At 61.7% G+C, this 57671-nt stretch carries 51 protein-coding genes and 1 pseudogene; 32 read left to right on the top strand and 20 right to left on the bottom strand.

Features of this window, described 5'->3' with window-relative positions; all coding sequences use genetic code 11:
- The coding region (locus DNK10_RS17765; protein WP_208738834.1) for an ESPR domain-containing protein at positions 1-417 on the bottom strand (417 nt) is incomplete at its 3' end.
- Positions 418-593: 176 nt separating this feature from the next.
- Here DNK10_RS17765 and DNK10_RS17770 point away from each other — a divergent pair.
- Complete coding sequence (locus tag DNK10_RS17770) at positions 594-1256, top strand: response regulator transcription factor (RefSeq protein ID WP_131192469.1); 663 nt, start codon at positions 594-596, stop codon at positions 1254-1256.
- Complete coding sequence (locus DNK10_RS17775; protein ID WP_165496008.1) at positions 1253-3175, top strand: sensor histidine kinase; 1923 nt, start codon at positions 1253-1255, stop codon at positions 3173-3175. Before DNK10_RS17770 ends, DNK10_RS17775 begins: the two co-directional genes overlap by 4 nt.
- Positions 3176-3441: 266 nt before the next feature.
- Here the strand turns inward: DNK10_RS17775 and DNK10_RS17780 are convergent, their stop codons facing one another.
- The gene (locus DNK10_RS17780; RefSeq protein ID WP_131192471.1) at positions 3442-3801 is read right to left on the bottom strand and encodes a cupin domain-containing protein; all 360 of its coding nucleotides are present in this window, start codon (positions 3799-3801) and stop codon (positions 3442-3444) included.
- A 273-nt stretch (positions 3802-4074) separates the two neighbouring features.
- On the opposite strand from DNK10_RS17780, the gene DNK10_RS17785 reads away from it, so the two are divergent.
- The gene (locus DNK10_RS17785; RefSeq protein WP_131192472.1) at positions 4075-5568 is read left to right on the top strand and encodes an aldehyde dehydrogenase; all 1494 of its coding nucleotides are present in this window, start codon (positions 4075-4077) and stop codon (positions 5566-5568) included.
- Positions 5569-5863: 295 nt separating this feature from the next.
- Positions 5864-7006: an MFS transporter gene (locus DNK10_RS17790; protein WP_131192473.1), complete on the top strand. Its 1143-nt coding sequence runs from the start codon at positions 5864-5866 to the stop codon at positions 7004-7006.
- On the opposite strand, the gene DNK10_RS17795 is transcribed toward DNK10_RS17790, so the two are convergent.
- Positions 7001-8551: a phospholipase D family protein gene (locus tag DNK10_RS17795; protein WP_425273866.1), complete on the bottom strand. Its 1551-nt coding sequence runs from the start codon at positions 8549-8551 to the stop codon at positions 7001-7003. The two genes, DNK10_RS17790 and DNK10_RS17795, sit on opposite strands and share 6 nt — an antisense overlap.
- 67 nt (positions 8552-8618) lie before the next feature.
- A complete protein-coding gene (locus DNK10_RS17800; protein ID WP_131192475.1) occupies positions 8619-10037 on the bottom strand; it encodes an aminotransferase-like domain-containing protein in 1419 nt (472 codons plus the stop codon).
- Positions 10038-10216: 179 nt separating this feature from the next.
- Between DNK10_RS17800 and DNK10_RS17805 the strand changes: the two genes are divergently transcribed.
- A complete protein-coding gene (locus DNK10_RS17805; RefSeq protein ID WP_131192476.1) occupies positions 10217-10459 on the top strand; it encodes a DUF1127 domain-containing protein in 243 nt (80 codons plus the stop codon).
- A gap of 187 nt (positions 10460-10646) precedes the next feature.
- On the opposite strand, the gene DNK10_RS17810 is transcribed toward DNK10_RS17805, so the two are convergent.
- Positions 10647-11960, bottom strand: a complete 1314-nt coding sequence (locus DNK10_RS17810) for an NAD(P)/FAD-dependent oxidoreductase (protein WP_131192477.1) — start codon at positions 11958-11960, stop codon at positions 10647-10649.
- Positions 11961-12123: 163 nt separating this feature from the next.
- Between DNK10_RS17810 and DNK10_RS17815 the strand changes: the two genes are divergently transcribed.
- Positions 12124-12477 carry a YkgJ family cysteine cluster protein gene (locus DNK10_RS17815; RefSeq protein WP_131180130.1) on the top strand — a complete coding sequence of 118 codons (354 nt, stop codon included), beginning with the start codon at positions 12124-12126 and terminating at the stop codon, positions 12475-12477.
- 51 nt (positions 12478-12528) lie between these two features.
- On the opposite strand, the gene dadR is transcribed toward DNK10_RS17815, so the two are convergent.
- On the bottom strand, positions 12529-13017 hold the full coding sequence (gene dadR, locus DNK10_RS17820) for a transcriptional regulator DadR (protein WP_013789818.1): 489 nt from the start codon (positions 13015-13017) through the stop codon (positions 12529-12531).
- 155 nt (positions 13018-13172) lie between these two features.
- On the opposite strand from dadR, the gene dadA reads away from it, so the two are divergent.
- The 6 genes from dadA to DNK10_RS17850 all read left to right on the top strand — a co-directional run bounded on the left by dadA (position 13173) and on the right by DNK10_RS17850 (position 19586).
- Complete coding sequence (gene dadA / locus DNK10_RS17825; protein ID WP_131180131.1) at positions 13173-14471, top strand: D-amino acid dehydrogenase; 1299 nt, start codon at positions 13173-13175, stop codon at positions 14469-14471.
- Complete coding sequence (locus DNK10_RS17830; protein ID WP_131192478.1) at positions 14446-14796, top strand: RidA family protein; 351 nt, start codon at positions 14446-14448, stop codon at positions 14794-14796. Before dadA ends, DNK10_RS17830 begins: the two co-directional genes overlap by 26 nt.
- 202 nt (positions 14797-14998) lie before the next feature.
- Positions 14999-16072 carry an alanine racemase gene (alr, locus tag DNK10_RS17835; RefSeq protein WP_131192479.1) on the top strand — a complete coding sequence of 358 codons (1074 nt, stop codon included), beginning with the start codon at positions 14999-15001 and terminating at the stop codon, positions 16070-16072.
- 94 nt (positions 16073-16166) lie between these two features.
- Positions 16167-16715 carry a cupin domain-containing protein gene (locus DNK10_RS17840; protein WP_131180134.1) on the top strand — a complete coding sequence of 183 codons (549 nt, stop codon included), beginning with the start codon at positions 16167-16169 and terminating at the stop codon, positions 16713-16715.
- A 179-nt stretch (positions 16716-16894) separates the two neighbouring features.
- The gene (locus DNK10_RS17845) at positions 16895-17317 is read left to right on the top strand and encodes a c-type cytochrome (protein ID WP_131192480.1); all 423 of its coding nucleotides are present in this window, start codon (positions 16895-16897) and stop codon (positions 17315-17317) included.
- Between the two features lie 130 nt (positions 17318-17447).
- Positions 17448-19586, top strand: coding sequence for an acetyl-CoA hydrolase/transferase C-terminal domain-containing protein (locus DNK10_RS17850; RefSeq protein WP_131192481.1), 2139 nt, complete (start codon positions 17448-17450; stop codon positions 19584-19586).
- Here the strand turns inward: DNK10_RS17850 and DNK10_RS17855 are convergent.
- The 3 genes from DNK10_RS17855 to rep form a co-directional block, all read right to left on the bottom strand.
- Positions 19570-20142 carry a xanthine phosphoribosyltransferase gene (locus DNK10_RS17855; RefSeq protein WP_131180137.1) on the bottom strand — a complete coding sequence of 191 codons (573 nt, stop codon included), beginning with the start codon at positions 20140-20142 and terminating at the stop codon, positions 19570-19572. The genes DNK10_RS17850 and DNK10_RS17855 overlap by 17 nt on opposite strands.
- Before the next feature lie 175 nt (positions 20143-20317).
- Positions 20318-20800 (bottom strand): UPF0158 family protein, encoded by a 483-nt coding sequence (locus DNK10_RS17860; RefSeq protein ID WP_131192482.1) that lies wholly within the window; start codon positions 20798-20800, stop codon positions 20318-20320.
- A 410-nt stretch (positions 20801-21210) separates the two neighbouring features.
- On the bottom strand, positions 21211-23220 hold the full coding sequence (gene rep, locus DNK10_RS17865; protein ID WP_131192483.1) for a DNA helicase Rep: 2010 nt from the start codon (positions 23218-23220) through the stop codon (positions 21211-21213).
- Positions 23221-23506: 286 nt separating this feature from the next.
- On the opposite strand from rep, the gene DNK10_RS17870 reads away from it, so the two are divergent.
- On the top strand, positions 23507-25177 hold the full coding sequence (locus DNK10_RS17870; RefSeq protein WP_131192484.1) for a putative bifunctional diguanylate cyclase/phosphodiesterase: 1671 nt from the start codon (positions 23507-23509) through the stop codon (positions 25175-25177).
- Here the strand turns inward: DNK10_RS17870 and DNK10_RS17875 are convergent.
- Positions 25163-26560: a NorM family multidrug efflux MATE transporter gene (locus DNK10_RS17875; protein WP_131192485.1), complete on the bottom strand. Its 1398-nt coding sequence runs from the start codon at positions 26558-26560 to the stop codon at positions 25163-25165. The genes DNK10_RS17870 and DNK10_RS17875 overlap by 15 nt on opposite strands.
- 188 nt (positions 26561-26748) lie before the next feature.
- On the opposite strand from DNK10_RS17875, the gene DNK10_RS17880 reads away from it, so the two are divergent.
- The 7 genes from DNK10_RS17880 (at position 26749) to bamJ (ending at position 36171) form a co-directional block, all read left to right on the top strand.
- Positions 26749-27669 carry a LysR substrate-binding domain-containing protein gene (locus DNK10_RS17880; protein ID WP_131192486.1) on the top strand — a complete coding sequence of 307 codons (921 nt, stop codon included), beginning with the start codon at positions 26749-26751 and terminating at the stop codon, positions 27667-27669.
- A 163-nt stretch (positions 27670-27832) separates the two neighbouring features.
- A complete protein-coding gene (locus DNK10_RS17885) occupies positions 27833-29809 on the top strand; it encodes a methyl-accepting chemotaxis protein (RefSeq protein ID WP_131192487.1) in 1977 nt (658 codons plus the stop codon).
- Between the two features lie 527 nt (positions 29810-30336).
- Positions 30337-31500, top strand: a complete 1164-nt coding sequence (locus DNK10_RS17890; protein WP_131180144.1) for a type III PLP-dependent enzyme — start codon at positions 30337-30339, stop codon at positions 31498-31500.
- A gap of 149 nt (positions 31501-31649) precedes the next feature.
- Complete coding sequence (locus DNK10_RS17895) at positions 31650-34121, top strand: Lon protease family protein (protein WP_131192488.1); 2472 nt, start codon at positions 31650-31652, stop codon at positions 34119-34121.
- 184 nt (positions 34122-34305) lie between these two features.
- Entirely contained in the window at positions 34306-34647 is a 342-nt protein-coding gene (locus tag DNK10_RS17900; protein WP_131180146.1) for a PA4575 family protein, read from the top strand.
- A gap of 193 nt (positions 34648-34840) precedes the next feature.
- Positions 34841-35332, top strand: a complete 492-nt coding sequence (locus DNK10_RS17905) for a TIGR00645 family protein (RefSeq protein WP_131180147.1) — start codon at positions 34841-34843, stop codon at positions 35330-35332.
- A 221-nt stretch (positions 35333-35553) separates the two neighbouring features.
- Positions 35554-36171, top strand: a complete 618-nt coding sequence (gene bamJ, locus DNK10_RS17910) for a BamJ family beta-barrel-assembly machinery protein (RefSeq protein WP_131192489.1) — start codon at positions 35554-35556, stop codon at positions 36169-36171.
- 74 nt (positions 36172-36245) lie between these two features.
- Here bamJ and DNK10_RS17915 read toward each other — a convergent pair whose 3' ends face one another.
- Positions 36246-36473: a PA4570 family protein gene (locus DNK10_RS17915; protein WP_131192490.1), complete on the bottom strand. Its 228-nt coding sequence runs from the start codon at positions 36471-36473 to the stop codon at positions 36246-36248.
- Positions 36474-36736: 263 nt separating this feature from the next.
- Positions 36737-37705 carry a polyprenyl synthetase family protein gene (locus tag DNK10_RS17920; RefSeq protein WP_131180150.1) on the bottom strand — a complete coding sequence of 323 codons (969 nt, stop codon included), beginning with the start codon at positions 37703-37705 and terminating at the stop codon, positions 36737-36739.
- 302 nt (positions 37706-38007) lie between these two features.
- On the opposite strand from DNK10_RS17920, the gene rplU reads away from it, so the two are divergent.
- From rplU to DNK10_RS17950, 5 genes are all read left to right on the top strand, one after another.
- Positions 38008-38319 carry a 50S ribosomal protein L21 gene (rplU, locus tag DNK10_RS17930; RefSeq protein ID WP_042556304.1) on the top strand — a complete coding sequence of 104 codons (312 nt, stop codon included), beginning with the start codon at positions 38008-38010 and terminating at the stop codon, positions 38317-38319.
- A 38-nt stretch (positions 38320-38357) separates the two neighbouring features.
- Positions 38358-38615, top strand: coding sequence for a 50S ribosomal protein L27 (rpmA, locus tag DNK10_RS17935; RefSeq protein ID WP_042556305.1), 258 nt, complete (start codon positions 38358-38360; stop codon positions 38613-38615).
- 223 nt (positions 38616-38838) lie between these two features.
- Positions 38839-40062, top strand: a complete 1224-nt coding sequence (cgtA, locus tag DNK10_RS17940; protein WP_131180152.1) for an Obg family GTPase CgtA — start codon at positions 38839-38841, stop codon at positions 40060-40062.
- Positions 40063-40162: 100 nt separating this feature from the next.
- Positions 40163-41281, top strand: a complete 1119-nt coding sequence (gene proB / locus DNK10_RS17945) for a glutamate 5-kinase (protein WP_131180153.1) — start codon at positions 40163-40165, stop codon at positions 41279-41281.
- A gap of 58 nt (positions 41282-41339) precedes the next feature.
- Positions 41340-41798: a CreA family protein gene (locus DNK10_RS17950; protein WP_131192492.1), complete on the top strand. Its 459-nt coding sequence runs from the start codon at positions 41340-41342 to the stop codon at positions 41796-41798.
- Between the two features lie 90 nt (positions 41799-41888).
- On the opposite strand, the gene DNK10_RS17955 is transcribed toward DNK10_RS17950, so the two are convergent.
- Together DNK10_RS17955 and rpsT are read right to left on the bottom strand one after the other, a co-directional pair.
- Complete coding sequence (locus tag DNK10_RS17955) at positions 41889-43514, bottom strand: methyl-accepting chemotaxis protein (RefSeq protein WP_131192493.1); 1626 nt, start codon at positions 43512-43514, stop codon at positions 41889-41891.
- 202 nt (positions 43515-43716) lie between these two features.
- Positions 43717-43992 (bottom strand): 30S ribosomal protein S20, encoded by a 276-nt coding sequence (gene rpsT, locus DNK10_RS17960; RefSeq protein ID WP_042556309.1) that lies wholly within the window; start codon positions 43990-43992, stop codon positions 43717-43719.
- A gap of 262 nt (positions 43993-44254) precedes the next feature.
- Here rpsT and murJ point away from each other — a divergent pair, with 262 nt between their 5' ends.
- The 6 genes from murJ to ispH all read left to right on the top strand — a co-directional run bounded on the left by murJ (position 44255) and on the right by ispH (position 51736).
- Positions 44255-45799: a murein biosynthesis integral membrane protein MurJ gene (murJ, locus tag DNK10_RS17965; RefSeq protein ID WP_131192494.1), complete on the top strand. Its 1545-nt coding sequence runs from the start codon at positions 44255-44257 to the stop codon at positions 45797-45799.
- A gap of 99 nt (positions 45800-45898) precedes the next feature.
- Positions 45899-46837, top strand: coding sequence for a bifunctional riboflavin kinase/FAD synthetase (ribF, locus tag DNK10_RS17970; protein WP_131180157.1), 939 nt, complete (start codon positions 45899-45901; stop codon positions 46835-46837).
- Positions 46838-46846: 9 nt separating this feature from the next.
- A complete protein-coding gene (gene ileS / locus DNK10_RS17975) occupies positions 46847-49711 on the top strand; it encodes an isoleucine--tRNA ligase (RefSeq protein WP_131192495.1) in 2865 nt (954 codons plus the stop codon).
- A gap of 30 nt (positions 49712-49741) precedes the next feature.
- Entirely contained in the window at positions 49742-50248 is a 507-nt protein-coding gene (gene lspA / locus DNK10_RS17980; protein WP_131180159.1) for a signal peptidase II, read from the top strand.
- Entirely contained in the window at positions 50241-50678 is a 438-nt protein-coding gene (locus tag DNK10_RS17985; protein WP_131192496.1) for an FKBP-type peptidyl-prolyl cis-trans isomerase, read from the top strand. Before lspA ends, DNK10_RS17985 begins: the two co-directional genes overlap by 8 nt.
- Before the next feature lie 113 nt (positions 50679-50791).
- Positions 50792-51736, top strand: coding sequence for a 4-hydroxy-3-methylbut-2-enyl diphosphate reductase (gene ispH, locus DNK10_RS17990; protein ID WP_131180161.1), 945 nt, complete (start codon positions 50792-50794; stop codon positions 51734-51736).
- A 200-nt stretch (positions 51737-51936) separates the two neighbouring features.
- Here the strand turns inward: ispH and DNK10_RS17995 are convergent, their stop codons facing one another.
- From DNK10_RS17995 to DNK10_RS18015, 5 genes and pseudogenes are all read right to left on the bottom strand, one after another.
- The gene (locus DNK10_RS17995; RefSeq protein ID WP_165496009.1) at positions 51937-52482 is read right to left on the bottom strand and encodes an arsinothricin resistance N-acetyltransferase ArsN1 family B; all 546 of its coding nucleotides are present in this window, start codon (positions 52480-52482) and stop codon (positions 51937-51939) included.
- Positions 52472-52789, bottom strand: a pseudogene (locus DNK10_RS18000) (arsenical resistance protein ArsH); the annotation flags it as partial. The pseudogene DNK10_RS18000 and the gene DNK10_RS17995, both read right to left, overlap by 11 nt.
- A gap of 33 nt (positions 52790-52822) precedes the next feature.
- Positions 52823-53401 carry an NADPH-dependent FMN reductase gene (locus DNK10_RS18005; RefSeq protein WP_131192497.1) on the bottom strand — a complete coding sequence of 193 codons (579 nt, stop codon included), beginning with the start codon at positions 53399-53401 and terminating at the stop codon, positions 52823-52825.
- Positions 53402-53545: 144 nt separating this feature from the next.
- The gene (locus DNK10_RS18010; protein WP_131192498.1) at positions 53546-54862 is read right to left on the bottom strand and encodes an MFS transporter; all 1317 of its coding nucleotides are present in this window, start codon (positions 54860-54862) and stop codon (positions 53546-53548) included.
- Positions 54863-54970: 108 nt separating this feature from the next.
- Positions 54971-55816 (bottom strand): class II aldolase/adducin family protein, encoded by an 846-nt coding sequence (locus DNK10_RS18015; protein ID WP_131192499.1) that lies wholly within the window; start codon positions 55814-55816, stop codon positions 54971-54973.
- Between the two features lie 113 nt (positions 55817-55929).
- Here DNK10_RS18015 and DNK10_RS18020 point away from each other — a divergent pair, with 113 nt between their 5' ends.
- Positions 55930-56829, top strand: a complete 900-nt coding sequence (locus DNK10_RS18020) for a LysR substrate-binding domain-containing protein (RefSeq protein ID WP_131192500.1) — start codon at positions 55930-55932, stop codon at positions 56827-56829.
- 50 nt (positions 56830-56879) lie between these two features.
- Here DNK10_RS18020 and DNK10_RS18025 read toward each other — a convergent pair whose 3' ends face one another.
- On the bottom strand, positions 56880-57602 hold the full coding sequence (locus tag DNK10_RS18025; RefSeq protein ID WP_208738835.1) for a GntR family transcriptional regulator: 723 nt from the start codon (positions 57600-57602) through the stop codon (positions 56880-56882).
- Between the last annotated feature and the right edge of the window lie 69 nt (positions 57603-57671).

Here is a 57671-nt window from a genome sequence, read left to right on the forward strand (position 1 = left end):
GCTGCCAAGGTTGTCGGGGCTGCCTGCATTGCCGCCTGCACCGCCTGTGCCGCCAGCATCGTTTTGACCGTTCGCGCCGTTTTCAGCAGGCGAGGAGAGCGAGGTACCATCGCCGCCACCGCCACTGACAGGATCGCTGCTGTCACCGCCACCGCCACCGCCACCGGCAAGACCGCCGCCACCGCCACTGGCAGGACCGCCGCGACCGCCGTTGCCGCCACCCGTCAGAATGTCGGCGGCGCTGGCCGGCGCCACGGGTGCCGCCGTCAGCAACGCCACCAGACCGATGGCGGCCAGCGGGCGAAGCGCTGCACGGCGGCCGCCGCTTGCGCCCTTGCCCCGCCCCCGGGCGGTTTCGGCCACGGCCTGGCAGACGCCCAGGGCGCGATTGAACACGGTGCGGTAGATATGGTTCATGGGTTCCCTCCGGACTGGCGCCAACCGGTGCCTTGATGAATGGCACGCTGGCCAAAACCGCGATTGTGGCGGGGGCGTTCGGGCTTGTATGTCCCTCGGATTAGCGACAAGCTGGCACTTTTTCGGGGTGAGGCGGTCTCGGCCGCTTCGGCGGGGGGCGCAGGATGGATGCAGGCATGGCAGGACGTGACGCGATGATCCGTGTGGCGATGGTCGAGGACGATCCGTCGTTCCGCGAGTCGGTGCGCGCGGCCGTGGCGCGGGCGGGCGACGTAACCCTGGTGGCCGAGGCGGCGACCCTGGGCGAGGGCCTGGCGCTGCTCGATGGCCCGGCGGCGGACGTGCTGCTGGTGGATCTGGGCCTGCCGGATGGCTCGGGCATCGCGGCGATCGCCGCCGCGCAGGTGCGCTGGCCGGGGTGCGCGGTGATGGTCGCCACGCTGTTCGGCGACCAGGAACGGGTATTCGCCGCGCTGGCGGCCGGTGCCTGCGGTTACCTGCTCAAGGATGCCCTGGCGGCGGGTATCGTCGAGGAGATCCGCACCCTGCATGCCGGCGGCAGCCCGATCAGCCCGATGATCGCCCGGCGCCTGCTGCAGCGTTTTCAAGAACCGGTCAGGCTCGCGCAGCCGCTGGCGCTATCGGCCCGCGAGCAGCAAGTGCTCGAACGGGTTGCCCGTGGTTATTCCTATCCTGAGATCGCCGGGTCGCTCGAGGTTTCACCCTGGACGGTACAGACCTATGTACGGCGGATCTACGAGAAACTCGGGGTGAGCTCCAAGGCTGCTGCCATCAGCTCTGCCTACCGTCTGGGCCTGTTGTCGTCGGGCGAGCAGTGAAAGGCGTTCTGCTGTTGGTGCTCGCGCTCCTGCTGCTGGCCGATTCGCTGCAGGCCAGCGGTCGGGCCGATCCGCTCCAGCTGGTTCAGGCACTGCGTCTGATCGAGAACGTGGCCGCGCCTGGATTTGCCGAGCCGGGCGAGCGTTTGCCCGGCTTGCCGTCCGGCGCTTGGCAGGCGGTGGCGCTACCGGACGTGAACATGTCTCGCAGTACACTGCCTGGCGATGATGCGGGCGTACAAACCACCTGGTACCGCCTGCAATTGCCCGCGTCCGTGTTGCGCTCCGCGGTGCATCCCTCTCTTTACCTGCCGCGCTGGCAGACGGTAGGTCAGGTCGCCATTTACCTGGGTGGCGAGCTGCTTTGGCGTTCCACGGGCGACCCGGTATGGAACGGCTTCAACCAGCCGGTTCTACTCGAGTTGGGCCCGGGCGGCGGTGAGCCGCGAGAGCTGGTGATCCGCATGGATAGCCTGCAGGGGCTGGGTGGTGGGATCAGCACCTTGTGGCTGGGGGAAGAGGATCAACTGATCTGGCGCTACTGGACGCGCAGTGCTCTGCAGAGCGTTGTACCGCCCGCCATCGGCGTGGCCTTTCTGGCGCTTGGCCTGTTTACCGTGGCCATCTGGGTCAGGCGTCGGCACGAAGTGGCGTATCTGCTGTTTTTCTTCTGTTCGCTGTTCTACCTGTTGCGCAGCCTGCATTACATCGGGCCACTGGATACGCGTCTCATCTCCTCGTCGTGGTTCGGCTGGTTCACCGTCAACTCGATCATCTGGCTGGCGATAACCGGCCTGGTCTTCAATTTCCGCCTGAGTGGATACCGATATCGCTGGCTGGAGACAGGCATGCTGGTCAGCACCCTGTCCTGCGCTGTGCTGACCCTGCCTTGGCTGCAGTCGAGCAGCTATCTCGCCAGCATCGGCGTCGTGGCGCACTTGGCGATGCTGGTCTTCTTCATCCTGACGATACCGCTGCTGATGGGCGTGGTATGGCGCGATGGGGTCTGGACGGCACGGGCCATGGCGCTTTTGTATCTGCTGGCGATCCCCCTGGCCGCTCATGATCTGGCGCTGCAGAATTATTGGCTGAGCCTGGAGCAGCCTTACCTGCTGCCTTACTGGGAAATCAGTTTCTGCCTGCTGTTCGCCAGTGTCTTGCTGCAACGTTACCTGTACAGCATCGATGGCCTGGAGCGTAGCCAGGAAGTGCTGGCGCTCAGGCTGGCCGAGCGCGAAAGCGAACTGCGGCAAACCTACCAGCAACTGCGTGAGGCGGAACGACTGAAGACCCTGGCCGATGAGCGTCGGCGGCTGATGCGCGACATGCACGATGGCCTCGGTTCGACCCTGGTCGGCGCCTTGCGTATGGCCAGTGCCGGCCAGGGGACGTCGAACGATATCGAGCACCTGCTGCGCGACTGTATCGATGAACTGAAGTTGACCATCGATTCGCTGGATCCGGTGGAGGCCGACCTGACGTTATTGCTGGCGACCTTGCGCCATCGTTTGCAGCCTCGCCTGGAAGCCGCCGGTCTGGCAATGCACTGGCAGGTACAGGCTTTACCGAGGCTACCCTGGCTGAGCCCGGGAAACTCACTGCATGTGTTACGCATCCTGCAGGAACTGGTGACCAATATCATCAAGCATTCCGTGGCACGTCGGATAACCGTCAGTACGCGCGAAGATAGTTCGGGCGTCCGGATTCTGGTGGAAGACGATGGCAAAGGTTTCGAGCCCGGGGGAGGAGGGCCGGCAGGCGGTCGTGGCTTGGCCAACATCCGCAGTCGCGCCCAGGCGCTGGGGGCGAAGGTGGAGTGGGTGGCGCAGCCAGCAGCGGGAACGCGCTTCAGCCTTTGGTTGCCCCTGAATCAAACCGTGACGGGGAATGCATCTGCTGAATCGCCTGGAACCACCTGATCCAGAGGAATCGGGTGCACAGGATGAGTGGCTGCCGAAAGGCGAGAGCAGACGTAGACGTAGGGTGGACAACGCTCTTTTTGTCCACCATTACGATGGTAAGTGGTGGACGGATAAAGCGTTGTCCACCCTGCGAAGGTGGAAGCGACCGGTCGATGATCCGCGTTAAACGAAGGATCAGGCCTTCGGCCCCGGATTACGCCTGCGGCTAATCCAGGCTACGTTCTGCCAATGGCGTAGAGGCTATCGAACGCCGCTCCAGCCGTTCAGGCCTGCTCGAAGATCACGTATACCTTGCGGCACGGCTCCAGCACTTCCCAGGTGCCGACGAAGCCGGCCGGGATCACGAAGCGGTCGCCGACACGCACGGTCTTGGCGTTGCCTTCCTGGTCGCGCAGCACGGAAACGCCCTGGAGGATCTCGCAGTATTCGTGTTCGCTGTAGTTCACCGTCCACTGGCCGATATCACCTTCCCAGACGCCTGAGTTGAACTGGCCGCAAGGGCTGGCGTAGTGGTTGCGTACTTGCTGCAATGGGTCGCCCTTGAGGATCTTTTCGGGGGCGGGGCGGTACTCTTCGGCGCTGCCGCCGCCCTGGGCGAAATCGACAATCTGTTGGATATTCATATTCGCTTCCGTGGTCAATCCGAGAACGTGCAGCGATCATCCCATGCCTATCGACGGCCTGGGGCGATGCGGCGTAACAGGCTGTTGAAGAACTACCTGCGTTATTCAATTGCCTGATAACGATTCGTTCGAGTCTATGTTTTATAAATTGAACGCAGCAAGGGCATTTCCCGATCAAGTGTCAAGAATATTGAAAATCCTGCGGGCGCTGGTTTAGTGTGGTTCGCAGTTTCCAAGGCGCTCGGCGCCTTCACCGACTAAGAGGATGATCGAATGACCCGTTTGACTCGTGCCGACTGGGAACAGCGTGCCAAGGATCTGAAGATCGAGACCCGTGCCTTCGTGCAGGGCGAGTATCAGGCCGCCCAGAGTGGCGAAACCTTCGATTGCATCAGCCCGGTCGATGGCCGGGTACTGGGCCAGGTCGCCAGTTGCGATCTGGCGGACGCCGAGCTGGCGGTCAAGTCGGCCCGTGCAGCGTTCGACTCCGGGGTCTGGTCGCGCATCGCGCCGGCCAAGCGCAAGGAGAAGATGATTCGCTTCTCGGAACTGCTGCTGGCCAACGCCGAGGAGCTGGCGCTGCTGGAAACCCTCGACATGGGCAAGCCGATCGGCGATTCGCTGAGCATCGACATTCCGGCAGCCGCCCACGCCATCCGCTGGAGCGCCGAGGCCATCGACAAGGTCTACGACGAAGTCGCCCCGACGCCCCACGACCAGCTCGGCTTGGTTACCCGCGAGCCGGTCGGCGTGGTGGCCGCCATCGTGCCGTGGAATTTCCCGCTGATGATGGCCAGCTGGAAGCTCGGCCCGGCGCTGGCCACCGGTAACTCGGTGATCCTCAAACCGTCCGAGAAATCCCCGCTGACCGCCATTCGCGTCGCTGCCCTGGCCGTGGAAGCCGGCATCCCGGCTGGCGTATTCAACGTACTGCCGGGCCATGGTCATACCGTGGGCAAGGCCCTGGCGTTGCACATGGACGTCGACACCCTGGTGTTCACCGGCTCCACCAAGATCGCCAAGCAACTGATGATCTACGCCGGCGAGTCGAACATGAAACGCGTGTGGCTGGAGGCCGGCGGCAAGAGCCCGAACATCGTCTTCGCCGATGCGCCGGATCTGCAGGCCGCTGCCGAATCCGCCGCCAGCGCCATCGCCTTCAACCAGGGCGAGGTATGCACCGCGGGCTCGCGCCTGCTGGTGGAAAACTCCATCAAGGAGCGTTTCGTACCGATGGTGGTCGAGGCCCTGAAAGGCTGGAAGGCCGGTAACCCGCTGGATCCGGACACCAATGTCGGCGCTCTGGTCGATACCCAGCAGATGAACAGCGTGCTCGGCTACATCGAGGCCGGCCACAATGACGGCGCCAAGCTGGTGATCGGTGGCAAGCGCACCCTGCAAGAGAGTGGCGGCACCTATGTCGAGCCGACCATCTTCGACGGCGTGACCAATGCCATGACCATCGCCCGTGAGGAAATCTTCGGGCCGGTGCTCTCGGTGATCGGTTTCGACAGCGCCGAGCAGGCTGTGCAGATCGCCAACGACACCGTTTACGGCCTGGCGGCAGCGGTGTGGACGGCGGATATCTCCAAGGCGCACCTGACCGCCCGCGCGCTGCGTGCCGGCAGCGTCTGGGTCAACCAGTACGACGGTGGCGACATGACCGCGCCGTTCGGTGGCTTCAAGCAATCGGGCAACGGCCGTGACAAGTCGCTGCACGCCTTCGACAAGTACACCGAACTGAAAGCGACCTGGATCAAACTCTAAACAGCAGCGGCAAGCTGCAAGCCTCAAGTAAAAGCGCAAGAGCTGACGCTTGACCGCAGCGATGAGGCTAGTGTCGCGTCACACATCAAATGTCGTATCCGAGCGATCGGGCTGAGTGTCGCTCAAAGGGGCGAAAGCAGCCGTAGGATGGGTGAAACCCATCATTGGCCGATGGGTTGCACCCATCCTACGACCTGTTCCTGCACGGATAAGGCTCGCCTGCAAGCGAGCTCGATCGACCCAGCGGCCGGGCTCCATGGAGCCCGGCCGCTGTGCTTTGCCTCTGGAGTCAGTGATGCGTTGGGGAACCTACTTCGCCGTGTGCGCGGCGGTGATCAGTATCGGCCTGGCGTTGGGCACGACCATGCCGCTGGTGTCCTTGCGCCTGGAGAGTTGGGGCTATGGCAACTTCGCCATCGGCGTGATGGCGGCCACGCCTGCGGTTGGCGTGCTGCTCGGCGCCTCGCTGGCTGGTCGACTGGCCTCGCGCTGCCCCACGCCGCGGCTGATGCAGTTGTGCCTGCTGACCGGTGCGGTGTCAGTCACCGGCCTGGCACTGATGCAGAACTATGGCGTGTGGCTGTTGCTGCGCCTGCTGCTTGGCGTGACGCTTACCGTGGTGTTCATCCTCGGTGAAAGCTGGATCAACCAACTGGCCGTGGAAAAGTGGCGTGGTCGCCTGGTGGCGCTGTATGGCACGGGTTATGCGTTGAGCCAGCTATGCGGGCCGTTGCTGCTGAGCGTGCTCGGTACCGATACGGACTTGGGCTTCTGGTTCGGCACCGTGCTGCTGATCGGCGGCTCGCTACTGTTGATCGGCCGCAGCGGTGCGCCGGTGGTCGACGCTCACAGTGTTTCTGGGCGCGGTTTGCTGGTGTTCTGTCAGCGCCTGCCGGCGATCGCCTGGGCGGTGATGCTGTTCGCTGCCTTCGAAGCGATGATGCTCACGCTGTTGCCGATCTATGGCCTGCGCCAGGGCTTCACCCAGGAAGTGGCGTTGTTCATGGCCAGCGTGGTGGTGGTCGGTGATGCGGCGCTGCAACTGCCAATTGGCCTGCTCGCCGACCGAATCTCGAGGGTGGCGCTGTTCCGCGGTTGCGGCGTGGTCTTGCTGTTCTCCAGCCTGGGCATTCCAGCGCTGTTGCATACGCCACTGATCTGGCCGCTGCTGGTGCTGTTCGGCGCCAGCGCCGGCGGCCTGTTCACCCTGTCGCTGATCCTGATCGGCGAGCGCTTTCGTGATGATCAACTGGTACGCGCCAATGCCCACGTGGCCCAGCTATGGGGCATCGGCTGCCTGATCGGGCCGCTGTCGACGGGGGCGGTGAGCCAGTGGGTCAGCGGGCATGCCTTGCCGATCCTGATGGCGTTCGGTGCGGCAGGGTTCGTCTGGCTGGCCTGGCGGCGCGATGCGTTCGATGAGCGGGCGACGCTATAGCATCTTCTCCAGCCCGATCACCCGCGAGAACCAGGCGTTGAAGCGCCGCCAGCGGGTGCCCGGCTCCTCGTCCAGCACGAAGGCTTTACCGTCGTCCTCGCCGAGCCAGACCATGCGCGTACCGTTGCCATCCGGTTGCAGGCGCACTTCATAGCTGACGGCTGGTTCCATGCCCTGCAGAGCGAGCTCACGCAGGTAGTCGGCGAGCTTGGGGCTGTCCACCAGCACGCCCACCTCGGTGTTCCACAGCACCGAGCGGGGATCGATGTTGAAGGAGCCGACGAAGGATTTCTGCCGGTCGATGACCAGCGCCTTGCTGTGCAGGCTGGAGTTGGAGCTGCCGCTGAAGCTGTAGGTTGGGGCAGAGTCGGCACCCGGTTGGCTGCGCAGCTCGAACAGGCGCATGCCGTGCTCCAGCATCTCTTGCCGATAAGGCGCGTAGCCGCCGTGCACGGCGGGCACGTCGGTGGCCTCCAGGGCGTTGGTCAGCAGACGGATATCCACGCCTTTGTCAGCCAGGCCGATCAGGTACTGCAACCCAGCCTGAGCCGGGACGAAGTAGGCCGAGACCATCACCAGGTCGTCCTCGGTGGCCTGCAGGTGCGGTGCCAGTTGCGTGGTCAGCAGCAGATGCGGGTCGGGCTCGCCGCTGGCCAGTACCTTGCTCGGCGCATCCCACAATGCGGTGCCGGGTGCCCAGATCAGTTCGCCGAGCCACTTCTGCAGTTTGGGCTCTTCCTGGTAGGCGAGCAGACGGTGATAGAGCTTCGGCTGCTCGACACGCGCGGTGTCCAGGTAGTCCTGTAGCCCCTTGCGCGCTTTGTTCAGCGCCTTCTCGTCAGGTCGCTGCCAGACGAACTGCTGAATGGGTTTGCTCAGCGCGCTGTTCCAGTACTGGTCGAAACTCTGCGACAGATCCCGCGCCACCGGGCCGATGGCGAGCATGTCGATGTCGGTGAAATTGAGGTTGGGCTCGGCGTCGAAGTACTCGTCGCCCAGATTGCGTCCGCCGACGATGGCCGCGGCGCTATCGGCCAGCCACAGCTTGTTGTGCATGCGCCGATGCTGCTGCGACAGGTTCAGCCCGCGGCCGAGCATACGTGTGACGCCGGTCATGCGGCCAAGGTGCAACGGGTTGAATACGCGGATCTGGATATTCGGGTGAGCCGCCAGCAAGGCGATCTGATAGTCCTTGCCGTCGCTGGCAGTGTCGTCGAGCAGAAAGCGCACTCGCACACCGCGATCCGCCGCTTGCAGCAGCTCCTTGACCAGCGCCCGAGTGCTCAACCCGTCATGGACGATGTAGTACTGCAAATCGAGGCTGTGCTGCGCTGCGCGGATCAGTTCGGCTCGGGCAGCAAAGGCTTCGTTGCTGGCAGGCAGCAGGCGAAACCCCGAGTGCCCCTGGTGTTCGGCAGCGCGTGCTTCAAGCGTTGCGCCGAACGAGGAGTCGGCTGCGGGAATGGCCTGGCTGGGGACGATGGGCACCTGATTGGTGCAGCCGCCGAGGCTCAGTAAAACGATAAAGAGCACGCGCAATGGCACAGTCGCAGCCTCCATCGGCTGTCGGGGGGAGTGCTGATAGGACGCCGCTGCGCTTGAAAAGATTCAGCTAGGATTCTTCCAGCATGGCCGCAACGGTTTCGCCGACCGTGCGTACCGCGGCCTCGATGCTCGCGCTGTGCCGCGAGGCATAGTTCATGCGCAGGCAGTTGCGATATTTGCCGGCTGCGGAAAAGATGCTGCCCGGCGCGATCTGCACCTTGTGCACCGCCAGTTCGCGGTTCAGGCGCTGGCTGTCGAAGCCTTCCGGCATTTCCACCCAGATCATGAAGCTGCCCTGAGGCCGGCTGACCCGCACCGACGGGGGGAAGTAACGACTCACCCAGTCGCTCATCTGATCCAGGCCGCGCGCATATTGCGCGCGCATGCGCCGCAGGTGCGGCTCGTAATGACCGCCCTCGATGTATTCGGCCAGAGCCAGTTGCGGCAACTGCGCGGTGGTGCCAGTGCCCATGTATTTCATGTGCAGCACCTGATTCAGATAACGGCCAGGCGCGATCCAGCCGACACGCAACCCCGGCGCCAGCGTCTTGGAGAAGGAACTGCACAAGAGTACCCGACCGTCGTCATCGTAGGATTTGATGGTGCGCGGGCGCGGGTAGTGAAAGGCCAGCTCGCCATATACATCGTCTTCGATGATCGCCACATCGTGGCGTTGAGCGAGGGCCACCAGGGCACGCTTGTTGGCCTCCGGCATGATGTAGCCCAGCGGGTTGTTGCAGTTCGGGGTGAGCTGAATGGCCTTGATCGGCCACTGCTCCAGGGCCAGTTCCAGGGCTTCCAGACTGATGCCGGTCAACGGGTCGGTCGGCAGTTCCAGCGCTTTCATGCCGAAGCCCTTGAGCGCCTGCATCACGCCATGGAAGCTCGGCGAATCGACGGCGACGATATCGCCGGGCACACAGATCGAACGGATGGCTGCCGATAGCGCTTCGTGGCAGCCGGTGGTGATGACGATGTCTTCATAAGTCAGCTGGCAGCCCGAGTCCAGTGCCAGGCGGGCGATCTGTTCGCGCAGGCGCTGGTCGCCATGAATGCTGCCGTAGGTCAGGGTCTGCAGATCCTGCTTGCGGCTCAGGCGCGACAGCGAGCGCAACAGCGGCTTGAGCGTCGGGCTGTCGATATCCGGTCGGCCGCGGCCGAGCTGGACGAAATCGTTGCGTGGCGGCAGGGAAATCTGCTCCAGCACCTGATCCCATTGCGACACCTCTACTGGCCGCTGTGGTGCCCGGCTGATCTTCGGCAGCGCCGGTTTGTCGCGGCCTTGCGGTACGAAGTAGCCGGACTTCGGCTTCGGCAGGGCGAGTCCGCGGTCTTCCAGATGCCGATAGGCCTGCTGCACCGTACTCAGGCTGACCCCATGCTCCTGGCTCAGGGCGCGTACCGAGGGCAGACGGTCGCCTGGGCGATACAGCCCTTGTTCGATGCGTTCGCCGAGCAGCTCGGCCAGGTTGGTATAGAGGGTCATGCTCAGTGCCTGTATTGAAAAAATAGAATCGGTAACCAGTACAGATGGCTTCACCACCGACCATTCAGTTGCGCTTTTCCGACATCTGTATTGATTTAATTCTGATTTTTTGGATCTGTCATGTCTTTTCGTCGTTTGCCATCATTATCTCCCATGAACGATAGACGCAGGAGAGCGAGATGAGCGGACTGAGCGATGTGCGATTGACCCTGAAGAGCAGCGAGCTGGATGGCTGTGCACGTCAACGTGTGGCGGAGCTGGCGCCACCGCGTGAGGCACTGACCCATCGCTGGAAGTTGTTCATTCGCCGCCTGATGACCCGCGGTGCCTTGCGCGAGCTGAGCGATGCGCAACTGCACGATATCGGCCTGACCCGTGACCAGGCCAGGCAGGAAGCCTCGCTGCCGTTCTGGAAGCTGTGACTGGTGGCTTAGGTTGCATCTGTAGCCTGGATTAGCCGCAGGCGTAATCCGGGGAGCGATCAGAAGTGCATCCCGCATTCCCTTGGCTGATTACCCGCAGGCGGCTCCTGCAAAGTGAGATCGCGGTCAATCTCGTAGGAGCCGGGGGGCGCCTAGCCCTTGCCGGCGATGCTTTTGCTGGATGCTGTCAGGCCAGCTCTTTGAGGCGGTGCCAGAGCATGCCCAGGGCCAGCAGTGGTGAGCGCAGGTAGCGGCCGCCGGGGAAGGTCATGTGCGGCACCTTGGCGAACAGCTCGAAGCCGCCGCCAGCCTGCCCGGCGATGGCCTCGCCGAGCAGTTTGCCGGCCAGGTGCGTGGCGTTGACGCCATGGCCCGAGTAGGCCTGGGCATAGAATACGTTTGGCTGATCCTTCAACTGGCCAATCTGCGGCAGGCGGTTGGCACCGATACCGATCATGCCGCCCCATTGATAGTCGATGCGCACGTCGTCCAACTGCGGAAAGACCGCCAGCATCTTTGGCCGCATATAGGCGGCGATATCGGACGGGTCGCGCCCCGAATAATGGCAGGCGCCGCCGAACAGCAAGCGACGGTCGGCCGAGAGACGGTAGTAGTCGAGCGCTACCCGCTGGTCGCAGAGCGCCATGTTCTGCGGGATCAGGGTACTGGCTTGCTCTTCGCTCAACGGCTCGGTGGCGATGATATAGCTGCCGGCCGGCAATACTTGGCCGCCCAGCGTCGGGTTCAGATCATCTATATAGGCGTTGCAACCCAGCACCAGTTGCGCCGCGCGCACCAAGCCCTGAGCCGTGTGTACGCGGATCTCTTTGCCATAGTCGATGCGCGTGGCCGGTGAATGCTCGAACAGACGCACGCCCAGGCTCTGCGCCGCGGCAGCTTCGCCCAGGGCCAGATTGAGTGGATGCAGGTGGCCCGAACCCATGTCGATCAGGCCGCCGACATAGCGGCTCGAGCCGACCACCTCGTGCATCTGTTCCGGTTGCAGCAGGCGCAGTTCGTGACGATAGCCGAGGCTCTGCAGTTCGGCGGCGTCTTCGGCGAAGCCGGCCAGGTCGCGGGGCTTGTTGGCCAGGTCGCAGTAGCCCCAGGTGAGGTCGCAGGCGATGTCGAACTGCTCGACCCGGCGGCGCACGATTTCCACCGCTTCCAGGCCCATCAGCTTCAGCTCGCGCACGCCGCTGGCGCCGATCACCGACTCGAACCGCTCGACGCCGTGGCCGACGCCGCGAATCAGTTGTCCGCCGTTGCGCCCGCTGGCGCCCCAGCCGATCCGATGGGCTTCCAGCAACACCACCGAGAGGCCTTTCTGGGCGAGCTCGATGGCTGTGTTCAGGCCAGAGAAGCCACCGCCGACGATGCACACATCGGCGCGCTGCTCACCGTGCAGAGCCGGGTAATCGAGCTGCAGATTGGCGCTCGCGGCGTAGTAGGATGGGGCATGCTCGGCGCTATGAACCGGCGGGTTGGCACGGGCGGTCATGTGCGAAATCCTGAGTTTTCTGTTTGTAAAAATTGACAAAGCATAAGCGTTGACTTTACTCGGCGCCAACCCGCGATGGCGTTTGGATAATGCTGCTGCCATATCCTTTGCGGCGGGCGGGCTCGCCTGTACCATGCGCGGCATCCGTTTCCGAGCCATGACCATGAGCTGCACCAGCCGCAAGATCGACCTTCTGCGCCGACAGATCCCGCGCTTCGACTGCGTGCCCGGCTGCCACGATTGTTGCGGCCCGGTGACCGCCTCGTCGGAAGAAATGTCGCGCCTGCCGCGCAAGACCGCCACCGAGCAGGACGCCGCCCTGGCCGACTACAACTGCGTGCACCTCGGCCCTCAGGGCTGCCAGGTGTATGACCAGCGCCCGCTGATCTGTCGCCTGTTCGGCACCACCGCCAGCCTGCCGTGCCCCCACGGTCGTGGGCCCGAGCAGCCAATCGAAGCGAGCGTGGAGCGCCAGGTGCATCAGCTCATCGCCAGTACGCGGCAGGTGCTGGTCTAGGGCCTGTCAGCGCTGCTGCGCAAGCGTCTTTATCAAGCTCGGTCAGGTCATTTACTCCGGCACCGGCAGCGCCAAACTTTCCTTCACCTCTTCCATCACGATATAGCTCTTCGACTCGCGCACATGGGGCAGCTTGAGGAGGATGTCGCCGAGCAGCTTGCGGTAGCTGGCCATCTCGTTGATGCGCGCCTTCACCAGGTAGTCGAAGTCGCCGGATACCAGATGGCACTCCAGTACGTGGGGCAATTTCAGTACGGCGCGGCGGAAGTCTTCGAAGGTGTCGCCGGATTTGTAGTCCAGGCTGATCTCCACGAACACCAGCAGGCTGGCCTTGAGGTTCTGCGGGTTGAGGCGGGCGTGGTAACCCATGATGATGCCTTCGCGCTCCAGGCGGCGGACGCGTTCGGTGCAGGGCGTGGTGGACAAACCGACCCGCTCGCCCAGTTCGGTGAAGGAGATGCGTCCGTCCTCCTGGAGGATGCGCAGGATGTTGCGATCGATCTTGTCCAGCTCGCGGCGGCTCTGGTGTTGCGTACGCATGATCGGCGCCCCTCCATGAAAGGCTGTTAAACCCAGAATTCTCTTCAAATATAGGCCTGTATACAGTGAAAAGCACTGCCATTCACTTTCTATACTGTACGCATCGACTTCTCAAATCGTAATACGCCAGTGCATCGTCGCGGCGAGGAGGAAATATGCGGGTTCTGGTGCTTGGTAGCGGTGTGATCGGTACGACCAGTGCGTACTACCTGGCCCGTCAGGGTTTCGAGGTGGTGGTGGTGGATCGCCAGAACGGCCCTGCCCTGGAAACCAGTTTCGCCAACGCCGGCCAGGTGTCGCCGGGTTATGCCTCGCCCTGGGCTGCGCCGGGCGTGCCGCTGAAAGCCATCAAGTGGTTGTTGCAGAAGCACGCACCGCTGGCCATCAAGGCCAGCGCCGATATCGACCAGTACCTGTGGATGGCGCAGATGCTGCGCAACTGCACCGCCAGCCGTTACGCGGTGAACAAGGAGCGCATGGTGCGGCTGTCCGAGTACAGCCGTGATTGCCTAGACGAGCTGCGTGCGGAAACCGGCCTCGCCTATGAAGGCCGTCAGCTTGGCACCACGCAACTTTTTCGTACTCAGGCGCAGTTGGACAACGCGGCCAAGGACATCGCTGTACTGAAAGAGTCCGGTGTGCCTTACGAGTTGCTCGACCGTGCTGGCATCGCCAAGGTCGAGCCGGCCCTGGCCAGCGTCACCGATAAGCTCGTAGGTGCCCTGCGCCTGCCTAACGACCAGACCGGCGATTGCCAGATGTTCACCCGCAAGCTGGCCGATATGGCGGCTGCGCTGGGCGTGCAGTTCCGTTTCGGTCAGAACATCCAGCGTCTGGATTTCGCCGGGGATCGCATCAATGGGGTGTGGATCGACGGCAAACTGGAAACCGCCGACCGTTACGTGCTGGCGCTGGGCAGCTACAGCCCGCAACTGCTCAAGCCGCTGGGTATACGCGCGCCGGTGTATCCGCTCAAGGGCTACTCGCTGACGGTGCCGATCACCAACCCGGACATGGCGCCGACGTCGACCATTCTCGACGAGACCTACAAGGTCGCCATCACCCGCTTCGACCAGCGCATTCGCGTTGGCGGCATGGCCGAGATCGCTGGCTTCGACCTGAGCCTCGACCCGCGTCGACGGGAAACCCTGGAGATGATCGTCGGTGATCTCTACCCCGAGGGCGGTGATCTGAGCCAGGCGGACTTCTGGACGGGGCTGCGTCCGGCGACGCCGGATGGCACGCCGATCGTGGGCGCAACGCCGTATCGAAACCTGTTTCTGAACACCGGACACGGTACCCTAGGCTGGACCATGGCCTGTGGCTCCGGGCGTTTCCTTGCTGACATCATCGCCAGGAAGCGTCCGCAGATCAGCAGCGAAGGCCTGGATATTTCCCGTTATGGCACAACCAAGGAGTCGAACACGCATGTCCATACAGCGCCTGCGAACTGAACCGCGTCTGAGCGAAATCGTCATTCACAACGGTACCGTCTACCTGGCCGGCCAACTGGATGAAGACCATAGCGAAGGCATCGAAGCCCAGACCAAAGCGACGCTGGACAGCATCGACGCCTTCCTGGCCGAAGCCGGTACCGACAAGTCGCGCATTCTGTCGATCACCATCTTTCTCAAGAACATCGATGATCGCGAAGGCCTGAACAAGGTCTGGGATGCCTGGGTGCCCGCCGGTAATTCACCAGCCCGTGCCTGCGTCGAGGCCAAGCTGTATTCGCCGGACGTACTCGTGGAGATGACCGTGATTGCTGCTTTACCCTAAGGGCCGGCTCACGATCTACCGAGATGTTCCGACTGCAATAAGGCAAAAGCAGCCATTGAGCTGCAAGCCACAAGCTTCAAGCTACAAGATAGAAGCAAGAGCAATGGAGCGCTCCGAGCCGCTTTTAACTTGCTGCTTGAAGCTTGCAGCTTGTGGCTGCTATCGCCTTGTAGTGTGTCTTCTTCCGTCATTCGAGATAACCATGCGTCCTGCCCGTGCCTTGATCGATCTGCAAGCCCTTCGTCACAACTACCAATTGGCCCGTGAACTGTCCGGTGCGCGCGCGCTGGCGGTGATCAAGGCGGATGCCTATGGGCATGGTGCGGTGCGGTGCGCCCAGGCGCTGCAGGACGAAGCCGACGGCTTCGCCGTGGCCTGTATCGAAGAGGCACTGCAACTGCGCGAGGCCGGTATTCGTGGGCCGATTCTGCTGCTCGAAGGGTTCTTCGAGGCCAGTGAGCTGGCGTTGATCGATCAGCACGACCTATGGTGCGTGGTACATGCCCAGTGGCAGCTCGAAGCCATCGAGCAGGCCGAATTGACGCAACCTCTGACTCTCTGGCTGAAACTCGACAGCGGCATGCACCGCGTCGGTTTTCATCCAGCCGATTATCAGGCTGCTTACAGGCGCCTGCTGGCCAGCGGCAAGGTGGCGAAGATCATCTTGATGAGCCACTTCTCCCGCGCCGACGAGCTCGATAGTTCGCGTAGCGACGAGCAACTGGCGGTGTTCCAGCAGGCCCGTGAGGGGCTGGCTGCGGAGGTCAGCCTGCGCAACTCGCCAGCGCTGCTGGGTTGGCCGAGCATTCCCAGTGACTGGGTACGCCCCGGCATCATGCTCTACGGCGCCACGCCTTTCGAGCAGGCTCACGATGTGGCTTCCCGCCTGCAGCCGGTGATGACGCTGGAGTCCCGGGTGATCAGCGTGCGCGATCTGCTGGCAGGAGAACCCGTCGGTTACGGCGCGCGCTTCACCAGCGAACGCGCTACCCGGGTGGGGGTGGTCGCCATGGGCTATGCGGATGGCTATCCGCGTCATGCTCCGACCGGCACGCCGGTGCTGATCGACGGCTTGCCGTCGCGAATCATCGGCCGTGTATCGATGGACATGCTCACCGTCGACCTCAGCGATCTGCCAGGCGCTGGCCTGGGCAGCCGTGTCGAATTCTGGGGCCGTGGCGTGCTGGCCAGTGACGTAGCCGTCGCGGCGGGTACCATTCCCTATCAGCTGTTCTGCAACGTACGGCGCGTGCCGCTTATCTATAGCGATAGCTAAGCCAGGGTGTTTCGAGGTGTTCAGACTGTTGTAAATACTGAACACTGTTGCCATGATACGGCCAATTCCATGTCTTCCCTGGGGGCATCCTGCATTGGACGTCGGTCTACGCCTGCAATCCATCCGTAAGCTCAAAGGGCTTTCCCAGCGCGAACTCGCCAAGCGGGCGGGGGTTACCAACAGCACCATCTCGATGATCGAGAAGAACAGCGTAAGCCCCTCGATCAGTTCGCTGAAGAAGGTGCTGGCGGGCATTCCCATGTCCCTGGTGGAATTCTTTTCCCTGGAGGCCGAGCAGGACAATCAGGTGCAGGTGGTCTATCGCGCCAGCGAGCTGACCGACATCCATAGCGGTGCGATCACCATGAAACTGATCGGCAAGGCTCACCCGAGCCGGGCCATTTCCTTTCTCGACGAAACCTACCCGCCACACAGCGATACCGGCCTGGAGATGTACACCCACGAGGGCGAGGAGACCGGCATGCTGGTCGAAGGGCGTCTCGAACTTACGGTCGGTGACGAGGTGTTCATTCTCGAAAGCGGCGACAGCTACTACTTCGAGAGCAGCAAGCCCCATCGTTTTCGCAATCCCTTCGATCAACCGGCCCGGTTGATCAGCGCGACCACGCCGGCGAACTTCTAGAAAAATCGCGACCTGCCACGCCTGGCGCGTGGCAATCTGCGACACCGTTGATCTGCGTCACGAGATCGATAACCCTGCGACAAGTTGGGTCATGTCCGGCGTTTTGGCCAGTCGTTATACTTCGCGGGCTCGCGAAACCGTGGCCGCGAGCGTGACTAGCCACCCATGAGGGCATCTGTGTGAACCCAATTAGAAGCATGCTGGTAGTGCCGGCAATTGCCCTGGCGCTATGGGCCGTGAATGCCCAGGCTACCGCCGACGAGGCGATTGCCGAGCGGATCAAACCCGTCGGGCAAGTGTGTATTTCCGGGCAGGAATGCAAGGGTGTCGAGGCCGTTGCCGCGGTTACCGGCGGTGCCACGCGCAGCGCCGACGATATCGTCGCCAGGCACTGCACTGCCTGCCACACACCGGGGCTGCTTGGTGCACCGAAGATCGGCGACACCGCTGCCTGGAAAACCCGGGCAGACGAGCTGGGCGGTATGGACGGCATCCTCGCCAAGGCGATTTCCGGCATCAACGCCATGCCGCCGAAGGGCACGTGCGGCGACTGTTCGGATGACGAGCTGCGTGCCGCCATCGAGAAAATGTCCGGTCTGTAAGCGGCGAATTTCCCGCCTGACAGAGCCGCCTCAGGGCGGCTTTGTTGTTGCAGCGTGACGAGAATATGCAGCAAAAGGCGTGTTGGGCAGTCCAACGGACACTGCCGTGTCCATTTGCCTGGAGAGCTGCATGCCCCAACAGTGTTCCATCGAGCAAGCCGTTGACCGCGTTCTGGACGAGATCGACGGGCCCATTCATCTGGGCCTGCCGCTGGGGCTGGGTAAACCCAATCGCTGGGTCAACGCCCTGTACGCGCGCCTGCGCGAAATGCCCGAGCGTCAACTGACCATCTACACCGCCTTATGCCTGGGGCGGCCGCGCGCAGGATCGGATTTGCAGCGGCGCTTTCTCGAACCCTTCGTCGAGCGGGTGTATGGCGACTATCTGGAGCTGGACTTTCTCGCCGACCTGCAGGGCGACACACTGCCGGCCAATGTGCGGGTCGAACAGTTCTTCCTGCAGCCCGGCAGCCTGCTCGACAGTGCCCCGGCGCAGCAGGACTACACCAGCAGCAACTATAGCCACGCCGCCCGTGACATCAATGCCAAGGGCATCAACGTGATCGCCCAACTGGTCGCCCAGGATGCCACTCGCCCCGGCCATTTCAGCCTGAGCTGCAACCCTGACATCACCCTGGATCTGCTGCCCCTGTTACAGGCGCGGCGTGAACGTGGCGAACCCATCCTCAGCCTGGTTCAGGTGCATGACCAGTTGCCCTATATGGCCGGCGACGCCGAACTGCCCCGTGAGACCTTCGATATCCAGGTGCGGGAGTCCGAGGTCTGCACGCTGTTCTCCACGCCAAACATGCCGGTGACGGTGCAGGATCACTGCATCGGCCTGCATGCCAGCACGCTGGTGTGCGATGGCGGTACCCTGCAGATCGGCATTGGTGCCATGGGCGATGCGGTCAGCGCTGCCTTGCTGATGCGTCACGCCGATAATGCCAGCTACCGTGCGGTGCTGGGCGACCTGCAGGAGGGGCATGCGCATCCGTTGACCGATATTCTTGGCGATCTGCGGCCATTCGAAGAAGGGCTTTACGGCTGCAGTGAGATGTTCGTCAACGGCCTGTTGGCGCTGGCTGAGGCGGGCGTGATACGTCGCGTCGTTTACCCCGATGTGCGGGTGCAGCGGCTGGCCAGCGCCGGTGCGCTGGATACCAATGGCCATCCGCGCAGCGTGCAGGCCTTGCTCGACGCCGGCTTGCCGGAGCGCCTGGACGAAGCGACGCTGAGCTGGCTGCAGGACGGCGGCCTGCTGGATGCCAACCTGAAACTGCAGGGTGAAAACCTGCTGCTGCCGACCGATCAGCAATGCTCCACCGAACTGTCCGACCCGCTCAGCCAGGCGGTGCTCAGGGATTACCTGACGCCAGCCAGGAACGGCGTACGGGTGCATGGCGGTTTCTTCCTGGGCCCGCAGTCTTTCTATCAGCGCCTGGCCGAGATGGATGTTAGACAGCGCAGCCGCTTCGGCATGACCGGCATCGGTTTCATCAATGAGCTGTATGGCCAGGAAGAACTCAAGCGCCTGCAGCGCGTCGATGCGCGGTTCATCAACAGCGTCTTCACCGTCACCGCGCTCGGCGCGGCGGTGGCCGATCAACTGGAAGATGGCCGTGTGCTCAGCGGTGTGGGCGGGCAGTACAACTTCGTCGCTCAGGGCCATGCACTGCCTGACGCGCGCTCGATCCTGCTGCTGCGCAGCTGGCGCGAATCCGCAGGCGAGGTGAGTTCCAATATCGTCTGGGAATACGGCCACGTGACCATCCCCCGCCATCTGCGTGACGTGGTGATCACCGAATACGGCATCGCCGACCTGCGTGGCAAGACCGATGCACAGGTGATCGAAGCCTTGCTCGGCGTCAGCGACTCGCGCTTCCAGGCGGAGCTGATGGCGCAGGCGATAGAGGCAGGCAAGTTGCCGAAGGATTTCCGCCTCGACCCACGTTTCACGAACAACACGCCCGAGCGACTGCAGGGGATCGCGGATCGGCATCGGGCGTCGTTCGCGGAGTATCCGCTGGGCAGCGATTTCAGCCCGGAGGAGCAGGAATTGCTGCGCGCGTTGACCTGGCTGAAGGGCAAGTTTCGCCTGAGCGAAGTGTTGGAGCTGGGCAAGGCGGCGCTCGATGCGCCGCCCGCCGAGGCCTTTCCCGAGCAACTGCAGCGCATGGGGCTGGAACAGCCCGACGGCTTGCGTGAGGATCTATATCAGCGCCTGCTGCTGGCCGGGCTGAAGGCGACCGCTATTCGAGGAAGGTGACCTTGCCGCCCGCCAGGGACTGGATGCGCGCCAGAGATTCGATGCGATAACCCTGGGCATCCAGCTCGGCACGGCCGCTCTGGAAGGACTTTTCGATCACCACGCCGATACCGGCGATGCTGGCGCCAGCCTGGCCGATCAGGTCGATCAGTGCCTTGGCGGCGTGGCCGTTGGCGAGAAAGTCGTCGACCAGTAGTACGTGATCGCTGGCGCTCAGGTGCTTGGAGGAAATGGCCAGGGTGCTTTCGGTCTGCTTGGTGAACGAGAACACCTTGGAGATGTAGAGGTTGTCCGTGAGCGTCAGCGACTGGTATTTGCGGGCGAAGATCACCGGTACACCCAGCTCCAGGCCGGCCATCACCGCGGGGGCGATACCGGAGGCTTCGATGGTGACGATCTTGGTGATGCCCTGATCCTTGAAGCGCTCGGCGAACTCGTGGCCGATCTGCTGCATCAACTGTGGGTCGATCTGGTGATTGAGAAAGGCATCGACCTTGAGCACCTGCTCGGACAGGACGGTACCTTCACTGCATATCTTCTGTTTCAACGACTCCACGATCGATCCTCTGGGCTCAAGAGCAAAGCGGCGGATTTTCCCTCAAAATGCCGATCATTTGTAGCGAAACCGCACGCGGGGCAGGTGAACGTCCGACGGCTGACGCGCTTGGGATGCCCGTGGGCCGATGACACAGCCGCTCTCGATCCCGTCCCTGGGCTATTAATCCAGAGGATCAGGCGCTCTTGGTCAGGCGCCGCAGGATGTCCTTGGGAATGCCGCGGGTATCCAGTGGCAGCTTGTCCGGGGCGGGCTCCAGGCCCAGTTCGAGTAGCCAGTTGAGGGCGTATTCGCGCAATTGCTTATGCTCGTAGTCGTGCCATTGCTGGCGCAGCACAGGGAAGTAGTCGATCTCGTAGTCGAAGGCGCGTAGCGGCTTGCGCCCGGTCAGTGCCGCGCTGAGCAGCGGGTGGGCGTTGAGATCGTCGAGGGTGAACAGAAAGGATTCACGCATGGCCACGCGCTGGGCCACGTCGAGATTGGGCACGGCGGCGTAGCGATCGGGCTGCAGTTGGATCTGCTGGCGTTCGTCGCTGCCCTGATCTTCCGGCGACAGGCTCAGCACCGTGCCGGCCTCCATGTCGAGCCAGTGCTCCAGGGTTTCGCGACCGTTGATCAACTGGGTCAGGGTATCGAGGTCGAGAGTGAGCGTGCGCATGGTTCCGGGCCTCTTTGCAGAAGTAGCTTCACGATAACTGGTCGGCTGCAGCGACCAGTCTTTCACTCTGACTCCGAAATGTTACGCAGGTGCCAATCGACCTGTCGGGTGGCGATCCAGAGTTCACAAGTGATGTTCGTCGCGACATCGGCCGCTCGAAAAGCGATCGCCTGCAAGGCCAGGCGCCGCTACACAATTTGGCGTCTGGCACTTGTCGCTCGCGAGCCATAGCCCTGTAGGAGCTGCGGGGGCGCCTAGCCTTGCCAGCGATCAACTCGGTCGGGCGAGAACAGATGCTCCTGCGTAAGCGTTGTAAGGCGGATCTCAGGGCCGTAGCCCGGGTTGAGCGCAGCGATACCCAGGGGCTTGCTCCCGGATGTCGCTGCGTAGGTAGTAGGTGAGTCGCCGTTTCAGCGTTTGAGCATGGCGCGCATATTGGCCAGGGCGTCGTTGCCGCGGGCGGCTTTGACTTCCACGGGGGCTTCTTCCTGGCCTTCCCAGACCAGATCCTCAGGCGGCAATTCGTCGAGGAAGCGGCTCGGGGTGCATTCGATGATCTCGCCGTACTGCTTGCGCTTGGCGGCGAAGGTCAGGGCCAGGTTGCGCTTGGCGCGGGTGATGCCCACGTAGGCCAGACGCCGCTCTTCCTCGATGGTGTCGGCCTCGATGCTGGAGCGGTGGGGGAGGATTTCCTCCTCGAAGCCGATGATGTAAACCGAGGGAAATTCCAGCCCCTTGGAGGCATGCATGGTCATCATCTGTACGCCGTCGGCGCCTTCTTCCTCTTCCTGCTGGCGTTCGAGCATGTCGCGCAGTACCAGTTTGCCGATGGCGTCCTCGATGGTCATGTCGCCCTCTTCATCCTTGTCGAGGGTGTTCTTCAGGGCGTCGACCAGGAACCAGACGTTGCCCATGCGCGCGTCGGCGACCTTGTCGCTGGAGGCGTTCTGGCGCAGCCAGTTCTCGTAGTCGATGTCCATGACCATGCTGCGGATGGCGGCAATCGGCTCGTTGACCACGCACTGTTCGCGTACGCCGTCCATCCAGCGTTTGAAGCGCGCCAGACGTTCGGTGTAGCGGTTGTCCAGGTGCTCGCCGAGGCCGATTTCGTCGCTGGCGGCGTACATGCTGATCTTGCGTTCGTTGGCGTAGTTGCCGAGTTTTTCCAGGGTGGTCGAGCCGATTTCCCGGCGCGGTACGTTGATCACCCGCAGAAAGGCGTTGTCGTCGTCCGGGTTGACCAGCAGGCGGAAGTAGCTCATCAGATCCTTCACTTCCTGACGGGCGAAGAAGCTGGTGCCGCCGGAGAGGCGATAGGGAATCTGATGGTGCTGCAGTTTCAGCTCCATCAGCTTGGCCTGGTAGTTGCCACGGTAGAGGATGGCGAACTCGCTGTACGGGCGCTGGGTGCGCAGGTGCTCGGTGAGGATTTCCAGGGCCACGCGCTCGCACTCGGCGTCTTCGTTGCGGGTGCGGATCACGCGGATCTCGTCGCCCATGCCCATTTCGCTCCACAGCTGTTTCTCGAACACGTGAGGGTTGTTGGCGATCAGGATGTTGGCACATTTGAGGATGCGGCTGGTGGAGCGATAGTTCTGCTCGAGCATCACCACCTTGAGCGACGGGTAGTCTTCCTTGAGCAGGTTGAGGTTCTCCGGCCGCGCGCCGCGCCAGGCGTAGATCGACTGGTCGTCGTCGCCGACCACGGTGAACTGGTTGCGCATGCCCACCAGCATCTTCACCAGCAGGTACTGGCTGGCGTTGGTGTCCTGGTATTCGTCCACCAGCAGGTAGCGGATGCGGTTCTGCCACTTTTCCAGAATGTCCTGATGCTCTTGGAACAGCTTCACCGGCAGCAGGATCAGGTCGTTGAAGTCCACCGCGTTGTACGCCTTGAGCGTGCGCTGGTAGTGCAGGTAGACGATGGCGGCCGTCTGCTCCTTCGGCCCGCGGGCGTTGGCCAGGGCTTCGTCGGGGAGAATCAGGTCGTTCTTCCAGCTGTCGATGGTGTTCTTGATCTCATCGGCACCATCGTCGCCCGCGTACTCCTTCTGCATGATGTCCGTCAGCAGCGCCTTGATGTCGCCGTCGTCGAAGATCGAGAAGCCGGGCTTGTAACCCAGGCGCGCATATTCCTTGCGGATGATATTCATGCCCAGGTTGTGAAAGGTCGACACGGTCAGGCCGCGGGCCTCGGGGCCCTTGAGCAGGGTACCGACGCGCTCCTTCATTTCGCGCGCGGCCTTGTTGGTGAAGGTCATGGCGACGATGTGTTGGGCGCGCACGCCGCAGTTCTGTACCAGGTGGGCGATCTTGCGAGTGATCACGCTGGTCTTGCCGGAACCTGCGCCGGCGAGCACCAGAAGAGGGCCGCCGACGTAGTTCACGGCTTCCTGTTGCCGGGGATTGAGTCGGGACATCGAGTCTATCGCGAAGGGAAATGGCCGCGCATTTTAGCTGAAAGTCGCAAGCCATTCGTTGCTTTGATAGAGGAACCGACGGCCGCCATCTGTAGCGGATAGATGATGACGAATCCCTTGCGGTTATGTGACCGTGTTGGCGACGGGTTTCGCCGATGGGCTTGTCGACTCTGCGCGTTTGTCGCAGGATGTCCCGCGATTCACACGGAAGTGCTTGATTTGACGCCGGATATGGCGCACTCAGGGGCGATTCTTGTCCATACTTTCGTGCATCGAGGGAGTTTTCTTGAGCGCATTCGTTGAGCCATTGCGCCTGATCCTGCTGGCTGAAACGCCGCAGTGGAGCGAGTTGCTGCACGAACGCCTGGAGGCTCTGGGCGGCCCGGCACCCTTGATCTGTGCCTCCAGCTGGCCAGCCGCCGAGGCGCTGCTGGCGCAGAGCCACGATGTCGTATTGCTGACCACTCCGGCCCACCTGCCTGCCCCTGAGCAATGTAGCGTGCCGATCATCCTGTTGCTGGAAAGCGAGCCTGTACAAGCGCCGGCTCAGGCCTGCGACTGGCTGGTGCGCGACCAATTGAGCGATGACGTGGTGCGTCGTTGCCTGCGCTACGTACGCGAGCAGGGCCGTTTGCGGGCCACCTTGCAGAACCTGACCGAACAGGATGCGCTGACCGGCATCGCCAACCGCCAGGGCTTCCAGACCCTGCTGGCGGCGCGCCTGGGCGATCACCGTCGCCGCGGTCTGGCGCTGGTGCACCTGGATCTGGACAACTTCCATCAGGCCAACGACACCCTCGGGCACCTCGCCGGTGATCATCTGATCCAGCAGGTGGTGGCGCGTCTCAAGCTTCACCTGGGGCGTGGCGATCAACTGGCCCGCCTTGGCGGCGACGAGTTCGCCCTGTTGCTCGACACCCGTGACGATCCCACACGCGCCAGATCCTGGGTGCAGCGCGTGGCCGATGCCCTGGGCGAACCTTATTGGGTGGAAGGCGAAAGCCTGTTGCTGGGGTGCAGTCTCGGCGTGGTTCAGGCCAAGCCGGCGAGTAGTGCCGACACGCTGATGTGGCACGCCCATGTCGCCATGCAGCAGGCCAAGAGCAGCCAGGGCTGCACCTTTCATCTGTATGACGATCGTCTGGATCGCGACATGCACAGCCAGGCCGACCTGCAGCGCGACCTGCGCCGGGCGCTGCGCCGTGAAGAGCTGCAACTGCACTATCAGCCGCGGCTTTGCCTGCACACCGGCGCCATAGTCGGGCTGGAAGCGCTGGTACGCTGGAAGCACGAGCGGCACGGCCTGTTGATGCCGGGCTCGTTCGTGCCGTTGGCCGAGGAGTGCGGGTTGATCGTACCGCTCGGCTACTGGGTCATCGATCGCGCGTTGCGCGACATGCAATGGCTGAGCGAGCGTGGTCATGGCGCGCTGCACATGGCGGTCAATCTGTCGTTCCGTCAGTTCCAGGACAGCCAGTTGCTGCCGACCCTGGAACGCCTGATCGAAAGCTGTGGCATCGACAGCCGCTGGCTGGAGTTCGAACTTACCGAAACCGCAGTGATGCGCCGCAGCGAGTACGTACAGCAGACCATGCGCCGCCTCGGTCACCTCGGCGTACGTTTTTCCCTGGACGATTTCGGCACCGGCTTCTCGTCGTTCGAACATCTGAGCAACCTGCCCATTGCCCTGCTGAAGATCGACCGCAGCTTTGTAACCGGCATGGAGCTGCGCCCACAGAGCCAGCAACTGGTGCAGGCGATGATCAACCTGGCGCACAACCTGGATCTGCAGGTGGTGGCCGAAGGCGTGGAGGGCGCCGAACAGCTGCAACTGCTGCGTGAGTTCGGCTGCGATCAGGTGCAGGGCTATCTGGTCAGTCGCGCCGTGCCGCGTGACGAGCTGGATAGCCTGCTCAGCCGTGGGCGGCTGTTACCGTCCGGCTTACGGGAGCGCTGAATATGCCTGGGGCACACGCCGCGCGGCTCTGCCCAGAATCCGTCCGGTCTTGACCTCGAAGGCCAGGGTCAGGGCAATGGCAGCGCAGGCCAGGCCGCTGGCCAACCCCCACCAGACACCATGGGCACCCCAGCCGAAGTGGAAAGTTAGCAGCCAGGCCATCGGCGCGCCGATCAACCAGTAGCAGCCCAGGCCGACGAAGAAGGTGGTGTTGGCGTCCTTCAAGCCGCGTATCGCGCCCATGGCAATGTTCTGGATGCCGTCGAACAGTTCGAACCAGGCGGCGATGGCCAGCAAACTCACCGCCAGGCTCACCACCTCCGCATAGGCAGGATCGAAGCGGTCGACGAACAGGCCGACCACCCAGTACGGTGCCAGCCAGAACAGGCTGGCGAAACCCAGCATGCATACCGCGCCGATGGCGATGCCCAGGCGTCCGGCCCAGCGTGCGTGCAACAGCCGACCGGCGCCATAGTGCTGGCCGATACGGAAGGTCACCGCGTAGGAAATGCCCACTGGCACCATGAAGGCCACATAGACCGACTGGATGGCAATCTGGTGAGCGGCCAACTGCGTGCTGCCCAGTGCACCCATGCACAACACCGCAAAGGCGAATAGCGCGGATTCCACGGCGTAAGTGCCGCCAATCGGCAAGCCCAGGCGCAGCAGCTCTTTCAGCTCGGCGCGGGCAGGGTGGCGCAGGCCCTGAAACCAGGGATAGGCGGCGTAGGCACGGTGACGCAAGGTGTGGATGGCGAGCAGGATCGCCATCACTGTACTGACCAGGGCGGTGACCATGCCGATGCCGGCCAGCCCGAGTGCCGGCAGACCGAACCAGCCTTTGATCAGCGCATAGTTGAGGACGAAGTTGGCCAGCGCGCCGCCCAGGCTGATGGCCATCACCGGGCCGGGCCGGCCGATGGCGGCGGTGAAACCGCGCAATGCCATGAACGTCATGTAGCCGGGCAGGGCGAACAGCAGCGCCTGCAGGAAGGTCATGGCATTGCCGACGTTGGCGGGTGACTGGCCGGCCCAGAGCAGTGCGGGGGCTAGGTTCCACAGCAGCAGCCCTGCGCCGAGAGCCAGTGCCCAGCCGAGCCACAGGCCAGTACCGAGCAGACGGGTTACCCCCGGTGTATCGCCAGCGCCATGGCGGATGGCGACCAGGCTGCCGACTGCGGCAATCACCCCGACACAGAAAATCGACACGAACGAATAGCTCGCCGCACCCAGGCCACCGCCCGCCAGTTCCTGCGGGCCGAGCAAGCCCATCATCACCGTGTCGGTGAACACCATCAGCACGTGCGCCAGCTGCGCGGCGATCAACGGGCCGGACAGGCGCAGGATGGCGATGAGTTCCAGGCGAAGGGCGTGGCGATCCATGAGTTATGCTCAGAAGATTACAGATTCCGGGTCTGTCCGCGGCCTGCGCTGAGGAACCGCGGATATTAGCCGAGTACGTGAAAGGGCGTGTTTGGTGGGGGTTGAGTCGCTATTCTGGGGGCTCTGGCGCGATGTCACAAAAGGAAAAAAGCCATGCCATGCATGATTAATACTCATGGTTGCGAATCGTGAGCCGGCGTTTGCCAGCGCTGTACGCCTTGCGCGCCTTCGAAGCTGCGGCCCGTCATGGCTCGTTCACCCGCGCCGCCGATGAACTGGCGATCACCCAGAGTGCGGTGAGCCGGCACATCCGTACCCTGGAAGGCCATTTCGCCTGCCGCCTGTTCGAGCGCCGCGGGCGCACCCTGCACCTGACCGAGCCAGCGCGCCTGTTGCTGCCCGGCGTGCGCGATGGCTTCGACTCTCTGGAGCGTGCCTGTGCCACGTTGCGGGTCGACGACAGCATCCTGCGTCTCAAGGCCCCCTCGACCCTGACCATGCGCTGGCTGTTGGCGCGCCTGTCACGCTTTCGCGCCCAGCACGGGGATATAGAAGTACAACTCACCAGCGCCTGGATGGACATCGACCGCGTGGATTTCCTTCACGAGCCGTTCGATTGCGCCGTGCTGCTCGGTAACGGTCTGTTCAATGAAGAATGGCAAAGTGCGCTGCTGTTCGAGGAATGGCTGATTCCGGTCTGCGCGCCAGGGTCGGTGGCGGGCGATAAATGGGATCTGAGCCACCTGCAACAGGCCGAGCTGGTGCATCCCACGCCGGATCGTCGTGACTGGCGTCGCTGGTTGCAGGCCATGGGGCTGGAAGACAGCGTGTCGCTCAAGGGCGGCCAGGTATTCGATACGCTGGAGTTGGGCATCGTCGCTGCAGCCCGTGGTTATGGCGTGTCGATTGGCGACCTGGCGATGGTCGCCGAGGATGTCCTGCAAGGGCGGTTGGGCTTGCCCTGGCCGACGGCGGTGGCCAGCGGCGACAGTTATCACCTGGTGTGGCCACGAGCACGACGCGGTCAGGAGCGATTCGAGCGACTGCGCGATTTTCTGCTCGGGGAAGTCAGGGCGATGCAGTTGCCAGAGGTCGAAATGCGTCGCTGATGCCTGCGGAACAACATTTTCGTTGCGCCACTTAGAAATTGTAGTGATTGCGTCATGGTGCTCATTGACGCACTAAAGCACTCAAGTATTCTCCGCGCTCGCCGAAATAGGCGGCTTATCAATTACTCCATACAAGGACGATGTGGAGCTTTGGAGATGCATCATGACCCAACCCCGTTCCCGTATCGCCTGGCAACTGGCGACGGCCCTGGCCGCCATGCTGGTACTGCTGATCAGCGTCAGCACGCTGTTCGCCCTGCGTTCGTTGAGCAGCGCCAACCTCGTTACCCGTGAAGAGCATCTGGGCAGCGAAGCGCGTCTGCTGGCCGACCAACTGAGCACTTTCCACGACAGCCTGCGCGAAAGCACGCAGCGGCTGGCCGGGCTGTTCGAACGGCGTTTCAGCAGCGGCTTGAACGTCAGCCCGGACGAGCGGGTCACTGTCGGCTCTCTGCAGGCTCCCGTGCTCTACCTGGGTAGCACACGGTTGAACAATGAATTCTCCGAGGTCGATGAATTCCGCCAGCTCACCGCTGGCGTGGCGACCATTTTCGTGCGCGATGGCGATGATTTCGTCCGCGTCACCACCTCGCTGACCAAGCAGGACGGCGGCCGCGCCATCGGCACCGTGCTCGACCGTAACCATCCCGCCTACGCACGGCTGCTGGCCGGCAACAGCTACGTTGGCCGGGCGTTGCTGTTCGAACGCTTCTACATGACCCAGTACACCCCGGTGAATGACCGCGCCGGGCGGGTGATCGCCGTACTGTTCGTCGGCTTCGATTACACCGACGCCCAGAACGCCCAGTTCGCCAACCTGCAGCGCTTTCGTATCGGTAGCACCGGTTCACTGGCGCTGCTCGACGATCAGGGCAAGTGGCTGGTTCCGCCCTATGCCGCGCAGCGCCCCGAGCAACTGAGCGCGAACATGTCCACCGTGCTGGGCACGCCGGGCAAAGGCGGTTTCTGGAGCGATGGCGAGCAGCAGTTCTACAGCGTCGCCGTACCCTTCGCCGGAGGCCCATGGACGGTCGTGGCAAGCATGCCGGAGGAAGAGATTCAGGCCGTGACCTGGCGTGTCGGCAGCCAACTGGCAATCGGCAGCCTGGTGACCTTGCTGCTCGCCGTGATCGCGGTGATCTGGCTGCTGCGGCGCAAGCTGCGTCCGCTCGGCGACCTGGTGCGTCAGGCTCAGGCGCTGGGCGCCGGTGACCTGAGCGTGCGCCTGGAAGTCACCAGCAATGACGAGATCGGCGAGCTGTCGCGCAACTTCAATCAGATGAGCGCGGCGTTGTCGACCATGGTCGAGCGCATCCGTGGCGCTGCCCAGCATGTCAGCCAGCGTGCCGAAGCACTTTCCGGTCTATCGCGCGGAGCCTATGAGGGGATCGAGCAGCAGTCCGGCGAGATCAGCAGCATGGCCGGTGCTGTGGAAGAGTTCAGCGCCACATCGCTGAACATCGCCGACAACATGCGCAGCACCGAGCGCATGGCTAGCGAGAACGCCAGCCAGACGCGCATCGGCCGTACCTCGATGGAAGAGGCGTCCAACGCGCTGGAGCAGATATCCTCGTCGCTGAACAGCGCCGCCCAGGTTATCGACAGCCTCGGTCAGCGTTCCCAGGAAATCGGCGGCATCCTCAGCGTCATTACCTCCATCGCCGACCAGACCAACCTGCTGGCGCTCAACGCCGCCATCGAAGCCGCCCGTGCCGGTGAGCAGGGCCGCGGTTTCGCCGTGGTCGCCGACGAAGTACGTAGCCTGGCCGGCCGAACCCGCGAGGCGACCACCGAGATTTCCAGCATGATCGGCAGCATCCAGGGTGAAACCAGCAGCGCCATCAGCACCATGGAGCAGGGTCGCCAACTGATGCAGAACGGCCTGGAGCTGAACGCCAAGGTCGCGGCGGCGCTGACCCAGATCGCCGAGCAGACCAGCGCCGCTGGCGATCAGTTCGCCGCCATCACCACCGCGACCAGCGAGCAGAGCAGCACCGCGACGCTGCTCAGCAGCAACCTGCAGAGCATCGCCCAGGCCAACGGCGAGCAGCGCGAAGTTATCGCCAACCTGGCCCACACCTCCAGGGAACTGGAGACGCTGGCCGCCGATCTGCACCGCGAAGTCGAGCGCTTCCGTTAAGTCTTCCCTGTGGTAGGCGGAGCTGACCAACAGCTTTGCCTATCGTCCAGCTGATCCTGCTCAAGGGGCCGAAACCTTCTGTCATCGTTGTGAAAGCACCCTGTGCCAGGCTCACTGCCGGGCACGGGGTTTTGCTCGTGAGGGCCACGGCTGTGCAGCATTTCGCCGCGCTTTGTGTGGAATCCAAAACGCTCGGGAAACGACAGTGCCGTCAGGGAAAATTTTTGATTGATCTGAGCGGGGCATGGTCTTAAAGTCCGCGGCCGAACGTCCATGCTGGCAACGATCCATCCGGCTCAAGTACTGACGACGAGAGGTTGCGGCGCCCGATTCCAGGCACGGCAATTCTCGGCGACATGCCTTGGGAAGTAGGCGAACCAAAGTGGGGAAACTGATCAGACGTTCCAGGCCTGGCAGCAGGCTTTCCGGCCGATTGCACGATGGCCGCCCCCGACACCCGGTTGAACCTGTGCCCGGTTCAACTGCCCGAATCCTAGTGTTCATGGTTTAGCCATTTGGAGCCCCGCATGCCGATCAAGGTCGAAGATTACTACCCACGCGAAACCTTCAACAAAATGAAGGCGTTCGCTGACCAGCATGAAACCCCGTTCGTGGTGATCGACACCGCGATCATCAGCCAGGCCTATGACGACCTGCGCGCCGGTTTCGAATTCGCCAAGGTGTACTACGCCGTCAAGGCCAACCCGGCGGTGGAAATCATCGATCTGCTCAAGGACAAGGGCTCGAATTTCGACATCGCCTCGATCTACGAACTGGATAAGGTGATGAGCCGTGGCGTTGGCCCGGAGCGCATCAGCTACGGCAACACCATCAAGAAAGCCCGCGACGTTCGCTACTTCTATGAGAAGGGCGTGCGCCTGTTCGCCACCGACTCGGAAGCCGACCTGCGCAACATCGCCAAGGCCGCGCCGGGCTCGAAGATCTACGTGCGCATCCTCACCGAGGGCTCGACCTCGGCTGACTGGCCGCTATCGCGCAAGTTCGGCTGCCAGACCGACATGGCCATGGATCTGCTGATTCTCGCCAAGCAACTGGGCCTGGTGCCGTACGGCATTTCCTTCCACGTGGGTTCGCAGCAGCGCGATATCGACGTGTGGGACGCCGCCATCGCCAAGGTCAAGGTGATCTTCGAGCGCCTGAAGGAAGAAGACGGCATCGTGCTGCAGATGATCAACATGGGTGGCGGCTTCCCGGCCAACTACATCACCCGCACCAACAGCCTGGAAACCTACGCCGAGGAAATCATCCGCTTCCTCAAGGACGACTTCGGTGACGAGCTGCCGGAGATCATCCTCGAGCCGGGCCGTTCGCTGATCGCCAACGCCGGTATCCTGGTCAGCGAAGTGGTGCTGGTGGCGCGCAAGTCGCGTACCGCCGTCGAGCGCTGGGTGTACACCGATGTGGGCAAGTTCAGCGGCCTGATCGAAACCATGGACGAAGCCATCAAGTTTCCCATCTGGACAGAGAAGAAGGGCGAGATGGAAGAAGTGGTCATCGCCGGCCCGACCTGCGACAGCGCCGACATCATGTACGAGCACTACAAGTACGGCCTGCCGCTGAACCTGGCCAGCGGTGATCGCCTGTACTGGCTGTCCACCGGTGCCTACACCACCAGCTACAGCGCCGTGGAGTTCAACGGGTTCCCGCCGCTGAAGTCCTTCTACCTGTAAGCCCTGCCGCTACAGCAGACGCCCGCACTTGTTGCGGGCGTTTTTGTTTCTGTGCGCTGGCCCGCTACCGGTTGGCATTGGCGCCTTGCCAGGGAGAAGGGGGCAGCGCGAGAATGCAGACACTTCTCTGCGGTATTTAAGGATCCCCGATGCCCGATCCCGTTGCAGCCGGCCTGCGCCTGGCGCCTGATGCACTCACTCGTCCCTTCTCGCCTCAGCAGTTCGCCTTCACCACCACCGATGATCTGGAGCCTTTTCGCGGCGTGCTTGGCCAGGAGCGTGCCGTCCAGGCGCTGCAATTCGGCGTGGCCATGCCGCGCCCCGGCTACAACGTATTCGTCATGGGAGAGCCGGGCACCGGTCGCTTCTCCTTCGTCAAACGTTATCTGCGAGCCGAGGGCAAACGCCTGGAAACCCCGCCGGATCGGATCTACGTCAATCACTTCGACGAACCTCGCGAGCCGCGCGCCGTGGAACTGCCAGCCGGTACCGCTGGCGAGTTCATCGCAGACATCAACGTCCTGATCGACAACCTGCTGGCGACCTTCCCGGCCGTGTTCGAGCACCCGTCGTTCCAGCAGAAGAAAAGTGCCATCGACCGTGCCTTCAACAAGCGTTACGACCAGGCGCTGGACGTCATCGAGCGGCTGTCTCTGGAGCGTGGCATCGCCCTGTACCGTGACAGCACCAACATCGCCTTCACACCGATGCTCGAAGGCAAGGCCGTGGACGAGACCGAGTTCGCCCAGTTGCCGGAAGCGGATCGCGAACGCTTCCACGCCGATATCGCCGCGCTGGAGGAGCGTCTCAACGAGGAGCTGGCCAGCCTGCCGCAGTGGAAACGCGAGTCGAGCAACAAGCTGCGTCAACTGAACGAGGAGACCATCACCGTCGCGTTGCAGCCGTTGCTGGCACCACTGTCGGAGAAGTACGCCGAGAATGCTGGCGTCTGTGCCTACCTGCAGGCGATGCAGGTGGATTTGCTGAAAAGCGTGGTCGAGCTGCTCATCGAAGTGGAAAAGGCCGACGCCCAGACCCGCAAGCTGCTCGAGGAGCTGTACGTCCCCAGCCTGATCGCCGGTCACCACACTGACGGTGGCGCACCAGTGGTGTTCGAGCCTCACCCGACTTACGACAACCTGTTCGGCCGCATCGAATACAACACCGATCAGGGCGCGCTTTATACCAGCTATCGTCAACTTCGCCCGGGTGCCTTGCACCGCGCCAATGGTGGCTTCCTGATCCTCGAGGCAGAGAAATTCCTTGGCGAGCCTTTCGTCTGGGAAGCACTGAAACGCGCCTTGCAGTCACGCAAGCTGAAGATGGAGTCGCCGCTGGGTGATCTGGGCCGCATCGCCACGGTCACCCTCAACCCGGAAACCATCCCGCTGCAGCTCAAGGTGGTGATCATCGGCTCGCGTCAGCTGTATTACGCCCTGCAGGACGCCGATCCGGACTTCCAGGAGATGTTCCGGGTGCTGGTCGATTTCGACGAGGACATCCCGCTGGCGGACGACAGCCTGGAGCAGTTCGCCCAACTGATGAAAACCCGTACCACCGAAGAAGGCATGGCGCCGCTGAGCGCTGCAGCGGTGGCACGCCTGGCGACCTACAGTGCACGTCTGGCCGAACACCAGGGGCGGTTGACGGCACGCATCGGCGATCTGTTCCAACTGGTCAGCGAGGCGGACTTCATCCGCAACCTGGCCAATGAAGCGGTCACCGATGCCGACCATATCGAACGTGCCCTCAAGGCCAAGGCTACGCGCACCGGACGGGTTTCGGCGCGGATCATCGACGACATGCTGGCCGGCATCATCCTCATCGACACCGCTGGCGCGGCCATCGGCAAGTGCAACGGCCTGACCGTGCTCGAAGTCGGCGATTCGGCCTTTGGTGTACCGGCGCGGATCTCCGCCACCGTGTATCCGGGCGGCTCGGGTATCGTCGACATCGAACGCGAGGTCAACCTCGGCCAGCCGATCCACTCCAAGGGTGTGATGATCCTCACCGGTTTTCTCGGCAGCCGTTACGCCCAGGAGTTTCCGTTGGAAATCTCCGCGAGCATCGCCCTGGAGCAGTCCTACGGCTACGTGGATGGCGACAGCGCCTCGCTCGGTGAGGTCTGCACGCTGATCTCCGCCCTGTCGCGTACGCCGCTCAAGCAGTGTTTCGCCATCACCGGCTCGATCAACCAGTTCGGCGAGGTGCAGGCGGTTGGCGGGGTCAACGAGAAGATCGAAGGCTTCTTCCGCCTGTGCGAAGCGCGTGGCCTGACCGGCGAGCAGGGCGCGATCATCCCGCATTCCAACGTCTCCACGCTGATGCTCGACGAGCGCGTGCTGCAAGCCGTGCGCGCCGGCCAGTTCCACGTTTATGCGGTACGTCACGTGGACGAGGCGCTGAGCCTGCTGGTCGGCGAAGACGCCGGCACGCCGGACGACAAGGGCCGCTTCCCGGCTGGCAGCGTCAATGCCCGGGTGGTCGAGCGGCTGCGTGAGATCGCCGAGATCGGCATGGGCGAGGAGGAGAAGCCTGAGCAGGCCAAGGAAGCGCTCACCGCCGCTCTACCGAAAAAGGCGCCGAGAAAGCCGCGGGAGAAAAAAACGTCGGTCGAGTGAGTCGGACGCGGGCGAGCTGATCAATTCATGAACGCCTCGCCCGCGGCTACCCAGCATGGTCGATGCCCGCGCTTGCTCACCTGTCATGCACAGAGTTATCCACAGGTTCTGTGAATAAAGCCTGCCTTTGCCAATAGGGGCTACGGGTGTAGGCTGCAAGTCTGTGCCTGCGAGGATTGCCGCCATGTCGCGTAGCCTCTGCCTGACCCGTGAGTACCTGGGCGTGACCACCCGTATCGAATGCGCGGTGCTGCCGCTGGCGGGTGACCAGGGTCTGTGGACATTGATCTGCATCGCTGGCATGTCTGCCAGACAACCCTCCGCCATCAAGGCGCAAGGCCCATTCCACGGGCCTTTGGTGGTCGAAGAGATTCTTGACGAGATCGCCGAAAGCCTGGCAGGCCAGGGCTATGGTGCCTGCAACGAACCGCTGATCTGGCGTGTGCATGCCCAGGCGGAGTTGCGCCGCCTCAACGGTGACAGTGGTCATTCGCGCGTTGTCCATCTGTCCTGGCCCGAGAGCTGAGCGGGAGGCGCGCCGGGCGCTTTTCTAAGGCACTGACCCGCCACGCTGCGGCGTTGCGCCGCAGTTCTTATCCACAACGGGCATTACAGCCATGATTGGCGTTATATAGGCGCTTTTCAGCGGGCGAGGGTGGCTTGTCCACGCTCTGGCGTTGGGTATACTCGCGCGCTGTTTCAATCATTTGTGAGAATCCATGGAACGCTTTATCGAAAACGCGATGTACGCATCGCGCTGGCTGCTGGCCCCCATCTATTTCGGTCTGTCGCTTGGCCTGCTGGCACTGGCATTGAAGTTCTTCCAAGAGGTTTTCCATATCCTGCCCAACGTCTTCGCCATGGCCGAAGCGGATCTGATCCTGGTACTGCTGTCGTTGATCGACATGGCCCTGGTTGGTGGCTTGCTGGTGATGGTGATGATCTCCGGCTACGAGAACTTCGTCTCGCAACTGGACATCGACGACAGCAAAGAGAAGCTCCACTGGCTGGGCAAGATGGACTCCAGTTCGTTGAAGATGAAGGTCGCTGCCTCCATCGTGGCGATTTCCTCCATCCACCTGCTGCGGGTGTTCATGGACGCGCGCAACCACGATACCGATCACCTGATGTGGTACGTGATCATCCACTTGACCTTCGTCGCTTCGGCGTTCGCCATGGGTTATCTGGACAAGCTGACCAAGCACGACTGACTGGCGGCGTGATCGATGACGCCCGGCTCTCCAGTGGAGAGTCGGGTGTTTTTGTCTGCGTGGCGAAAAGCATGGCGTGCTGGCCCTGCTATCGAGGGCATGCCATGGCTTTGCCCGCATTGCTGCGTTCGGTTCGCCTGAACCGCCGCTACCAGGGCGCGGGGCTCGGCCAGAACCGTGATAGGCTAGCCGGCCTTTTTTCCAGCTTGCGGAGCGGCGATATGTCCGAACTCAATCTTTCCACTGACGAAACGCGCGTCAGTTACGGCATTGGCCGTCAACTCGGTGGCCAACTGCGTGACAACCCGCCGCCCGGCGTTAGCCTGGAGGCCGTGCTGGCAGGTCTGGCCGATGCGTTCGCCGGCCAGGAAAGCCGTGTCAGCGAGACCGAGCTGTCGGCCAGCTTCAAGGTGATCCGCGATGTCATGCAGGCCGAAGCCAAGGCCAAGGCCGACGCGGCTGCCGGCGCTGGCCTGGCTTTCCTGGCCGAGAACGCCAAACGCGAAGGCATCACCGTGCTGGAGTCGGGTCTGCAATACGAAGTGCTGACCGCAGGCGAGGGTGCCAAGCCATCGCGCGAAGACAGCGTGCGCACCCACTACCACGGCACCCTGATCGACGGCAGCGTATTCGACAGCTCCTACGAGCGCGGCCAGCCGGCTGAATTCCCGGTGGGTGGCGTGATCGCCGGCTGGACCGAAGCCCTGCAACTGATGGGAACCGGCAGCAAATGGCGCTTGTACGTGCCGAGCGAACTGGCTTACGGCGCTCAGGGCGTTGGCAGCATCCCACCGCACAGCGTGCTGGTGTTCGATGTCGAGTTGCTCGACATCCTGTAAGTACTCGCGGCGTGGCGCCTTTTGTTTAGGGCGCTGCGCCACCTCGCTCCAAAGAGCGAGGCAGTCGGCACATGTCATGGGCGCAAGGCCCGGGCATAGCAATGCAGGAACAGGTTGCGTACCAGTTCCTTGAGCACCAGCGGCTCGCTGGAGTTCAGTTCGTGCAGATCCAGATCACCCTGTTTGCGCAGCTCATCCAGCGCTTCTTCTTCAAGAACGGCGCAGACTTCGCCCGTTTCCCGATGCAGGATGCGCAGATAGGGATGGGGGCGATCCAGCCAGGCATCTATCAAGTAAGTCATGCTCATCATCTCCCTGTTCAGTGGTAGATATGAGAATAATTCTTATTACGTTAATAGCAAGCTTTAATCGTGGCCTTTCGTCGATCCAGCCATCGGAAGCAATTTGCAACGTTGCTAGCGATGGCCATCAACAATGGCAGGCCATAAAAATGGCCGGGAGCCATTTTTAACGTCGCGTGCGACGGCCCGAAGGGTGGCCGCCAGGGATGGCGGGCCATAAAAAAGCCCGTCACTGGGACGGGCTCCGATAAGCTGTGTAAGCCTCAGTGGGTGCGGGCCACGGCGAAGTGGCTCAGTTCCACCAGAGCATCGCGGTACTTGCTGGCAGGCAGGGCTTCCAGGCAGGCGATGGCGCGTTCGGCGTAGTCGCGTGCCAGGTTGGCTGTGTAATCCAGGGCGCCGGCCGCTTCCACGGCATTGCGGATGCTTTCCAGGTCTTCCAGGCCGCCTTTCTGAATCGCCTTGCGCACCAGTGCCGCCTGCTCGGGCTGGCCTTCGCGCATGGTGTAGATCAGTGGCAGTGTGGGTTTGCCTTCGGCCAGGTCGTCACCGACGTTCTTGCCCAGCGTGGCAGCATCACCTTTGTAGTCGAGCAGATCGTCGACCAACTGGAAGGCGACACCCAGGTGATCGCCGAAATTACGCAGTGCTTCGTTCTGTTCGGGCGTGGCCTCAGCCAGCGCAGCGGCGCTCTGGGTCGAGGCCTCGAACAGCATGGCGGTCTTGCCGCGGATGACTTCCATGTAGGTTTCTTCGGTGGTGCTGGCGTCGCGGATCTTCGACAGCTGCAGCACTTCGCCTTCGGCGATCACCCGCGTGGCTTTGGAGAGGATCTTCATCACCGGCATCGAGCCGAGTTCGACCATCATTTCGAACGAGCGCGAATAGAGGAAGTCGCCAACCAGTACGCTCGGCGCATTGCCCCATTGTGCGTTGGCGGTGCTGCGGCCACGGCGCATATCGGACATGTCGACCACATCGTCATGCAGCAGCGTGGCGGTGTGCAGGAACTCGATGGTGGCAGCCAGCAGGCGCAGCCGATCATCGCTCAGGCCGAGGGCCTTGCCACTGAGCAGCACGAGCAGCGGACGCAGGCGTTTGCCACCAGCGGAAATGATGTAGTCGCCGATCTTCTCGACCAGCGGGACGCGGGAAACCAGCTGTTGACGGATAATACCGTCGACCGCGGTAAAGTCATCCGCTACCACACTGTAAAAAGCCTGGGGTTGCATCAGCGACACGTGCTCCTTCTGGGTTGCGCGGCATGTTAGGTGCTGTTGAGGTTTCAGCGCAAGCCGAAGGGGCTGCCGAGACGGTAGCGACTCCAGGTGCCGTGATCGGAGCCGTCAAGGGGAGCGTTCATGGCGCTTGCGCAGCTCCAGGGGCTTGCGTACAATCGCGCACCCTGAACTTCCCCCTGGGTATTTCCCTGCCTTACGCAATTGCAAGGGTGTCCTTCCGGCCCCGAGCAGCCATGCCAGCCGACACTTATTCCTATAAAGCGCTGGGTGAGCAGGATTAACGGAGATTTACCATGTACGCAGTAATTGTTACTGGTGGCAAGCAATACAAAGTCACCGAAGGCGAATACCTCAAGGTCGAGAAACTGGAAATCGCCACTGGCGAAGCCGTTACTTTCGACCGCGTGTTGCTGATCGGCAACGGTGACGACGTGACCATCGGCGGTCCAGTCATCGAAGGCGCCAAGGTGTCGGCTGAAGTCGTTTCGCAAGGTCGTCACGATAAAGTCACCATCATCAAGTTCCGTCGCCGTAAGCACCACATGAAGCGTCAGGGCCACCGTCAGTGGTTCACCGAGATCAAAATCACCGGTATTCAGGCCTGATTCGTTTCGCCTGAACCCTTTATAGGAGTATTGAACTCATGGCACACAAAAAAGCTGGCGGTAGTACCCGCAACGGTCGCGACTCAGAAGCCAAACGCCTTGGCGTGAAGATGTATGGCGGCCAGAAAATCATTCCTGGCAACATCATCGTGCGTCAGCGCGGCACCCAATTCCACGCTGGTTACGGCGTCGGCATGGGTAAGGATCACACCCTCTTCGCGAAAATCGAAGGCGTGATCAAGTTTGAAGTAAAAGGCGCCTTCGGTCGTCGTTACGTGAGCGTCGTCGCGGCCTGATCGCGAAGTTGCTGGAAAAGCCCCGTCCTGCGACGGGGCTTTTTTGTTTCTGTATCCTATGGCGTGGCGATTGGGTTTCCTGATGTGTTGGGAGCAATGAGTCGCGCAGTGCGTGGGTTCTTGCCAAACTGTCCTGGTTGAATGCGGGCGGTTTCAGGGCAATTTTGCAAGCACCCGGTGTTCCTTGTTTCAGTGACCCGCGTTTATTGCGGGAGGCGTATCCATGAAATTCGTCGATGAAGTATCGATTTTTGTAAAGGCCGGTGACGGCGGCAACGGTTGCATGAGCTTCCGTCGGGAGAAGTTCATCGAGAACGGTGGTCCCAACGGTGGTGATGGTGGTGACGGCGGCTCGGTTTACATGCTGGCCGACGAGAACCTCAATACCCTGGTCGACTACCGCTATACCCGTCGCTTCGATGCCGAGCGCGGCTCCAACGGTGGCAGTACCGATTGCACCGGGCGCAAGGGCGAGGATCTGGTCTTGCGCGTACCGGTTGGCACCACGGTGATCGATGCCGGTACCCAGGAAGTGATTGGCGACCTGACCAAAGCCGGTCAGCGCCTGCTCGTCGCTCAGGGCGGCTGGCACGGCCTGGGCAACACGCGCTTCAAATCCAGCACCAACCGTGCACCGCGGCAAACCACGCCGGGCAAGCCGGGTGATGCCCGTGATCTCAAGCTGGAGCTCAAGGTGCTGGCGGATATCGGTCTGCTCGGCCTGCCCAATGCCGGCAAGAGTACCTTCATTCGTTCGGTGTCCGCTGCCAAGCCGAAAGTTGCCGACTACCCGTTTACCACGCTGGTGCCGAACCTGGGTGTAGTCAGCGTCGATCGTTACAAGAGCTTCGTCATCGCCGACATTCCTGGTCTGATCGAAGGTGCGTCTGACGGTGCCGGTCTCGGTATTCGCTTCCTCAAGCACTTGGCGCGTACCCGTCTGTTGCTGCACCTCGTGGACATGGCCCCGTTGGATCTGACCGATCCGGCCGAGTCGGCCGCGACCATCGTCGACGAGTTGACCAAGTTCAGCCCGGCGCTGGCCGAGCGTGACCGCTGGCTGGTGCTCAACAAGGCCGACCAGATGCTCGAAGAAGAGCATGAGGCGCGTGTGGCCGAGGTAGTGGCCCGGCTCGACTGGAAAGGCCCGGTCTACGTGATCTCCGCGCTGGCGCGCGAAGGTACCGATCAGCTGTGCTACGACATCATGGATTACCTGGAAGCCCGTTCCGAGCGAATTGCGGAAAATCCGCAATTCGCCGCCGAACTCGCCGAGCTCGATCAGCGCATCGAAGACGAAGCGCGCGCTCAGCTGCAGGCGCTGGACGATCAGCGTGCACTGCGCCGTTCCGGCGTCAAGGCGGTCGGTTCGACCGATGATGACGACAGCTTCTGGGACGAAGAAGATGACGAGGATGGCCCGGAAATCATTTACGTCCGGGATTGATTGGACGACCGACGCCGCTTTTTAGCGGCGTTTTTGTAAGTTCGGCCGTTGCCGTCGGTGATGGCTTGCGAAAGTACGCTTCTGGCTAGGGTTGGAAAACATGCGTGACAAGGTAAGTGGTGCGCAGCGCTGGGTGGTGAAGATCGGCAGTGCCTTGCTGACGGCTGATGGTCGTGGTCTGGATCGTGCCGCCATGGCGGTGTGGGTCGAGCAGATGGTGGCGCTGCGCGCGCAGGGCGTGGAGCTGGTGCTGGTATCGTCCGGCGCGGTGGCGGCAGGAATGAGCCGTCTCGGCTGGACGGCGCGACCCAGTGCCATCCACGAGCTGCAGGCCGCGGCCGCCATTGGCCAGATGGGCCTGGTGCAGGCCTGGGAGTCGAGTTTCGGCGAGCATGGACGTCGCACCGCACAGGTTCTGCTGACCCATGACGACCTGTCCGATCGCAAGCGTTATCTGAACGCACGCAGCACCTTGCGTACCCTGGTCGATCTCGATGTGGTTCCGGTGATCAACGAGAACGATACCGTGGTGACCGACGGCATCCGCTTCGGTGACAACGACACCCTGGCGGCGCTGGTGGCCAACCTGGTGGAAGCCGACCTGCTGGTGATCCTCACCGACCGCGACGGCATGTTCGACGCCGACCCGCGTACCAATCCTGCCGCTCAACTGATCCACGAAGCGCGTGCCGATGATCCGGCGCTCGATGCCGTTGCCGGCGGTGTCGGCGGCGCGCTGGGGCGTGGCGGCATGCAGACCAAATTGCGCGCGGCGCGACTGGCGGCGCGCTCCGGGGCGCACACCGTGATCGTTGGTGGCGCCATCGAGCAGGTGCTGGCGCGCCTCAAGGCGGGCGAGCTGCTTGGTACCTTGCTGATTCCCGAGCGTGGCATGCTGGCGGCGCGTAAACAGTGGCTGGCCGGGCATCTGCAAACCCGTGGCACCCTGGTGCTGGATGCTGGCGCGGTGAAAGCGCTGGTATCCGACCGCAAGAGCTTGCTGCCGGTCGGCGTAAAGGCGGTGCAGGGCAGCTTCCGTCGCGGTGAGATGGTGGTGTGCGTGGCGCCGGATGGTCGTGAGATCGCCCGTGGCCTGGCCAACTACAGTGCGTTGGAAGCACAGAAAATCATCGGTCGCCCCTCGGATGAAATCGAGCGGTTGCTGGGGTACGTCGATGAGCCCGAGCTGGTGCATCGCGATAATCTGATTCTGGTCTAAAAGCAGCTTCAAGCTTCAAGCGAAGAGGGGGCTTGTCTGTGTTCATTGAGGGGTTCGTATGAAGGCAGGATGGCTTGGCATGTTGTGCGCGTTGCCGCTGTGGGTGTCCGCCGAGCAGATTGGCGAAGTGTCCACGGTGTTCAAGTGGATGGGGCCCAACGACAAGATCGTGGTCGAGGCTTTTGACGATCCCAAGGTGTCGGGCGTGACCTGCTACCTGTCGCGAGCCAAGACTGGCGGCGTGAAAGGTGGCCTCGGCCTGGCGGAGGATCGCGCCGAGGCGTCGATTGCCTGTCGTCAGGTCGGCCCGATCAGCTTCGCGGGCGAGCTCAAGGATGGCGAGGAAGTATTCCGCGAGCGTACCTCGTTGGTCTTCAAGACCATGCAGGTGGTGCGGTTCTTCGACCAGAAGCGCAATACCCTGGTGTATCTGGTCTACAGCGACCGGATCATCGAAGGCAGTCCGCAGAATGCGGTGACCGCCATTCCGATTCTGCCCTGGCCGGAAGCGGGTTGATTCCCTGGGCGAGCGACGGGCTCTTTAAAGGCCCTCGCTCGCTCCAGGTTCGTGAGCATCCGCCCACAAGCCGTTTTCCGTTGGTGATTTTCAGATTCGGAAGCGTGCGACGAGCGTGTTGAGATCCACGGCCAGGCGCGAGAGCTCCTGGCTGGCGGCGCTGGCCTGGTTGGCGCCGGCGGATGTCTGCAGTGACAGGTCGCGAATGTTCACCAGGTTGCGATCGACTTCCCGGGCGACCTGAGCCTGCTCCTCCGATGCACTGGCGATCACCAGATTGCGTTCGTTGATCATCGCGATCGCTTCGGTGATCTGTTCCAGTGCGGTTCCGGCACCTTTTGCGACTTCCAGCGTCGAGCGTGCTCGATCATTGCTGTTCTGCATGGCGGCAACGGTTTTTTCGGTGCCCACCTGAATGCCGCCGATCATGCCCTCGATTTCCTGGGTCGATTGCTGGGTGCGGTGCGCCAGGGCGCGAACCTCGTCGGCGACCACTGCGAATCCACGCCCGGCATCGCCAGCCCGTGCTGCCTCGATGGCGGCGTTGAGAGCCAGCAGATTGGTCTGTTCGGCAATCGAGCGAATCACGTCGAGCACCTTGCTGATCTCACGAATCTGCTCGGCGAGCTGTTCGACTTCGCTGGAGGTGGTTGTCACATCCTTGGTCAACTGGCTGATCGAGTCGACGGTTTCGCGTACCTGCTCACGGCCTCGCAGTGCGGTGGTGTTCGATTGCTGAGAGGCTTCCGAGGTGCTCACCGCATTTCGCGCCACTTCTTCCACGGCGGCGGTCATCTCGTTGACAGCGGTGGCGGCCTGTTCGATTTCGGTGCTCTGCTGGTGCAGGCCGCGGGTGGAGTCCTCGGTGACCGCATGCAGTTCCTCTGAGGCCGACGCCAGCTGATTGGATGAGTCGGCAATGCTCTGGATGGCGGCGTGCAGATTCTTCTGCATGGCCTGCAGGGCGGTCATCAGGCGAGCCGGCTCGTCTGTGCCTGTCACCTGAATGCTCTGGGTCAGGTCGCCGGTAGCGATGACTTCGGCTACGCGCAGAGATTCGCCCAGTGGGCCGACGATGCTGCGGGTCAGTACCACGGCCAATAGCACGGTCAGGGCAATGCTGATGATCAGCGTGGTGATGACCATTTTTTCGGCGTTGTGGAAGGCGGCCTGGCTGGCATTCGTGGACTGCATGGCGCCATCATTGTTGAAGTGTGAGAGGTTTTTGAGCGCGGCGGCCAATCCGTCGGCGTAGGTTGATAGCGGCCCGGTAGCGAGCTGCGTGGCTTCGTCGATGCGGCCGGCGCGTGCCGCAGACACTACCTGTTGCTGCAGGTTGGAGTATTCGCCGTAGGCTTTGCGGAGTTGCTCGAATAGCGCTTGCTCTTGTGGCCCGCTGACGAGCTTGGCGTAGGTATCGAATTGACCCGGAACGGATTGTGCGATGCCATCGATCACGGCGAGGGTGCTTTGCCGCTCGGATTCGTTTGTCAGCAAGGCGCTCCTCAGCGTCAGGGCTCGGATGCGCCCTATGCTGGTGGCCAGTCCTTCGGTAGAGACCAGGGATGGCAGCCAATTGTCGCGGATTTGATCCGAGGCGGCATTCATGCGGTTCATCTGCGACAGCGCGAAGAGCCCGAGCCCCAGCAGCAGGGTTGCCAGTAATGCGAACGCCAGACCGGCGCGTTTTCCAATATCCAAACCTCTTAACCACATAGCGGAGTTCCTTCCCGTTTTCCGTGCACCATGCCACGGATGACTTTCACCGTATCGGCAGGAGGGTCTTTTGCTTGACTGGATTGTCTTGTGAGCGAGAGGGCTGGTGCGAGGCCTGCCAGGTGGAGGAAGGCGGCGTCTCTACTTTTCCATAGGCAATAAAAAACCGACCCTGAGGTCGGTTTTTCATGAAACGGGTAGTTTAAGCAGCAGCTTGGCTGAGTGCTTTAACATGACCGTTCAGGCGGCTCTTGTGACGAGCGGCCTTGTTCTTGTGGATGATGCCTTTATCGGCCATACGGTCGATAACAGGCACAGCCAGAACGTAAGCAGCTTGTGCTTTTTCGTGGTCTTTGGCGTCGATAGCCTTGACTACGTTCTTGATGTAGGTACGAACCATGGAGCGCAGGCTGGCGTTATGGCTACGACGCTTCTCAGCCTGTTTTGCGCGTTTTTTGGCAGAAGGTGTATTGGCCACCGTCAAGCTCCTCGAAAACTAAGGGGTTACAGACAAATAAGGCCGCGAATCATGCAGGCGAGCGAAGCACTTGTCAAGGTCGATACTTGGTCAGTCGTCGTAGAGCCGTTGCAAGAAAGGATGCTTTATCAGGCCGGCGATTCTACACTCCTGGCCCGCACTTGTGGCGTTGCACCTTCGTGCGGTGTCGCGGTCTGTTGCTGGCGCGTGACGAGCGTTGCGCGTGTGGATCAAGTAAACGCTGATTGAGCATCCCTGCCGAATGAATCTTCTCAAGTCGCTGGCCGCGGTCAGCTCCATCACCATGCTGTCGCGGATTCTCGGTTTCGTGCGCGACACCATCATGGCCAGGATCTTCGGTGCGGGCATCGCCTCGGATGCCTTCGTGGTGGCGTTCAAACTGCCCAACCTGCTGCGCCGTATTTTTGCCGAGGGTGCCTTTTCCCAGGCCTTCGTGCCGATCCTGGCGGAGTACAAAACCCAGAAAGGCGAGGAGGCGACTCGTACTTTCGTCGCTTATGTGGCCGGCCAACTGACCCTGGTGCTGGCACTGGTGACGCTGCTTGGCGTGCTGGCTGCACCCTGGATCGTCTGGGCGTCGGCACCGGGCTTCAGCGACAACCCCGAGCGTTTCGAGCTGACCAGCGATCTGCTGCGGGTGACCTTTCCTTATATATTCCTGATTTCGCTGTCGTCCTTCGTCGGTGCGTTGCTCAACACCTGGAACCGGTTCGCCGTACCGGCTTTCGTGCCGACGCTGCTCAACGTCAGCATGATTTTCTTCGCTCTGTTTCTGACGCCTTATTTCGACCCGCCGATCATGGCCATGGGCTGGGCGGTGCTGGTCGGCGGATTGCTGCAGCTGCTTTATCAACTGCCTCATTTGCGCAAGATCGGCCTGCTGGTACTGCCGCGCCTCAACCTGCGCGATAGTGGGGTGTGGCGGGTGTTGCGGCAGATGGGCCCGGCGATCCTCGGCGTCTCGGTGGCGCAGATTTCCCTGATCATCAATACCGTGTTCGCCTCCTTTCTGGTGGCTGGCTCGGTATCGTGGATGTATTACGCCGACCGCCTGATGGAGCTGCCCGCCGGAGTGCTGGGTGTGGCGCTGGGCACCATCCTGCTGCCGTCGCTGGCGAAGACTCATGCCGCGCAGGATCCTGCCGCCTACTCGAAACTGCTCGATTGGGGCCTGCGCCTGTGCATTCTGCTGGCGCTGCCCTGTGCGCTGGCCTTGGCGTTGCTGTCCGAACCGCTGGTGGTGGCGCTGTTCCAGTACGGAAAATTCACCGCCGCCGATGCCGACATGACCCAGCGCGCCTTGCTTGCCTATTCGGTGGGGCTGCTCGGCATGCTGTTGGTCAAGGTGCTGGCGCCGGCGTTCTACGCCCGCCAGGACATCCGCACGCCGGTGCGCATCGCCATGTTCACCCTGCTGATGACGCAGGTGATGAACGTGCTGTTCGTGTTCGTCATCCCGCTGGCCCATGCCGGCCTGGCCCTGGCCATCGGTCTGGCGGCCTGCCTGAATGCCGGCCTGCTGTTCTGGAAATTGCGTGCACGCGGCTTCTATCAGCCGCAACCCGGCTGGGGCCTGTTTGCCGGCAAGCTACTGGCGGCGGTGCTGGTGATGGTCGCGGTGTTGCTTGGCATGCTGTGGCTGATGCCGGCCTGGAGCGAGGGCAATATGTTGCAGCGCTTGCTGCGCCTGGGGGCGCTGGTGGCTGCTGGGGCGCTGAGCTATTTCGCGGTGCTGGGTATTCTCGGTTTCCGTCTGCGTGATTTCGCCCGTCGTTCGGTTGGCTGAGTGGGCGTGTCGTGCTAACAGTAATAGAGCACCGTATCAGCCTACCCGGCGCCAGCCGCTGTGCGTATAATTGGCCACTTTGTGAGCAAGAAGCGCGTTATGCAGCTGGTTCGAGGCCTTCATAATCTGCGGCCCCAGCATCGGGGCTGTGTCGCCACCATCGGTAATTTCGACGGCGTTCACCGTGGCCACCAGGCGATTCTGGCGCGTTTGCGTGAGCGTTCTGCGGAGCTGGGCGTACCGAGCTGCGTGGTGCTGTTCGAGCCGCAGCCGCGTGAGTATTTCGATCCCAAAGGTGCACCTGCGCGACTGAGTCGTCTGCGTGACAAGCTCGCCTTGTTGGCTGCCGAAGGCGTCGACCGCGTGCTGTGCCTGGCCTTCAACCCGCGCTTGCGTGAGTTGAGCGCAGCCGAGTTCGTGCAGCGCGTATTGCTCGATGGCCTTGGCGTTCTGCATCTTGAAGTGGGTGACGATTTCCGCTTCGGTTGCGACCGTGCCGGCGATTTCGCCTTTCTGGCCGAAGCTGCGCAGCGTGAAGGCTTTACCGTCGAGGCGGCCAAGACCGTGGAGATCGATGGCCAGCGCGTCAGCAGTACCCGCGTGCGTGAGGCTCTTGCCAGTGCTGACTTCAAGGGCGCCGAGGACATGCTCGGGCGGCCGTTCCGGATCGTCGGGCGAGTGCTGCACGGACAGAAGCTCGGTCGTCAGTTGAATGCGCCAACCGCCAACGTGCAGCTCAAGCGCAAGCGCGCACCGCTGACCGGGGTCTACCTGGTCAGCGCCGAGATAGATGGCCGGCCATGGCCCGGCGTCGCCAACATTGGCGTTCGCCCCAGCGTGGCCGGTGACGGGAGCGCCCACCTCGAGGTGCACCTGCTGGATTTTGCCGGCGACCTGTATGGCCGGCGTTTGACGGTGGCATTCCACCACAAGCTGCGCGATGAGCAGCGTTTCGCCTCACTCGAGGCACTGAAGACGGCAATTGCTGCCGATATTGCCGCCGCCCGCGCCCATTGGCACGGCCAACCGCTTAAGTGAAGAGCCGAGATGACCGACTATAAAGCCACGTTGAATCTTCCAGATACCCAGTTCCCGATGAAGGCCGGCCTGCCGCAGCGCGAGCCGCAGATCCTGCAGCGCTGGGACGAGATTGGTCTGTATCGGAAGCTGCGTGAGATTGGCGCAGACCGGCCGAAGTTCGTCCTGCACGACGGCCCGCCCTATGCGAACGGCAGCATCCATATCGGTCACGCGCTGAACAAGATCCTCAAGGACATCATCACCCGCTCCAAGACCATCGCGGGCTTCGATGCGCCATACGTACCGGGCTGGGATTGCCATGGTCTGCCGATCGAGCACAAGGTCGAAACCACCTTTGGCAAGAATCAGCCGGCCGATCTGACCCGTGAACGCTGCCGTACCTACGCCGGCGAGCAGGTCGAAGAGCAGAAGGGCAACTTCATCCGCCTTGGTGTGCTGGGCGAGTGGAACAACCCCTACCTGACCATGAACTTCGCCAACGAGGCCGGCGAGATCCGCGCTCTGGCGGAGATCGTCAAGAATGGCTTCGTGTTCAAGGGCCTGAAACCGGTCAACTTCTGCTTCGACTGTGGCTCGGCACTGGCCGAGGCCGAGGTCGAATACCAGGACAAGAAGTCCGATGCCATCGACGTCGCCTTCCCGGTCGAAGACGCCGACAAGCTGGCCGCCGCCTTCGGTCTGGCCAGCCTGAGCAAGCCGACCAGCATCGTCATCTGGACCACCACGCCCTGGACCATCCCGGCCAACCAGGCGTTGAACGTTCACCCGGAATTCACCTACGCCCTGGTGGATGTCGGCGATCGCCTGCTGCTGCTGGCCGAGGAAATGGTCGAGAGCAGCCTGCAGCGTTACGGCCTGCAGGGCGAAGTGATCGCCACTGCGCAAGGCAGCGCCCTGGATCTGATTCGCTTCCGTCATCCGTTCTACGAGCGCTTCTCGCCGATCTACCTGGCCGAGTACGTCGAACTGGGCGCCGGTACCGGTATCGTCCACTCCGCACCGGCCTATGGCGAGGACGACTTCCGTACCTGCAAGCAGTACGGCATGAGCAACGACGACATCCTCAATCCGGTGCAGAGCAATGGCGTCTACGCCGAGTCGCTGCCGTTCTTCGGCGGCCAGTTCATCTGGAAGGCCAACCCGAACATCGTCGCCAAGCTCGAAGAAGTCGGTGCGCTGCTCAAGCACGAGGCGATCAACCACAGCTACATGCACTGCTGGCGCCACAAGACGCCACTGATCTACCGTGCCACAGCGCAGTGGTTCATTGGTATGGATAGGGCCGCTTCCGGTCGGGTCGCGTCAGACAAGCAGCCGAACGAGGGCGCCACCCTGCGTGAGCGCTCGCTGGCTGCCATCGAGGAAACCAAATTCGTTCCGGCCTGGGGCCAGGCGCGTCTGCACAGCATGATCGCCGGCCGTCCCGACTGGTGCATCTCGCGCCAGCGAAACTGGGGCGTACCGATCCCGTTCTTCACTCACAAGGAAAGCGGCGAGCTGCACCCGCGTACCGCCGAGCTGATGGAACAAGTGGCGCAGCGCGTCGAGCAGGAAGGCATCGAAGCCTGGTTCAAGCTCGACACCGCCGAACTGCTGGGTGACGAAGCCAGCCAGTACGACAAGAGCCGCGACACCCTGGACGTCTGGTTCGACTCCGGTACCACCCACTGGCACGTGCTGCGCGGCTCCCACGCCGAACTGGCGCATGCCAGCGGGCCGGCCGCTGACCTGTACCTGGAAGGCTCCGACCAGCACCGCGGCTGGTTCCATTCCTCGCTGCTGACCGGTTGTGCCATCGATGGTCATGCGCCGTACAAGGAACTGCTGACTCACGGCTTCACCGTCGACGAGCAGGGCCGCAAGCAGTCCAAGTCACTGGGCAACGTGGTCGCGCCGCAGAAGGTCATCGACAGCCTGGGTGCCGATATCCTGCGCCTGTGGGTCGCCTCCACCGATTACTCGGGCGAGATGGCCGTCTCCGACCAGATCCTGCAGCGCAGCGCCGATGCCTACCGGCGTATCCGCAACACCGCGCGCTTCCTGCTCTCCAACCTCAGCGGCTTCGATCCGGCGCAGCACCTGCTGGCCCCCGAAGACATGCTGGCCCTGGATCGCTGGGCCGTGGATCGCGCCCTGCTGCTGCAACGGGAGATCGAAGAGGCCTACACCAGCTATCGCTTCTGGAACGTGTACCAGAAGGTGCACAACTTCTGCGTGCAGGAGCTGGGTGGCTTCTACCTCGACATCATCAAGGATCGTCAGTACACCACCGCCGCCGACAGTGTGGCGCGTCGTTCCTGTCAGACCGCCATGTTCCATATCGCCGAAGCGCTGGTACGCTGGATCGCGCCGATCCTGTCGTTCACCGCGGACGAGATCTGGCAGTACCTGCCGGGCGAGCGCAACGAGTCGGTGATGCTCAACACCTGGTACGAAGGCCTGAGCGAGCTGCCGGCCGGCTTCGAGCTGGATCGCGCCTTCTGGGATCGCGTCATGGCGGTCAAGACCGCGGTCAACAAGGAACTGGAGAACCAGCGCAGTGCCAAGCTGATCGGCGGCAATCTGCAGGCCGAAGTGACCCTCTACGGTGAAGAGTCGCTGGTCACCGACCTGACCCGCCTGGGCGACGAGCTGCGTTTCGTGCTGATCACCTCGGGTGCCAGCCTGGCGCCTCTGGCCGCCGCACCGGCTGACGCGGTGCAGACCGACGTCAGCGGGCTGAAGCTGAAGATCGTCAAATCCGGCCTGACCAAGTGCGCCCGCTGCTGGCACTTCTGCGCCGACGTCGGTAGCCATGCCAACCATCCGGACATCTGTGGTCGTTGTGTGGACAACATCGATGGCAAGGGCGAGGTGCGCCAGCATGCATAAGGCTCTGGCCCGCACCGTGGAGATGCATTGATGAGCGCGCGTTTTGGCAAACTCGGCTGGGTCTGGCTGAGCGTCGTGGTATTCGTGGTCGACCAGGTGACCAAGTTCTGGTTCGACAACAACCTGTCGATGTACGAGCGCATCGTGGTCATCCCCGACTACTTCAGCTGGACGCTGGCCTATAACACCGGCGCGGCCTTCAGCTTCCTGGCCGGTGCGTCCGGCTGGCAGCGCTGGTTGTTCACCCTGATTGCCGTGGTGGTCAGCGTGGTGCTGGTGGTCTGGCTCAAGCGTCTGAAGTCCGACGAAACCTGGCTGGCCGTCGGCCTGGCCCTGGTGCTCGGCGGCGCGCTGGGCAATCTGGTCGATCGCGTGGTGTTCGGCCATGTGGTCGACTTCATTCTGGTGCACTGGCAGAACCGCTGGTATTTCCCTGCGTTCAACCTGGCCGATAGCGCGATCACCGTCGGTGCCGTGCTGCTGGCGCTGGATATGTTCAAGAGCAAGAAGTCGGAAGAAGAGGTGGCGCGTGACTGATGTACGTGTCGGCCCGGATCGGCAGGTAACCCTGCATTTCGCGCTGAAGCTGGATAACGGCGATGTAGTTGACAGCACCTTCGACAAACAGCCGGCCACCTTCAAGGTCGGCGATGGCAACCTGCTGCCGGGTTTCGAATCCGCGCTGTACGGTTTCAAAGCGGGCGACAAACGCACCGTCACGGTACTGCCGGAGCAGGGCTTCGGTCAGCCCAACCCGCAGAACGTGCAGGTCATGCCGCGTTCGCAGTTCCAGGATATGGAACTGTCGGATGGGCTGCTGGTGATCTTCAACGATGCTGCCAACACCGAACTGCCGGGCGTGGTCAAAGCCTTCGATGACGCCCAGGTGACCATCGACTTCAACCACCCGCTGGCTGGCAAGACGCTGAGCTTCGAAGTCGAGATCATCGACGTCCAGGCGATTTGACGATGCGTCGTCGAACGAGCCGGACATTCCTCGCGAAAGCGCTGTCTATCGCGTAAGTTCTCCAGAGCTTACGCGTTACACTTTCCACTCAAGCTTCCCGTGCCGAGCGTTCCATGCATATCAAACTCGCCAATCCCCGAGGCTTCTGCGCCGGTGTCGACCGAGCCATCGAGATCGTCAATCGCGCTCTCGAGGTGTTCGGCCCGCCGATCTACGTGCGTCACGAAGTGGTGCACAACAAGTTCGTGGTCGAGGATCTGCGTGCTCGCGGCGCGATATTCGTCGAAGAACTGGATCAGGTGCCCGATGACGTCATCGTCATCTTCAGCGCCCACGGTGTGTCCCAGGCCGTGCGCAACGAAGCCAGCAACCGCGGCCTGAAAGTGTTCGACGCCACCTGTCCGCTGGTCACCAAGGTGCACCTGGAAGTGGTGCGCTACAGCCGTGACGGCCGTGAGTGTATCCTGATCGGCCATGCCGGCCACCCGGAAGTCGAAGGCACCATGGGCCAGTACGACGCCAGCAATGGCGGTGCCATCTACCTGGTCGAAGACGAGAAGGATGTCGCCACGCTGCAGGTACGCAACCCCGATTCCCTGGCCTTCGTCACCCAGACCACCCTGTCGATGGATGACACCAGCAAAGTCATCGATGCCCTGCGCGAGCGCTTCCCCAATATCGGTGGGCCGCGCAAGGACGACATCTGCTATGCCACCCAGAACCGTCAGGATGCAGTCAAACAATTGGCCGACGAGTGCGACGTGCTGCTGGTCGTCGGTAGCCCCAACAGCTCCAACTCCAATCGCTTGCGTGAGCTGGCCGAGCGGATGGGAACCCCGGCCTACCTGATCGACGGCGCCGAAGACCTCAAGCGTGAGTGGTTCGAAGGCGCGAAGGGGGTTGGCATCACCGCCGGCGCCTCTGCTCCTGAAGTACTGGTGCGCGGCGTGATCGCCAAACTTGGCGAGTGGGGCGCCAACAACGTCCAGGAACTCGACGGCCGCCCGGAGAACGTGACCTTCTCCATGCCCAAGGAGCTGCGCCTGAAAGCGGTGTAGCTTGGTGCTGTCTGCGAACGAAGCCAGGACATCTGTCCTGGCTTTTTTCATTGTGCTCCCGGCACTGAGAGGTGTAGGGATGCTCATGCGGAAGGCAGCAGGGGCATGCCAGGTTGCGAGACTGAAGGCCCGAACAACCAATACCCAGAGCAGGACGGTTGAGCTCAGTATCGTTGAAGTGCCTGCAGCGACTCAGCCGGTCAATTCAATGAGCCTGCAAAGCGAATGGGCTCCCTGGGCGGTGATGAGCGTTCGCCCAGGTCGAGACGCCAATATCCAACGTCATGCCACGCGCCGTGCTTGTAGCCCACCTCAGGAAACGTCCCGATATGGCGGAATCCCATCCGTTCGTGAAGGCCGACACTGCCGTCGTTGGGTAAGGCAATGCCAGCATAGGCCGAGCGATAACCCAGGTTCTTCAGAATCGGCAGCAGGGTTTCATACAGCCCACGACCGACCCCGCTACGACGCGCATTCTCTGCAATGTATACCGTGGCATCCACAGCCCACCGGTAAGCCGCGCGAGCGCGATGCTGACCCGCATAGGCATAGCCGACAATACAACCATCGCGTACCGCCACCAGATATGGGTAGGCCTCTAGCGTCGACAGTATCCGCAGGCGCATCTCGTCAACCGATGGCGGTACTTCTTCGAATGACGTGGCGGTGTCGAGCACCACAGGCGCGTAGATGGCCTGGATCGCTTCGGCGTCCGTCGGGGCGGCTACCCTGATATCAATCATCATTGGGCCCCCAAATTGTTCGTTGGTTGAGGCGAGCATACAACTGTTCGGCAGTCTCCTTGCGCTCGGAATAACGATCCACGAGGAAATCCTTCTGGTCGCGCAGCAGCAGCAGGGTGAACTTCACCAACTCTTCCAGCACATCGACAACCTGGGCGTAGTGGAAAAACGGTTTCATTCTGCCGTCGGTCTCGAACTCCATGTATGCCTTGAGTGCCGAGGATTGATTTGGCACCAAGAGCTAGAAGGATCAGTCGATTTGCGCTTTGACTACCGCGGACATCGCATCATGCCGCTCGGGAGAGCACCAACGATCCAGCGCTTAAGTTTTGGCTAACGAGATTCAGGCCCAAATCAAAGTCGCGTTAGGGATCGACTCCAGAGTGGCTTCTTTCAAGACCTCTGTAGCCTCGGCTAAAGTCTGACGGGCTGCTTCATCCACCAGCCGCTCGTTACGGATTTTGGTCGTGACTTCAGTAATCACAACCTGGGGAAAGTTGATCAGGCTAGCCCGAACAGCCCACAGAGCCTCGCTAAGCTGATGCTGTGCTCTGCTTCCACCTGTAAAGGTTGGTGAGGCCGTGATCGTGAGAGTCGGCTTTCCCTTCAGCGGGGAGGGGCGATCCAGGCAGGAGAGCCAATCAAGGGCATTCTTGATCACCCCTGACATGCTATGGCTGTACTCGGGAGATGCGATCACCAAGCCGTCAGCGTCATTCACTGCGTCGCGCAGCCCTTTTACGGAGGCAGGTGGCTCCTCCCCATCCAGGTCTGCGTTGTAGAGTGGAATGTCGTTGAGGTCGTAGACATTCAGCTTAACGTCCGAGGGTAAGAGTTCCGAGGACAGGGTATGCAGGACAACGGAGTTGCTGGACTGCTGTCGAAGGCTTCCGCACAACCCAAGTAGCCGTATCTTTCTCATTATTGTTCTCCTAATCACGGTGCTGCTTACGCTTTGTCGCGCGGTTGGAAGAATGGCACATGGATCGCTTTCCTGCCGGTTCGTCATCACCTGGATTCAAACCGGCCTGCCCAGAAAAAAGGGGCCCGCATAGGGCCCCTTTGACTACTTACAAGCAAGTAGATGTTTGGGAAGCGCGAATACCAAAATACTGCCGGCTACCAACACAGCGGACAGCATGATGATCCCCGCTGAGGTGCTTTGAGTTGCAGCATTGATTGACCCCATGGCAAAGGGACTGATGAATCCAGACGCGCTACCAATCGAGTTGGCCAGAGCAATACCAGTGGCTGCTGCCGCACCGGTAAGAATCGCTGGCGGGAGCGTCCAGTACATGGAGATCGTGGTCATGACGCCCATGGTTGCCAGGCAAAGGGCGGGCAGACTGATCATCAGGTTCGACTGGAAAGCAGTGCTAATCAGGAATCCTGTTGCGGCAAGAACACCAGGTACTGCCAGGTGCCAGCGGCGCTCGCGGAATCGATCAGAGCTCTTTCCGACGAGAATCATGGAGGCAGTAGCCAGCGCATATGGAATCGTCGTCAACAGCCCCAGATGCAGGGAGTCTTCGACACCAGAAGCCTGGATCAGGGTCGGGAGCCAGAAGCTGACGCCGTACAGTCCCATGGTGAAGAACAAATAGATGAAGCTGAGCAGCCAGATCTTCGGATTGGCGAGCCCGTCCATCATCTTGTGCAGGTGCTTGCCGGCCGACTCTTGATCGATGTTGTGGCGTAGTATCTTCTTCTCGTCATCACGCAGCCAGTGTGCATCCTCGATCCGGTCAGTCAGGTAGAAGTAAGCGCCCACGCCGACGAGAACGGTCGGAATCCCCTCGATGAGGAAAAGCCACTGCCAACCCGATAGGTTTTGAACGCCGCTTAGCGAATGCAGGATCCAGCCAGATAGCGGAGCACCGATCACACCTGACATTGGAATCGCCGACATGAACAGCGCGGTTACCTTGGCGCGTCGTGAGGAGGGAAACCACTGGGAAAGATACAGAAGGATCGCGGGGAAGAATCCAGCCTCTGCGACACCAAGCAGGAACCGCATCACATAGAACTGCATCGGTGTATTAACGAACATCATCGCCGCAGAGATGATGCCCCAGGTGACCATGATCCTGGCAATCCAGCGTCTGGCGCCCACACGGTACATGATGATGTTGCTGGGGATCTCAAAGGCGAAGTAGCCGATGAAGAACATCCCAGCGCCGAGGCCGTAAATCGCATCGCTCCACGCGAGCTCTTGGGCCATTTGGATCTTGGCAAAACTTACGTTGATCCTATTAAGGTAGGAACAGACGTAGCAGAGAAACATGAATGGGACGAGTCGAATAATAACTTTCCGATAGATAATATCCTCTGGATTTATTATTTTTTCAGTTATCGGCCGTGCACGGTCGGCAAGAGTAGTCATGACGCCTCCAAGCATTGTTAAATTTATAGGCTCGCGTCTCACCCCTTTACAGTGGATTGCAACTGCAAGGGGCGATGTAACTTTTAATTGTTTATCCGAACGAAGTGCTTAACCAAACATGTCAGGCTGGGTTTTAGCCAGTTGGCCCCAGAGCGTCTGGAAGTGCAACCAGCCGATATAATCGCTGCCCACATTTTCGCGGCTGAAACGTGCGCGCTCATCGGTCACGAGCTTGGGCTTGATGCCGGTCGCGGCGACCAGCAGTGCCTGTTGGCAGCAGCGCTCAAGCGCGATGAACCAGAATGCGGCGCTGTCGATACTGTGGGTGCTGGCAGTGAGCAGGCCATGGTTCTGGTGCAGAATTGCCTTGTGCTTGCCGAAGAGCGATGCGATGGATTTGCCCGAATCGGTCTTCACTGCTACCGCTCCAGCTTCGGCGGTAATGACCAGTTGGTCTTCGAAGAAAGCTGCCGCATCCTGGGTAATGGGCTCCAGGGGAAGGCCTGTGGCTGCCCACGCCCCCCCATAGACGGTATGTGCGTGACACATTGCGAGGATATGCGGGTGCGCCTCGTGAACATTGGCATGCAGGACAAAGCCAGCACGGTTGATGGCGTAGTCACCCTCAACTACTTTGCCGCTATGATCGGCCAGGATCAGGTTGGATACCCTCACCTGAGAGAAGTGAACGCACATTGGGTTCGTCCAGTAGAGCTCAGGGAACTCCGGATCGCGAACGGTCAGGTGCCCAGCAAAGCCGTAATCCAGGCCATGAATGGCGAATGCTCGGCATGCCGCGACAAGACGTTCCTTCAGGTGCTGACGATGGTCGGCATAATTGTCGAACTCGGGAATTTCGGGATATATCAGGCCTTCCTGCTCGGGCTGATAGATTGAGATTCTGTTCTTTGCCTGAGTCAGCGTGCTTGCAGGTTTATTGACACTGATATTCATCTGTAAGTCCTCAGTTGGCTGGCGGAGGCTGTACATTCACAAACCTTGCAGAGCGCTACAAACGATGCTATTTCATAGGGGTGTGAAAAAAATTCACAGGTGAAATTAAAATAATGAGTACAAAGCCGAGCCTGATTGCACTTAGAGCATTTGAAGCCGCTGCCCGTCATGGCAATTTCAGCATTGCAGCGACTGAGTTACACCAAACGCCTTCTGCGATTAGTCACCAAATAAAGAGCCTGGAAAGTTTTTTTGGATTCCCCCTTTTTCACAGGCACAGTAGATCTCTGGAGTTGAATGACCAGGGGCGGCGCCTGTTTGAAGTTGTAAAGCCGGCCTTCGATTCCATCGACCAGATATGCACTGCACTTCGGCCTTTTGCCGAAACGGAAAAACTGGCGGTTCACTGCTCGCCCAGCTTCGCAAGCAAGTGGCTTGGGCCAAGGCTTCCAGACTTTCTCAGCAAATACCCCCAGTTCTCGCTGAATCTGTCGTCCAGTGCATCCTCGGTAGACCTGCATAAGCATCCGGAGCTGGATATGGCGATTGCGTATTCGGCTGCCATGAAGAGTCCAGGGATCTTCGTCCAAAACCTTGGGCTGGAGGAATGCTGCCCACTGGGAGCACCGGCTCTCTTGGGCCCGGCGAGAGAAATCGAGCTTCGGGAGCTGGGCTCCATCGCACTCATCGAATCGCAGTTGAACCCGCTGTCTTGGCGCGATTACTTCATTCAACACGGACAGTCGTTACCGGACATCATCCACCGGCCATCTTTCGACCGAGGGGCTTTGGCGATAGCTGCTGCTGTCGATGGCCTGGGATTGGCGCTGGAGAGTGTGCGGTTTGCGCAGCAGGAACTGGCTGATGGACGTTTGGTGAAGTACGGGATCGAGGGCTGTGAGCCCGTGATGCGAGAGATCCACTTCCTGTGCTATCGCCACACGCAGAGAAACTCGCCCAAGATCGTGGCGTTCCACGATTGGCTGGTCGATCAGTGTCGAATCGACAATTGAGCGAGCAGAGCACTGTGGCAAGCAGCGTTTGCCACGCAAGGTGAGCAGGCTTAACGCGCTTCTGCGCTACCCTGCATCAGGTAGTCGTCCAGCCTCGCAGCGAGGTTCTTTCGGGCTATCGTCGTGTGAACGTCGGTCAGCTCGCCGGCCCGTAGTGAATCCCCCTCGGCAATGGCCACGGCAATGGCCTCGTGTTCGTCCCAAATCGACTGACGTTGCGCTGACGACTGGAGAACGGCGCCCATGGCGCGACGCAAATGAACCCAGTAGACCTGAGCACTTTGTGCGATCAAGGGATTGCCAGAAGCCTCGTAAATCGCGCTGTGAAAGGCAACATCCGCCTCGATCATTGCCCTCACATCTTTCCCTTTCGCAATGCGTCGGCCGTTCTCGATGATTTTTTGATCAATCTTGAACTTGCGCTCGGCGGCCATCTTCGCCGCCAGGCTGTCTAGCGCACCGCGGATCAGGTAGAGGTTGCTGATCGACTCCACCGTCAGTGGGGTGACCAGCACGCCACGACCTGGTGCGTCCTGAACCAGACCATCCTTTTTCAGTAGCCGCAGCGCCTGGAGCACGGGTGAACGCGAGATCTGCATCTGCTCAGCGATCTCTTCCTGTGTGAGGCGGGTGCCGGGCGCCAGGCTGCCGTCGCTGATGGCATCCAGAAGCGTCTGGTAGACCTCATCCACGTAGTCGGGGCGGGCTTGGATCTTTCGCAACTTGGTCGTCATGGCGGCGTTCGGCGGTGTCGGCTTATAAGTGATGGTCATTGTCCATGTTCTCCATGCTGATTCCAATTCATCTCTTGACTTCCGAAGACGGTACGATAGATTCAGAAC

Origin of the sequence: Phytopseudomonas daroniae (genome assembly GCF_004327275.1) — a bacterium.
GTDB classification, from domain to species: domain Bacteria; phylum Pseudomonadota; class Gammaproteobacteria; order Pseudomonadales; family Pseudomonadaceae; genus Aquipseudomonas; species Aquipseudomonas daroniae.

What these genes read in the sequence shown, in the direction of transcription:
- DNK10_RS17770 (WP_131192469.1), top strand. Translation starts at nt 594, where the DNA reads ATGGCAGGACGTGACGCGATGATCCGTGTGGCGATGGTCGAGGACGAT.
- DNK10_RS17780 (WP_131192471.1), bottom strand. Translation starts at nt 3,801, where the DNA reads ATGAATATCCAACAGATTGTCGATTTCGCCCAGGGCGGCGGCAGCGCC.
- DNK10_RS17785 (WP_131192472.1), top strand. Translation starts at nt 4,075, where the DNA reads ATGACCCGTTTGACTCGTGCCGACTGGGAACAGCGTGCCAAGGATCTG.
- DNK10_RS17790 (WP_131192473.1), top strand. Translation starts at nt 5,864, where the DNA reads ATGCGTTGGGGAACCTACTTCGCCGTGTGCGCGGCGGTGATCAGTATC.
- DNK10_RS17800 (WP_131192475.1), bottom strand. Translation starts at nt 10,037, where the DNA reads ATGACCCTCTATACCAACCTGGCCGAGCTGCTCGGCGAACGCATCGAA.
- DNK10_RS17805 (WP_131192476.1), top strand. Translation starts at nt 10,217, where the DNA reads ATGAGCGGACTGAGCGATGTGCGATTGACCCTGAAGAGCAGCGAGCTG.
- DNK10_RS17810 (WP_131192477.1), bottom strand. Translation starts at nt 11,960, where the DNA reads ATGACCGCCCGTGCCAACCCGCCGGTTCATAGCGCCGAGCATGCCCCA.
- DNK10_RS17815 (WP_131180130.1), top strand. Translation starts at nt 12,124, where the DNA reads ATGAGCTGCACCAGCCGCAAGATCGACCTTCTGCGCCGACAGATCCCG.
- dadR (WP_013789818.1), bottom strand. Translation starts at nt 13,017, where the DNA reads ATGCGTACGCAACACCAGAGCCGCCGCGAGCTGGACAAGATCGATCGC.
- dadA (WP_131180131.1), top strand. Translation starts at nt 13,173, where the DNA reads ATGCGGGTTCTGGTGCTTGGTAGCGGTGTGATCGGTACGACCAGTGCG.
- DNK10_RS17830 (WP_131192478.1), top strand. Translation starts at nt 14,446, where the DNA reads ATGTCCATACAGCGCCTGCGAACTGAACCGCGTCTGAGCGAAATCGTC.
- alr (WP_131192479.1), top strand. Translation starts at nt 14,999, where the DNA reads ATGCGTCCTGCCCGTGCCTTGATCGATCTGCAAGCCCTTCGTCACAAC.
- DNK10_RS17850 (WP_131192481.1), top strand. Translation starts at nt 17,448, where the DNA reads ATGCCCCAACAGTGTTCCATCGAGCAAGCCGTTGACCGCGTTCTGGAC.
- DNK10_RS17860 (WP_131192482.1), bottom strand. Translation starts at nt 20,800, where the DNA reads ATGCGCACGCTCACTCTCGACCTCGATACCCTGACCCAGTTGATCAAC.
- rep (WP_131192483.1), bottom strand. Translation starts at nt 23,220, where the DNA reads ATGTCCCGACTCAATCCCCGGCAACAGGAAGCCGTGAACTACGTCGGC.
- DNK10_RS17875 (WP_131192485.1), bottom strand. Translation starts at nt 26,560, where the DNA reads ATGGATCGCCACGCCCTTCGCCTGGAACTCATCGCCATCCTGCGCCTG.
- DNK10_RS17885 (WP_131192487.1), top strand. Translation starts at nt 27,833, where the DNA reads ATGACCCAACCCCGTTCCCGTATCGCCTGGCAACTGGCGACGGCCCTG.
- DNK10_RS17890 (WP_131180144.1), top strand. Translation starts at nt 30,337, where the DNA reads ATGCCGATCAAGGTCGAAGATTACTACCCACGCGAAACCTTCAACAAA.
- DNK10_RS17895 (WP_131192488.1), top strand. Translation starts at nt 31,650, where the DNA reads ATGCCCGATCCCGTTGCAGCCGGCCTGCGCCTGGCGCCTGATGCACTC.
- DNK10_RS17900 (WP_131180146.1), top strand. Translation starts at nt 34,306, where the DNA reads ATGTCGCGTAGCCTCTGCCTGACCCGTGAGTACCTGGGCGTGACCACC.
- DNK10_RS17905 (WP_131180147.1), top strand. Translation starts at nt 34,841, where the DNA reads ATGGAACGCTTTATCGAAAACGCGATGTACGCATCGCGCTGGCTGCTG.
- bamJ (WP_131192489.1), top strand. Translation starts at nt 35,554, where the DNA reads ATGTCCGAACTCAATCTTTCCACTGACGAAACGCGCGTCAGTTACGGC.
- DNK10_RS17915 (WP_131192490.1), bottom strand. Translation starts at nt 36,473, where the DNA reads ATGACTTACTTGATAGATGCCTGGCTGGATCGCCCCCATCCCTATCTG.
- DNK10_RS17920 (WP_131180150.1), bottom strand. Translation starts at nt 37,705, where the DNA reads ATGCAACCCCAGGCTTTTTACAGTGTGGTAGCGGATGACTTTACCGCG.
- rplU (WP_042556304.1), top strand. Translation starts at nt 38,008, where the DNA reads ATGTACGCAGTAATTGTTACTGGTGGCAAGCAATACAAAGTCACCGAA.
- rpmA (WP_042556305.1), top strand. Translation starts at nt 38,358, where the DNA reads ATGGCACACAAAAAAGCTGGCGGTAGTACCCGCAACGGTCGCGACTCA.
- cgtA (WP_131180152.1), top strand. Translation starts at nt 38,839, where the DNA reads ATGAAATTCGTCGATGAAGTATCGATTTTTGTAAAGGCCGGTGACGGC.
- proB (WP_131180153.1), top strand. Translation starts at nt 40,163, where the DNA reads ATGCGTGACAAGGTAAGTGGTGCGCAGCGCTGGGTGGTGAAGATCGGC.
- DNK10_RS17950 (WP_131192492.1), top strand. Translation starts at nt 41,340, where the DNA reads ATGAAGGCAGGATGGCTTGGCATGTTGTGCGCGTTGCCGCTGTGGGTG.
- DNK10_RS17955 (WP_131192493.1), bottom strand. Translation starts at nt 43,514, where the DNA reads ATGTGGTTAAGAGGTTTGGATATTGGAAAACGCGCCGGTCTGGCGTTC.
- murJ (WP_131192494.1), top strand. Translation starts at nt 44,255, where the DNA reads ATGAATCTTCTCAAGTCGCTGGCCGCGGTCAGCTCCATCACCATGCTG.
- ribF (WP_131180157.1), top strand. Translation starts at nt 45,899, where the DNA reads ATGCAGCTGGTTCGAGGCCTTCATAATCTGCGGCCCCAGCATCGGGGC.
- ileS (WP_131192495.1), top strand. Translation starts at nt 46,847, where the DNA reads ATGACCGACTATAAAGCCACGTTGAATCTTCCAGATACCCAGTTCCCG.
- lspA (WP_131180159.1), top strand. Translation starts at nt 49,742, where the DNA reads ATGAGCGCGCGTTTTGGCAAACTCGGCTGGGTCTGGCTGAGCGTCGTG.
- ispH (WP_131180161.1), top strand. Translation starts at nt 50,792, where the DNA reads ATGCATATCAAACTCGCCAATCCCCGAGGCTTCTGCGCCGGTGTCGAC.
- DNK10_RS17995 (WP_165496009.1), bottom strand. Translation starts at nt 52,482, where the DNA reads ATGATGATTGATATCAGGGTAGCCGCCCCGACGGACGCCGAAGCGATC.
- DNK10_RS18005 (WP_131192497.1), bottom strand. Translation starts at nt 53,401, where the DNA reads ATGAGAAAGATACGGCTACTTGGGTTGTGCGGAAGCCTTCGACAGCAG.
- DNK10_RS18010 (WP_131192498.1), bottom strand. Translation starts at nt 54,862, where the DNA reads ATGACTACTCTTGCCGACCGTGCACGGCCGATAACTGAAAAAATAATA.
- DNK10_RS18015 (WP_131192499.1), bottom strand. Translation starts at nt 55,816, where the DNA reads ATGAATATCAGTGTCAATAAACCTGCAAGCACGCTGACTCAGGCAAAG.
- DNK10_RS18020 (WP_131192500.1), top strand. Translation starts at nt 55,930, where the DNA reads ATGAGTACAAAGCCGAGCCTGATTGCACTTAGAGCATTTGAAGCCGCT.
- DNK10_RS18025 (WP_208738835.1), bottom strand. Translation starts at nt 57,602, where the DNA reads ATGACCATCACTTATAAGCCGACACCGCCGAACGCCGCCATGACGACC.